We start from the raw sequence: 54,208 nt of genomic DNA, 5'->3' as shown, positions 1-54,208 counted from the left end.
CCTGCCCGGGCCTCCCCTCGGCGTCGGCGGGGTGCCCTTCGAGGTCACGGAGGTGTCCCTGCCCGCCGGCAGCGTGCTGGCGATGTTCAGCGACGGCCTCCTCGACATCGTGCGCCGGGGCCGGCGCGACCCGGTGGGCCCCCTGGCCGACACCGAGGCGGCGTTCGCCGCGAGCCTGCGCGGGGCCTGCCGCCCCGGACGCCCGCTGCGGGAGATCGGCGAGGAACTCGTGGACCCGGAGCGGCAGGCGGCCGAGCGGTCCGACGACATCACGGTGCTCCTCGCCCGCACCCGTGCCGTTCCCGGCGACTCCGTCGCCCAGTGGCGCTTCCCGCCCGATCCCGCCGCCGTCGCCGAGGCCCGCGAGGTCGCCGTCGCCCGGCTGACCGCCTGGGGGCTCCACGAGAACGTCTTCGCCACCGAGCTGGTCGTCAGCGAGCTCGTCACCAACGCCGTCCGCTACGCCAGGGGCGACATCGTCCTGCGCCTGGTACGCGACCGTGTGCTCGTGTGCGAGGTGTCCGACTCCAGCGAGAGCCAGCCCCGGCTGCGCCGCGCCCACAACGACGACGAGGGCGGTCGCGGACTCTTCCTCGTCGCCCAGGTCACCACGCGATGGGGCAGCCGCTACGACGCGTCGGGCAAGACGATCTGGACGGAACAGCTCATCGGCGCGGAGCACGGCCCGACGGAGGAGTGAGCCCGGGGGAGGAGCCGCCCGCCCAGGTGGTGTCCTCGACGGGGAGGACCTCGACGGGGAGGACTTCGACGGGGAGGACTTCGACGGAGAGGACTTCGACCAGGCGGTCGAGCTTGTTGCGGGCGCGGTCGGCGTCGGCGCTCGGGACGGTGATCCGGGCCGTGGCCCGGGGCGAGGTTGTGGAGGCGTAGGACAGCCGGGTCACGGGGATGGCGCCGAGGACGGAGGTGACCCGGCGCAGGGCGGCAGGAGTGTTGTCGAGGGTGAGCGTCAGCGTGCGACCGGGGACGGTGGAGGGGGTGACGCGAGAGGTTCCGTGAGCCATGTCGGGCGTTCCTGTCTGCCGGGCGGGTGGGCCGAGGGGCGGTGGCGAGTCGCTGGTGGCGGAAAACGAAAAGACCCCTCGCGGAATGCGAGAGGTCTGCGTGCGGGCGGTGGGTCGTCCGGGGAGGATCGCTCCCGGGTCAGTCCCGTGCCGGCACGCCGGTGCCGATAATGAGCTGGCGCTGCATGCCGGTGATCGTGGCACAGGGCCTCTGCCGTGGGAAAGTCGTCTCAATATCCGGACCGCCGCAGCGTCGGCCGTCGGGCCCGGGCCGACCAGGGGTGATCGAAGTAGAGTGGGGCGATCGGCGCCGTTCGGGGGCGCCGTCGAGGAGGAGCAGCCGTGACCGAGGCCAGTCCGCCCGCGCGGGAGCGGATCGTCGCCGGTGCGGCGGACATGATCCGCCGGCGCGGGCTCAACGCGACGAGCATCCGGGAGACCGCGAAGCACGCCAAGGCCCCGCTCGGCTCCACCTACCACTACTTCCCCGGCGGCAAGCAGCAGCTGACCACCGAGGCCGTCCGGTACGCGGGGGAGGTCGTCGCGCGCGTGCTGCGGGAGCGGGTGTCCGAGGAGCCCGTCGCCGGGCTGCGCGCCCTCCTGGAGATGTGGCGCGCGATCGTCGTCGGCACCGACTTCCGGGCCGGCTGCACGGTCCTCGCGGTGGCGATCGAGGAGCCCGCCGACCCCGGGGGCTCGTCCGTCCTGGAGGCCGCCGCCGAGGTGTTCGGCGAGTGGGAGGGGCTGCTGGGCGCCTCCTTGCGCGCCCGCGGCGTCGATGCGGAGCGGGCCGCACGGGTCGCGACCCTCGTCGTCGCGTCCGTCGAGGGCTCCGTCGCCCTGTGCCGGGCCAAGCGCAGCCCCGAGCCGCTGGACCGCGTCGCCGCCGAGCTGGAGGCCGTCCTCGTCGACGCGCTCGGTCCGGCCTCCTGAGCGCCTGCCGCGAGGAGCCGTACGGGCTCAGCGCCGGGCGGCCCGTCGGCGGGCGATGAGGAGGCCCAGGACGATGCCGACGAGCAGCGTCACGGTGAGCACGATCCAGAGAGGGAGCGTGACCGTCGGGATCCACAGCCGGATCGTGACGGAGCCGGTGTTGGCGGCGATGAACCAGACGGCGAGCGCGGCGACCAGCAGGAACGCGATGTTCCGCAGTCGCATGTCCCGCCCCTTGAACGTGACGGTCGCGGGCTCGTGCGGCTGCTGGGCGGTCTTCCGGGACATGAGCCGGTTCCTCTCTCGGGGAGGGAGGGTGCCCTTCCCAGTATCGAGCCGGCCGCGGTCCCTGTCCCGGTGGAGCGGGGGTTCGGGAAGTCGTCCACAGGCTGCGGCGGGCGGCCCGGGGGAGGGGCGCGGGCGGCTAGGCTTTTCGGGTGGCCCTCATCGACGCTTCCTCCGACACCTCCTCCTCGACCGGTCCCGACGGTTCCTCCGACGCCCTGGACGTGCTCCACCGGGTCTTCGGCTACGGCTCCTTCCGGGGCGAGCAGCAGGAGATCATCGAGCACGTGGTGGCCGGCGGCGACGCCCTCGTGCTCATGCCCACCGGTGGCGGCAAGTCGCTGTGCTACCAGATCCCGGCGCTGGTGCGACCCGGCACGGGCGTGGTGATCTCGCCGCTGATCGCGCTGATGCAGGACCAGGTGGACGCGCTGAACGCGCTCGGGGTCCGCGCGGGCTTCCTCAACTCGACGCAGGACCCGTACGAGCGGCAGACCGTCGAGCAGGCCTTCCTCGCCGGTGAGCTCGACCTCCTGTACCTCGCCCCCGAGCGGCTGCGCACCGAGGGCGCGCAGCGGCTGCTCGACCGGGGCACGGTCTCCGTCTTCGCGATCGACGAGGCCCACTGCGTCTCCCAGTGGGGCCACGACTTCCGGCCCGACTACCTCGCGCTCTCCATGCTCCACGAGCGGTGGCCCAAGGTGCCGCGGATCGCGCTGACCGCGACGGCCACCGAGGCCACCCACGGCGAGATCGCCACCCGGCTCGGCCTGGACGAGGCCCGGCACTTCGTCGCCAGTTTCGACCGGCCCAACATCCAGTACCGGATCGCCGCCAAGAACAACCCGACCCGGCAGCTCCTCGACCTCATCCGCACCGAGCACGCGGGGGACGCCGGAGTCGTCTACTGCCTGTCGCGGTCCTCCGTGGAGAAGACCGCCGCCTTCCTCGCCGAGAACGGCGTCGACGCCATCCCGTACCACGCGGGCATGGACGCCGCGACGCGCGCCGCCAACCAGGCGCGCTTCCTCCGCGAGGACGGCGTCGTGGTCGTCGCGACCATCGCCTTCGGCATGGGCATCGACAAGCCCGACGTCCGGTTCGTCGCCCACCTCGACCTGCCCAAGTCCGTCGAGGGCTACTACCAGGAGACCGGCCGCGCCGGACGTGACGGCGAGCCCGCCACCGCCTGGCTCGCGTACGGGCTCCAGGACGTCGTCCAGCAGCGCAAGATGATCGACGGCTCCGAGGGCGACGAGAACCACCGGCGCGCCCTCGCCGCCCACCTCGACGCCATGCTCGCCCTCTGCGAGACCGTCGAGTGCCGCCGCGTCCGGCTGCTCGCCTACTTCGGCCAGACGTCCGGGCCCTGCGGCAACTGCGACACCTGCCTGACCCCCGCCGAGTCCTGGGACGGCACGGTCGCCGCACAGAAGCTGCTCTCCACGGTGTGGCGGCTGGCCCGCGAGCGGCGCCAGAAGTTCGGCGCCGGCCAGATCATCGACATCCTCCAGGGCAAGAAGACCGCCAAGGTCCTGCAGTTCGACCACGACACCCTCTCCGTCTTCGGCATCGGCGCCGACCTCGGCACGCCCGAGTGGCGGGGAGTGATCCGCCAGCTCCTCGCCCAGGGCCTGCTCGCCGTGGAGGGCGACTACGGCACCCTCGTCCTCACCGAGGCCAGCGGTGACGTCCTCGGCGGCCGGCGCCAGGTCCCGATGCGCAAGGAGGCCGCGAAGGCCGCCGCGCCGCGCAAGGAGAGCGGCGGCAAGTCCGGCAAGTCCCGCGTCCCCGTCGACCTGCCCGCCGCCGCCGTGCCCGTCTTCGAGGCCCTCCGGGCCTGGCGCGCGGCCACCGCGCGCGAGCAGGGCGTGCCCGCGTACGTCGTCTTCCACGACGCCACGCTGCGCGAGATCGCGACCAGCCTGCCGGGGAGCGTCGCCGAGCTGGGCACGGTCGGCGGCGTCGGCGAGGCCAAGCTCGCCAAGTACGGGGAGGGGGTCCTGGAGGCCCTCGCCGAGTTCGCCGGAGCGGCGGGCGGCGGGTCCGCCCCGGAGCCCGAGGCGGATCCGAGCCCGGCCGGTGCCGCGACCGACGCGGCGGACCCGCCGGAGGCCCGTGCCGCCGGTACGCCGCGTACGTCCGTGCCGACCGGGCGCGCCGACCGGCCCGCGCGCCCGGCCCGGGCCGCCGCCCGTCCCGCCGCCGTGACCGCGCCTCCCGAGGACGAGCCGCTCTTCTTCGGCGACGACGAGCCCGAGCCGTCCTGGGACGACTGGGAGTGACACGCGCCGGGCCCGGCCGGACCACCGTCCGGCCGGGCCCGCCGGCGTACGGCGGTCGCCTCGGGCCCGTGGGCGTACGCTGGCCCGCATCGGGCCGGCGGACCTACGGCGGTCGCCGCCTCAGGTCTCGGCGGTTGCCGAGGCCTCCTCGCCCGCCATCCGCTCCGGCTCCCGTGCCGGTTCCCGTACCGGCTTCCGCGTCCGCGGCGGTCCCGGATCCGGCGCCGCGTCCCGCTTCGGCCGGTCGAGCCGGGCGAGACCCCGGATGGCCGGGACGCAGAGCATCGCGGCCAGCAGGACGAACGAGACCGCCGAGGAGAAGAGCAGCACCCGGTCCGCGCCGAAGGACTCCGCCGCCGGACCGGCCAGGGCCCGGCCCAGCGGGATCACCATGATCGAGCCGGCGATGTCGTAGGCGGAGACCCGGCTCAGCACGGCCAGCGGAATGTGCGACTGCACGCTGGTCGCCCACATCACGCCCCAGAAAGCGAAGCCGCAGCCGGCCACCACGCCCGTCACCGCCGTGAGCGTGAAGTTCCAGCCGAGCGCCGGGGCCAGCGGGTTGAGCGCGAAGAAGAACATCGCGCAGACGCCCGCCACCAGCGGCCGGCGGGGCCGGACCCGCATGCCGAGCAGACCCCCGACGATCGTGCCGAGGCCGTCGGCCGAGGCGATCCAGCCGTAGCCGGTGGCGCCGTGCTGCTCCGTGAGCAGCGCCGCGCCCAGCGGCAGCGACGGGCCGAAGACGAACAGGCCGTACACCGCCCACAGCGAGATCACCCCCCACAGCCAGGTGCGGGACCGGAACTCGTGCCAGCCGGTGGCGAGCCGCCGCCACATCGGATCGTCGGTCTCGTCGACAGCGCCACCGTCGCCGGAGGCGAGCCGACGGAGGGGCAGCAGCCCGCCCGCGCTGACGGCGTAGGCCGCCGCGATCACCACGAACGAACCGGCGAGATCCCAGTACGCCACCAGGAAACCGGCGAGACCGGGGCCGATGAGCGTGGCCATCGACTCGGAGATGCGCAGCAGCGCGTTGGCGCGCTGGATGTCCTCGGCGACTTGGGGCACGATGCTCGCGAGCCCCGGCTGGAACATCGCGGTCGCCGCGCCGCTGACCCCCATCAGGGCCATGATCTGCCAGAGCCGTACCCCGCCGCCGGCGAAGAGCGCGGCCATGACGAGCATCGTCACCACCCGGACCGCGTCCGCGCCGACCATCATCACCTGCGGGGTGAACCGGTCGGCGAGCACACCGCCGAAGAGGATGAGCACCACGATCGGCGCCATCCACGCGGCGAGCGCGTAACCCACGCCGGTCGCCCCGAAGCCGGCGCCGAGCACCGACGTGGTGACGGAGACCATCAGCATGCCGTCGGCGAGCAGCGAGGCGCTGCGCGCGGTGAAGAACAGCCGGAAGCGGGGCGACCGCCAGGGGCTGGACGGCGGAGCCGCCGTCGTGCCCGCCGCGACGGTGTCATCCGTGGTCATGTGGCATCTCCCGGCTCCCGGCCGGTCCCTTCCCTGAGAATCCGCCGCGCCGCGGCGGGCTGCCGCGGCGGGCCCTCGACGAACACGTACCGGTGCGGGGCCAGGACCCCGGGCCGGCCCGGCAGGACGTCCATCAGCGCGGCGTGCGCCCGCCGCGGCGTCCACTCCTCCTCCGGCCAGGACCGCTCGTCCGCCCCGATGTACGCGGCGAGGCGATGACCGCCGCCGTCGGCGGCACCGGGCCCCTCCTCCACCACGACCTCGACCGGCCGCCCCCGCAGCGCCTCGGCCAGGGCGGCGGCGACGGCGGCGGGGGAGACCCAGCAGCCGTCGACCCGAGTCCACCCGGGACCGCGCGCCACCGGACGGACCCCCGTCACCTCGGTGAGCGGCCCCGGTGTGTCCAGCGGTACGTCGGTCTCCGCGACGGCCTCCAGGAGCCGCACCAGACCGGTGACCAGCTCCTCGGCCGCCGCCCGGGGGAACAGCGCCGGGTCGGCCCAGGTCGCCAGGCGCAGGACCGGCTCCGTCTCGTACACGAAGGTCAGCAGACGGGTCGGCAGCGACTGGCCGCCGCCCCAGGCGAGTTCGAGCTCGGGGGCGTCCCCGTCCGGCGCGGCCGCGCCGGCGAGGGTGCTGGGCAGGGCGCTGATGTCGTTGAAGACGACGTCGCGCGTGAACACGCTGCCCCGCTCGGTGGTGACCCGGCCGATCAGCTCCCACAGGCCGAGCGCGTCGAAGCGGCTGTGGCGGTAGGCGTTCATCGCCGCTCCCCACGCCTTGGCGAGCAGCGCGTCGAAGGACGGCGCGCGGACGTCGAGGGCGAGCAGGGCGTCCTGGGAGAGGGTGCTCACCGAGCGGGCGAGCTCCGGCCGGAAGCGGTTCGCGGTCGGCACGGCCGCCACGCACACGGACTGGCCCGCCCGGTGGGCGGTGAGCAGGCACCAGGCGGTGAGCAGCACCGTGCCGGGCAGGGCGCCGGTGCGCCGGGCGGCGGCGGCCAGCGCCCGGGCGCCGCGCGCCGAGCGGAGGGTGAGCCCCGGGGTGTCGGTCTCCGTGCCGGTGGCGCCGTCCTCGGCGAACATCGCCTGCGGGCCGGTGCGCAGGATCGTCTCCCAATGGGCCAGGCAGGCGGCCGACCTGCGCCGGCCGGCCGGGCTGTGCTCCTCGGCGGCGAGGTCGAGCGGGGTGAGCGCGGTGACCGGCGGGAGCGGCTCGCCCGCCAGCAGCGCGAGCCAGTCGTCGCGGAGGACGCCGAGGGCGCTGCCGTCGGTGACCGCGTGGCTGGCCGCGAGGGCGACGCGCATGGGACGTCCGGCGCGGGCGATGATCCGCAGCCGCAGCGGGAAGTCGAGGTCGAGACGGAAACGGGTGTCGCGGGCCGCGCGGGCCACCGCCTCGGCGTAGGCGTCGGTGTCCTCGGGGAGCTCGTCGTGGTCGAGGACGGTGACGGTGAACGCACCCTCGGCAGCAACCACTTGCTCGTCCGGGACGGCTCCGCTGCCCTCCTCGTACGGGAACGTGGTGCGCAGCGCCTCGTGGCGGACGGCGAGGTCCGCGAGGGCGCCGAGGGCGTGGTCCATCCCGGTGCCGTCGGGGACCGGCCACACGTCGTGGATGTTGATGGAGGCGGGTTCGTCCCTCAGGATGCAGCGGATCATGTTGGCCTGGCCCATCGTGACCGGGCCCCGGCGCGCACCGCCGCCCCCGTAGGACACGGTCACGGTGCGGGCCGCCGTGACGCCGTCGTCGGCGACGGCGCCTGGTGCGGGGGTGGTCGTCATGGCGTCACGGCCGGGGCGGGTGAGGGTCCGCGGGTCGGGAGGTGGTTCACGGCGGTGCCTTTCGCGTGCGCGGTCAGGGCGGCCCAGGCGTCGACGAGCAGGGCGAAGTCCGCCATGTCGGAACGGGCTTCGGCGAGGAGCCGTGCGCGCCGCTCGGCGAAGCGGCCGGCGGCGGTCGCGTACCGGCCGCCGAGCGAGCGGTAGCGGCGGTCGAGGACGTCGAGCCGGGCCGCGTTGCCGGCCGGGTCGATCAGGGCGCTCTCCCGGGCGAGGGCGGCGACCGCGGAGGGCCGCACCCGCCCGCGCTCGTCGAGCAGCGCGTCCCCGGTGGCCGTCAGGCCCGCGTACACCGCTTCGAGGTGGGCGGCGGCGAGCAGGTACTTGGCGAAGCGGAGCTGGTACGCGAGGAAGCCCTCGTCCGAACGCCGCTCGCCGGTGTAGTAGTTGACGATGTGCCGGTTGTGCAGGACGCCGGGCAGCCCGGCGGCGTGGACCAGGTGCAGGAGGAAGTAGTCGGTCCCGATGGTGTCGGTGGCGGGCGGCAGCGGGACCCGGCCGTACACCTCCCGGCCGAGCGACACGTTGCACATGTCGACCCGGGTGGGGCCGACCAGGGTCAATGTGGTCGTGTCGCCGGTGAAGGGGGTGGTGCCGGCGCCCCGGAAGGCCTCGTCGACGAGGTGCCGGCGCCAGAGCTCCGGATGGGCGGAGGACACGGACAGCCCGACGATCTCGCGGTACGCCTCGGGGTCGAGGGCGCGGAGCTCGGCGAGGTCCACGGAGGGCTCGCCGATGAAGGACGCGCCGGCGAGGGCGACCGTCCGGTCGGCGAGGCGCGGGTCGAGCCGGCTGCGGGTGACCGTGCCCGCCACGTCCCCGGCCCGCCGCCCGAGGGCGGCGAGTTCGTGGTGGATCGGGAAGACCGTTTCACCGTCGAGGCGTTGGTAGCGGCTGTCGGAGTCGCGGCGGTGCACGGAGGCGCAGCCCAGCGCCTCGGCCAGCAGGAAGGCGCGGTTGGTGCAGGCGCCGTACGACACCCCGGCCGGGAGCATCAGGCCGAGCAGCCGGTCCGCTCCCGCGAGCCCCGCCGCCGCGATGACCTCGCGCAGGAAGGCGCGTTGCCGGTCCTCGTCGAGGTGGTGGACGACGACCCCGGGCGCCGGCGGCAGGGCGGCGACCGCCGCCCGGTGCCCGGCGAGGTCGGCGGGCGCCGACGAGTCGAGGATCAGCAGGTGGACCTCGACGCCGAACTCCCGTGCTCCGTAGGCAGCTTCCTCGGCGACCGCCGTGATCGTCGCCGTGCACGCGCGGTTGGTCGGAAGGGTCAGGCAGGCGCGGCGCACGAAGGCTCCCCGGTGGGTGCGGTCGACGCGGCCTCGCCGGACGCGTCCTTCTCGTGCCAGGAGGTGAGGCCGAGCAACCGGGCGCCGAGCGGGGTGAGTTCGGCGGTCGGGTAGCGCTTGGACTCGTGCAGGACCGGGTCGCCGACGAGGGTGCGGTTCCAGCGTGGGGTGCGCAGGTGACGCCAGGACTCCACGCGGGAGCGGCGCAGCTTCGCGTGCTCCTCCAGGGCGGGCATCATCGACAGGTACTGGACGGCGCGGACCCCGTCCGCCGAGGTGTTGCGGGCGACCCCGTGCGCGAGCAGTCCGTTCCAGATCAGCAGGTCGCCGGGGCGCAGGTCGGGACGGACGACGGGGAATTCGGCCCGGTCCACGTCGGGACGGATGGGGTCGCGTCCCTCGGGCTGGGCGAGCTTCCACTCCTCGAAGCGCCGGAAGAGCTCCGGGTCGCACTGGAAGCCGCCCGTCTCGGCGGTGGTGTCGTTGAGCGCGATGATGCCCTGGACCCGCTGGGGCGGCACGCCGAGCGTGGTGTCGATGTCCCAGTGCAGTTCGATGTCGAAGCCCCGGTCCGTGGGTTCGATGAGGGCGCGGTCGCGGTTGCGGACGTTGGGCGGGTTGAGGTTGAGCCGGTCGAGGGTGACCCAGAGCTCTTCGCAGTCCCAGACGTCGACGAACGCGTCGTAGACCCGCTGGGACTGGCGGCTGTCCCAGAGCAGTTGGTGGTGGTAGGCCTCGACGAAGCCGTAGATGTGCAGCTGCTGGTCCAGCTCGGAGCGGAACGGGCGGTCCTCGTACCAGCTTTCCGGCCGTTCGGGGTCGAGCCCCTGGAAGTCCCAGGTGAAGTCGAGGAGCCGGCGGGCCGCCTCGGCCGGGATCGCCTCGCGCACGACGACGTGGCCGTACGTCTGCCAGTGCGTGAAGTCCTCCTGGGAGAGCACCCGCAGCGGCCGGGTCTTCTTCAGCTCCCGCAGGGTGGTCGCGGCGAGGTAGGACTCGCCGTCGTCGCTGAAGTACGGGCGCTCGGTGGCCGCGCGGTGCAGGTACGGGGTACGGGGGCGGCGCGGGGCGGGAGCGGGTGCCGCAGGGGGGTCGGGTGTGGGAGCGGGTGCGGGTGCGGGCGTCGTGGTCACAGGTCCCTCCAGGCGGGAGTCGGACGGCGTGCGGGCTCGGGGGTGCGGGGGCACGGCGGGACGGGGCGTGGCGGGACGCGGGCGTGGCGGGTCGGGGCGCGGACCCGGTGACGGGGGAGGAGCCCGCGGGGGACGAGGGACAGAATTGGTGTAGACCATCGCCGGTGTCAAGTGACCCGCCGGTATGCCCCGCGTGTCGGCCGCCTGCCCGAAAGTCGCGCCCCGGCAGGCCTGTTGGGAGATGATCTTTGGTCTAGACAACCCGAGGTCGGCTGTCCTACTGTCCCCTTGCGCAGAGCCGGCGCCGACCCGACCAGTCGAGCCCCGGCGCGACCGCTGCGTCCCGGTCGACGGCGACCGCGCACAGGGCCCTGTCCGCCGCTCCGCCGGCACCGACTTCGACTTCGACTTCGGAGACGGGCGCGTCCGCCCCGGACCGCCGACGCCCTCTGCCGACACCCTTGACCGACCGCCCACGCCGAGAGGGAACGGTTCCATGAGCACACCCAGCGCCACGACTCCGCCCGTCACCGGCCTCAAGAGCCCAGGCCCGGGCCTGATCACGCTGGACCCGGTGCACACCGCCCTGCTGGACGCCCTCGACGCCCTCCTCGGCGGACTCGCCGCCCGGCTTGCCGCACCCGAGGTCACCGGCCCGCCGCTCCTCGCCGCCGACGGCCTCGCCCGCCTCGACTACTTCCGCAACTTCCCCCATCTCGGCGTCGCCGCCGGGCGGTTCGCCCCCGACGCCCACGACCTCCTCGCCGCCGGACAGGCCCCCGGCGACCGGACCCTCGAACCCACCGGCTACCTCCTGCCCTCCGCCACCTGCTACGGACTGCTGCTCTCCCTGGAGGGGTCCGACGTCGGCGAGGACGGCCTCCGGCTCTCCGCCGCCGGACGCTGCTTCCGCAACGAGACCCACTACGACGGCCTGCGCCGCCTCTGGGGCTTCCACATGCGCGAGGTCGTCTACCTCGGCACCAAGGAAGGTGCCCTCGAACACCTGGAGCGGGGCGGCGTCTTCATCCAGGAGACCGCCGCGCTCCTCGGCCTCGACCTCACCCGCGCCACCGCCGACGACCCCTTCTACGACAAGGGCGGCTCCCGGGCCCGCCTGATGGCCCTCGATCCCGTCAAGCACGAGTACAGCGCGCCCGACGGCACCGCCATCGCGTCCGTCAACCGCCACCGCAACTTCTTCGGCGAGCGCCTCGACATCCGCGCCGGCAGCCACGGCCCCGCCTACAGCGCCTGCGTCGCCTTCGGTCTCGAACGCTGGATCCACGCCATGCTCCAGTCCCACGGCGGCCCCGAGGAGGCCCTCGACCGCGTCCGCGCCGCCACCGCCACCGCCGCCGACATCACCGCCGCCGACGTCACCTCCGGCTGACGATCCGTCGACCGGCGAGCCGTCACCGCACGACCACCCACACGGAGAACCGCACCATGGACCGCGTCACCGCCTGGATCCAGGACAAGAACCCCGGCCTCGAAGGCCCCGTCGACGTCCACGAGGACCTCATCGAGGCCCGGCTCATCGACTCCATGGACTTCCTGGAGTTCATCGACCTCCTGGAGGACATCTCCGGCACGTCGATCGACCTCCAGGAGGTCACCATCGACGACTTCCGCACCCTCGCCCGCGTCCAGGAACGCTTCCTCGCCCCCAGCGCGTGACCCCCGGCGCCTTCGTGGTCGTGGCGACCACCCGGGAGGTCCTGGACACCCCCGGCCTCGGGCCGCACCTCCTCGCGCCCTGGGAGCTGCGCCGGCTCGCCGCGATCCGCGTCCCCGCCCGCGCGGACGACGTCCTGGCCGCCCGGCTCCTGCTCCGCTTGGGCGCGGCCCGTGCCACCGGCCGCCCGCCGGCCGCGATCGGCCTCGCCCAGCGCTGCCCGGACTGCCGCCGGGCCGGCCACGGCCGCCCGTACCTCCCCGCGCACCCCGGCCTCGGCGTGAGCGTCAGCCACGCCGACGGCCTGGTCGCGGCGGCCACCGCCCCCGGCCCGGTCGGCGTCGACGTGGAGCCGGCGTCCCGGCGTCCCGGCCCCCTCCGGGTCCTCCGCCGCGTCCTTCCCGGACCCGACCTCCGCGAGGCCCTGGCCGCCCCCGACCCGGGCCCCGCGCTCCTGCGCGCCTGGGTCCGCGCGGAGGCCCGCTTCAAGGCGGGCCGCCCACCCCCGGAGGACGTACACCTCGTGGAGTGGACGGACCACGGCCGTGCGGCCGTGGTCGCGGCGGCGACGGTGACGGCGGCGACGGTGGACGCGGCCGCCGAGCCGGTGCTCCTGCCGCCCTCGGCGCTCCTGCGAGGACCGACGGCGGCCGGTGGACCGTGAGGGACCGGCCCCGGGGAGCGGTCAGGCGCCGACGTACTGCGCCAGGTGCTCGCCCGTCAGCGTCGAGCGGGCGGCGACCAGATCCGCGGGGGTGCCCTCGAAGACGATCCGGCCGCCGTCGTGGCCGGCGCCCGGACCGAGGTCCACGATCCAGTCGGCGTGCGCCATCACGGCCTGGTGGTGCTCGACCACGATCACCGACTTCCCGGAGTCGACCAGGCGGTCGAGCAGCCCGAGCAGCTGCTCCACATCGGCGAGGTGGAGGCCGGTGGTCGGCTCGTCGAGCACGTACACCCCGCCCTTGTCGCCCATGTGGGTCGCCAGCTTCAGGCGCTGCCGCTCGCCGCCCGAGAGCGTCGTCAGCGGCTGGCCCAGCGTGAGGTAGCCGAGCCCGACGTCCACCAGGCGCTCCAGGATCCGGTGGGCCGCCGGCGTACGGGCCTCGCCCGCGCCGAAGTACTCCTCCGCCTCCGTCACCGACATCGCGAGCACCTCGCTGATGTCCCGCCCGCCGAGCTCGTACTCCAGGACCGAGGCCATGAACCTGCGGCCCTCGCACTCCTCGCAGGTGGTGGCCACGCCCGCCATCATCGCCAGGTCGGTGTAGGTGACCCCGGCGCCGTTGCACGTCGGGCAGGCGCCCTCCGAATTGGCGCTGAACAGCGCCGGCTTGACGCCGTTGGCCTTGGCGAAGGCCTTGCGGATCGGGTCGAGCAGGCCCGTGTACGTCGCCGGGTTGCTGCGCCGCGAGCCGCGGATCGGGGTCTGGTCGACCGAGATCACCCCGGAGTCGGCCGGGATCGAGCCGTGCACCAGGGAACTCTTGCCGGATCCGGCGACGCCGGTGACGACGGCGAGCACGCCGAGCGGCAGGTCGACGTCGACCTTCCGCAGGTTGTTCGCGGCCGCGCCGCGGATCGGCAGGACGCCGGTCGGCGTGCGGACGGAGTCCTTCACCGAGGCCCGGTCGTCGAGGTGACGACCCGTCACCGTACCGCTGCCGCGCAGTCCTTCGAGCGTGCCCTGGTAGGAGATCGTGCCGCCGCCGGTGCCGGCGCCGGGGCCCAGGTCGACGACGTGGTCGGCGATCGCGATCGTCTCCGGCTTGTGCTCCACGACCAGGACCGTGTTGCCCTTGTCCCTCAGCCGCAGCAGGAGTTCGTTCATCCGCTGGATGTCGTGCGGGTGCAGACCGGCCGTCGGCTCGTCGAAGACGTAGGTGACGTCGGTGAGCGAGGAGCCGAGGTGCCGGATCATCTTCACGCGCTGCGCCTCGCCGCCCGACAGGGTGCCCGCGGGCCGGTCGAGCGCCAGATAGCCGAGCCCGATCTCCACGAACGAGTCCAGGGTCCGCCGCAGCGATTCGAGCAGCGGCGCCACCGAGGAGTCGTCCGACTCGCTTACCCATGCGGCGAGATCGCTGATCTGCATCGCGCAGGCGTCCGCGATGCTGATCCCCTTGATCTTCGAGGAGCGGGCACCCTCGTTGAGCCGGGTGCCGTCGCACTCCGGACACACCTGGGTGGTGGTGGCCCGCTCCACGAAGGCCCGGATGTGCGGCTGGAGCGACTCGACGTCCTTGGCGAGGAAGGACTTCTGCAGCTTGGGGATCAGGCCCTCGTACGTGACGTTGACCCCCTCGACCTTGACCCGGGTCGCCTCCTTGTACAGAAGGGTGTCCAGCTCCCGCTTGGTGTACTTCCGGATCGGCTTCGCCGGGTCGAGGAGACCGGAGAGACGGTACGTGCGGCCGTACCAGCTGTCCGCCGTGTATCCGGGGATGGTGAGCGCGCCCTCGTCCAGCGACTTGGTGTCGTCGTACAGCTCCGCCAGGTCGATGTCCGAGACCCGGCCGCGGCCCTCGCAGCGGGGGCACATGCCGCCGGTGATCTGGAAGCTCGCCTTCTCCTTCACCGTCCGGCCGCCGCGCTCCACGGTGATCGCGCCCGCGCCGCTCACCGAGGGGACGTTGAAGGAGAACGCCCGGGAGGAGCCGATGTGCGGGGTGCCGAGCCGGCTGAAGAGGATGCGCAGCATCGCGTTGGCGTCGGTGGCGGTGCCGACGGTGGAGCGCGGGTCGGCGCCCATGCGCTGCTGGTCGACGATGATCGCGGTGGTCAGGCCGTCGAGCACGTCGACGTCCGGGCGTGCCAGCGTCGGCATGAACCCCTGGACGAAGGCGCTGTACGTCTCGTTGATCAGCCGCTGGGACTCGGCGGCGATCGTGTCGAAGACCAGCGAGCTCTTGCCGGAGCCGGAGACCCCGGTGAAGACCGTCAGCCGCCGCTTGGGGATCTCGACGCTGACGTCCTTGAGGTTGTTCTCGCGCGCGCCGACCACGCGGATCAGCTCGTGACTGTCGGCGACGTGGCCGCCGGTGACGTGACCGTCGGCGGCGCGTGAGGAGGGTGAGGGCGGGGTCGCGGCGCGGTTCCGCTTGGCCGTGCTCAAAGGTTTCTCCCTCGTCAGGGGTGGGCGGGTTCGCGACCCACCTTAGGCGGGCCCGGCGTGGCAGGCAGAGCGCATTCGGGGAGCGGGGAGCGGGTGCGCGGCGAGCGGCGAAGGGCGGGGAACGGCCCGTCGACTTGATAGGCAAGTGAACGCTTGCCTATGGTGGCGTCATGGAGGAGGATCTGTTCAAGGCGCTGGCCGACCCGACGCGCCGGGTGATCCTCGACGAGCTGACCGAACGCAACGGACAGTCGCTCTTCGAGATATGCGCCCGGCTGGCGACCCGGCACGGCCTCGCCATCTCCCGGCAGGCGGTCAGCCAGCACCTCGCGGTGCTGGAGACCGCGGGGCTGGTCACGCCCCGTCGTGAGGGCCGCTACAAGTTCCACGACCTCGACCCCCGACCGCTGCAGCACATCGTCACGCGATGGCTCACCCCCGCACCCCCCGAGGACACCCCATGAGGATCAACATCACCAGCGTCTTCGTCGACGACCAGGAGAAGGCGCTCCGCTTCTACACCGACGTGCTCGGCTTCGCGACCAAGCACGACGTGCCGCTCGGCGAGGACCGCTGGATCACCGTCGTCTCCCCGGAGGACCCCGAAGGCACCGAACTCCTCCTGGAGCCCTCCGGCCACCCCGCCGTCCCGCCCTACAAGGCGGCCCTCGTCGCCGACGGCATCCCCGCGACCTCCTTCGCCGTCGACGACGTCCACGCCGAGCACACCCGCCTCACCGCGCTGGGCGTCCGCTTCACCCAGCCCCCCGTGGACATGGGCCCCGTCACCACCGCCGTCCTCGACGACACCTGCGGCAACCTGATCCAGCTCGCCCAGTACACGTAAGCCCCCCGGCCCTGTCCGGCCGCGTGCCGCTGACGCGCCCCCGCGGGGCCCCTCCCCCCCCGGCGCGGAAAACCGGGCGCGCCCGGTGCGTGCCGACCGGCAGGATGCCGGTCGTGTACGCACTTCTGCACGGACTCGCCGGGAATCCGGCTCTGCCCCCCGAGCTGCTGGACCGGCTCGTCGCCCTCGCCGACGACGAACTCGCGGGCACCCTGGCCCGCCGGGCCGACCTCGACCGCGGACGGGCCGTCGCCCTGGCGCGGCGGGTCGGGGAGGCCGCGGTGCCCCTCGCGGACGAGGGGAGGCTCACCGCCGACGACGTCGATCCCGAGGAGTGGCCGGAGGCCGCCCTCGCGCTGCTGGACCGGGGTGTGGCGCCCGTCGCGTGGGCGCGGGCGTTCGCGGTGGACCCGGACCCCGGGCGCCGGGAGCGGCCGGCGGCCCGCCCGGGGCTTCCGCCCGAGGTGACGGAACGGCCGGCGCGGGACCCGGTCCCGAGCGTGGTCGCCGAGCCGGCCCGGCTGGGGCCCGGCGGCACGGGCGCGGAGTCATGACCGGGGTGGCGGCCAACCCGGACACGCCCGCGGCCCTGCTGGAGGAGCTCGCCCGGCACGAGCCGCCGGTGCGGCGGGCGCTCCGCGAGATCGCCCGGCATCCCGCCGCCACGCCCCCGGCGCTCCTCGCCTGCCTGGCGGACGCCCGGGCGCGCCCCCTCGCCGCCGGTCATCCGGCGCTCCCGCCGGCGGTGCTCCGCGGACTGCTCGCGGACGCGGACGAGGGCGTGCGGGAGGCGGCAGCGGCCCACCCGTCCCTGCCGCCCGCCGAGATGGCGAGGCTCCTGCGGGAGCCGTGAGCGGCCGCCCGGGCGCGAGGGCCGCCGCCCGGCCCCGCCCGTCAGTCGCTGACCGCGAGGCGTACCGCGAAGGCGCCGATCACCGTGCCCGTGATCCGGTCGAGGACCCGCCGGGCCCGCGCGCCGCGCAGCCAGGTGCCGAGGGCGGAGGCGGAGGCGATCAGGACCGTCGACCAGACCATGCCGAGGACGACGTGGACGGAGGTCAGCGCGAGGCCCGTCGCGAAGTGCGGGGCCTCGGCCGGGATGAACTGCGGCAGCACGGCGACGTAGAAGACGCCGACCTTGGGGTTCAGCAGATTGGTGAGCGTGCCCTGCCGCCAGCCGCTCGTGAGGGTGTCCGTGCCGCCGACCTCCACCTCCGCGCCCGCGTCCGCCCCGCGGCGCCGGAACGTTTCGGCGATCATGCGGGCCGCCATCCACAGCAGATAGGCCGCGCCGGCCCACCGGAGGATCTCGTACGCGAGGTGCGACGCGGTCAGCAGCGCCGTGATGCCCAGCGAGGTCAGCGCGCCCCAGATCAGCGTGCCGGTCTGGATGCCGAGGACGACGCCCCAGGCGCGGGTACGGCGGCCGAGCGCGGCCGTCCGCAGGATGAGGGCCGTGTCGAGGCCCGGGGTGAGGGTGAGGAGTCCCACGACGAGAGCGAAGGACCAGAACGCGGTGCTCGATGCCATGGAAGGCCACGGTATCGCAGCCCCTGTCCGGCGGCGCCCCTCGCCTCGTCCTCGCCCGGCCACCCCCGGGTCCGACGGCGGCCCCCGCACCCCCTCTTCGTAGGCTGCCCGCATGAGAGAACTCTTCCTGACCGACCGTCAGGCGTACCTGCGGTGGCTCGATCTCCCGGGCGAGGGGGCCGTGCGGGTCTTCCTCCACGGGCTCGGCTGCACCGCCGCCTCCGACTTCGCGCACATCGCGACCCACCCGGACCTGGGCGGCGGGCGGGCGCTTCTCGTCGATCTGCTGGGACACGGGCTGAGCGACCGGCCCGGGGACTTCGACTACCGGCCCGAGGGGCAGGCGGCGGCGGTGGCCGCGCTCCTTGACCATCTCGACCTGACCGGCGTCGAACTCGTCGGGCATTCGATGGGCGGTGCCGTCGCGATCCACCTGGCGGCGGCCCGGCCCGGGCGGATCGCCCGGCTGGTGGTCGCGGAGCCCAACCTGTACGGGGGCGGCGGCGCGTTCAGCAGGCCGGTGGCCCGGCAGCCGGAGGAGGCCTTCGTCCGGAGCGGCTACGCGAAGCTGCTGGCCCTCGCCGAACGGGCCGACTACGCCGCGCGGTTGCGGCTCGCCGACGCGCGGGCCGTGCACCGCTGCGCGGTCGCGCTGGTCGAGGGCGGCGACCCGGAGCCCGGCGACGTGCTGCGGGAGCTGACGCTGCCCCGGGCGTTCCTGGTGGGGGAGAAGAGCCTGCCGGCCCGGGGAGCCGGGCAGGCGGCGGCGATGGGCGTGCCCGTCCTGGAGGTGCCCGCCGCCGGGCACAACCTGATGCTCGACAACCCCGACGGCTTCGCCGCCGCCCTTGCCCGCGCCCTGGCGCTGCCGGGGTGATTCCGGGCCGTCCGACGCCCCGGCCGGGCACGGGGTCTTGCGCAGGGTCCCCGCCTCTCTCTACGCTCGGCGCGCCGATAGTTAGGAACGTTTCCTAACGAGCGATCGCCCTGGAGAGAAAGGGAGTTGTCATGCGCCGACGAAGCGCCATCCCGCTCGGACTCGCCGCTCTGCTGGCCCTGCCCCTCGCCGTCCTGCCCGAGAGCGAGGCCGAGGCCGCCGACGCCCTCGTCTCGGCGGGCAAGCCGGCGGCGTCCTCGTCCGTGGAGGGCTCGGGCTTCGCCCCGGGCCTCGCCGTGGACGGCAGCCGCGCCACCCGCTGGGCCAGCCTGGAGGGCGTCGATCCGCAGTGGATCCGCATCGACCTCGGGGCGAACCACACGCTCTCCCGGATCAAGCTCGACTGGGAGGCCGCCCACGCGACGACGTACCGCCTCCAGACCTCGGCCGACGGTTCCACCTGGACCGACGTCTACACGACCACGAGCGGCGACGGCGCCGTCGACGACCTCACCGTCTCCGGCAGCGGCCGGTACGTCCGCATGTACGGCACCGGCCGGGGCACCCCGTACGGCTACTCCCTCTACGAGTTCGAGGTCTACGGCTCCCCGGCCGGCGGTGGCGGCACCGGCCCCGGCGTGCCCTTCGGCAGCCACCTCAAGCCCTACGCGGCCGGCATGCTCAAGCCCTCCGGCGCCCAGTCGGGCATCGACCAGAAGGTCGTCGACTACTACAACCGCTGGAAGGCCGCCTTCGTCCGGCAGAACTGCGGCAACGGCTGGTACCAGGTCATCTCGCCCGACGCCGACCACCCCTACGTCGCCGAGGCCCAGGGCTACGGCATGGTCATCGCCGCCACCATGGCCGGCGCCGACCCCGACGCCAAGAAGATCTTCGACGGTCTCGTCAAGTGGAAGCTCGACCACCCGTCGTCCGTCAACCCCGACCTCCTCGCCGCCGAACAGGACGTCGACTGTCGCAGCGTCAACGGCGGCGACGGCGCCACCGACGGCGACATGGACGTCGCCTACGGCCTCCTCCTCGCCGACAAGCAGTGGGGCAGCGCCGGCACGTACGACTACAAGGCCCTCGCGCTCAAGCACATCGCCGCCATCAAGAAGGACGAGCTGAACCCCACCACCAAGCTCCTCAAGCTCGGCGACTGGTCCGGCTCCGGCGACCAGTACTACTACATCTCCCGCACCTCCGACTGGATGGTCGACCACTTCCGCGCCTTCCGCGCGGCCACCGGCGACACCACCTGGGACGCGGCCCGCACCGCCCACCAGACCCAGATCGCCAACCTCCAGTCCGGCTACGCCCCGAGCACCGGCCTGCTCCCCGACTTCGTCGTCGACACGAACACCAGCCCCAGGCCGGCCCCGGGCGAGGTCCTGGAGGACCCGAACGACGGCCAGTACTGGTGGAACGCCTGCCGCACCCCGTGGCGCATCGCCGACGACGCCGTCACCAGCGGCGACGCCAAGTCCCTGGCCGCGGCGCGGAAGTTGAACGGCTGGATCAAGAGCAAGACCGGCGGCGACCCCAACAAGATCGCCATGGGCTACAAGCTCAACGGCACCCAGATCGCCGCGGGCAGCGAGGCCGCCTTCTTCGCCCCCTTCGCCGTCGCCGCCATGACCGACTCCGGCAGCCAGGCCTGGCTCGACGCCCTCTGGAACAAGATGGTCGCCACCCCGATCGACACCGGGAGCTACTTCTCCGCGAGCATCCAGCTCCAGGTGATGATCACGGTCTCCGGCAACCACTGGGTCCCGTAGCGGCCCGCACACCGGTCAGCCCCCGCCGACCAGGCCCCTCCGAGGATCGACGCGGACCCCCGCCTGCCAGACGGTGGGTCCGCACTTCCCGCCGTTCGGGGTCGACTCGCGCAGCGTGACCCGCGTCGAGAACGCGTCGACGACCCGGCCGCCTTCGGTGGGTTCACTGCCCGGGTCGCCGCCCACCGGTTCACTGCCCGCCGGGTCGCCGCCCGCGAGCACCTCGGCCGGGGCGACGACCGTGAAGCGCACCGCCACCTCCCGCGGCCCGTCCTCCTCCGGCAGCCGTACCTGGAGGAAGGTGGTGGAGCCGTCGCCCGCCGTGGGGTCCTCGCGCTCCCGGCACTCGCCGTCGGCGCAGATCCGGTAGCGCGAGCCCGCCGGGAAGTCCGCCGGGCGCCAGCTCACCGTCACGCCGGAGTCGGCACCGATCAGCGTGCAGACCGTCCCCGGCCGGCCGAGGCAGCCCGCCGTCGGGAGCAGTGCGGTGGACACCACCAGGGCGAGCGCGGCGCGGCGGGTGAGGGGAGGGGGTGCGAGGCGTGCGGATCCGCGGGGCATGGGAAGGCAACTACCGTCTGCGGAGCGGCAATTCCATAGGGCTTCACCGTCCTCCCACCGGAACTCCCGGTCATGATCACCTGAACGAGTGAGCGCAGGTCGGGAACGCCCCGCCCATGCCCGAAGCTGGCCCGGTACGCACCCCATCCCCCCTCTCTTCCGAGGAGCCGGCCGGCATGACCCACCCCACGCCCCCACGCGAACGCCCCGACGACAAGGCCCTGTTGCTGGCCGCAGGCCTCGCCGACCTGGTCGTGGAGGCGATCGGCACCGCCACGGGCTCGCTCCGCTCCCTCCTCGGCCGCGCCGACTCCGCGGACATCGCCCAGGACGCCGCCGCCGACCTCCGCGCCCGGGGCCGACTGGCCCTCGACCGCCTCGCCGCCGACCGCGACGGCCCCCACTCCCTCCCGCACATGGAGCTCCTCGCCCGCGAGGCCGCCGCCCGCCGGGCGGCCGCGGCGGAGGCCGCCGCCGGCCCCGGCGGCCGGCACGCCTCCGACAGCGGGGCGAACCCCGATGCCTGACGTCCGGACCGCGGAGGAGTTCAAGGCCCGTACGGACGCGGTCCTCACCGGCTTCCTCGACGAGGAGGCCGCCGCACTGCTCGCCGTCGACGACGCGCTCGACCCGCTCGCCGAGGCCCTGCGCACCACCGCCCGCCACGGCAAACGGCTCCGCGCCGCGTTCTGCTACTGGGGCTGGCGGGCCGCCGGACAGCCCGACAGCGACGCCCTGATGCGGGCCGCGGCCGCCATGGAGCTCGTCCACGCGGCCGCCGTCGTCCACGACGACCTCATCGACGACAGCCCCCTGCGGCACGGCCGCCCCACCGCCCACCGCCACTTCGCGGCCCTGCCGCACCTCGGCCGGACGCCCCGGACGGCGGCCCGCGCGCTCGCCCTGCTGCTCGGCGACCACCTGATGGCCCTCGCGGGCCGCCTCTACGCGGAGTCCGGGCTGCCCGCCGCGTACCTCTCCCGGGGCCGGCCCCTCTGGGCCGCCCTCGCACGCGAACTCGTCGCCGGCGAGGCCCTGGAGATCCTGCACACCGGCGGTTCGCCGGACACCGGCACCTCCCTCAAGGTGATCCGCTACAAGACCGCCAAGTACACCGTCGAACACCCCCTCCTCCTCGGCGGGCTCCTCGCCGGCGCCCCCGCCGCCCTCCGCGAGGGCTTCTCCCGCTACGGGCTGCCGCTCGGCGAGGCGTTCCAGCTCCGCGACGACCTCCTCGGCCTCTTCGGCGACCCCGCCCGCACCGGCAAGGCACCCCTCGACGACCTCCGCGCCGGCCGGCCCACCGTCCTCCTCGCCGAGACCTGGAAGGCCGCCGGGCCCGCGCAGCGGGAGCTCCTCCGCCGGACCCTCTCCGGGGACCGGCGGCCCGACGACGGCGAACTGCGCGAGGTCCGCGCCCTCATGGCCGAACTCGGCGCGCCCGCACGGGTCGAGCGCATGATCGCCGGCCGCGTCGAGGAGGCCGTCCGCACCCTCGACGAGCTCGACCTTCCGGCCGTCGCCCACCGCGCCCTCACGGACCTCGCCCACCGCGCGGCCGTCCGCCACCACTGACCGCCCCTCCACCGCACCCTGGAGCGCCCGCCGTGACCGGCACCCACGCCCGTTCAGCCACCCGAACCACCACGACCGCCCCCACCCCCGCCCCGTACACCGACGCCTCCCTCGACGCCCTGCGCCTCAGCGGCGACGAGCTCGCGGACGCCGTCGTCGCCACCCTCTTCGAACGCGGCGAGGTCGGCCTCTCCAACTCCCTCATGCGGTACGTCTCCGTCTCCGGCCAGGAGCTCCCCGCCGGGCTGCCCGACGTGGCCCGGGAGTACCTGGAGACGACGGCCGTCCCGCCCGCCTGGGTCGACTGGAACGAGATGGAGAAGGCCCGGCTCTTCTTCACCGACAACAACGTCCACATCAACACCGCCCTCTCCTTCGCCTCCATGCCCGCCTGCTACGTCGTCCCGCGCGTCGCCCGGCTGCTCTCCGCCACCCACGGCCTGCACTACCCGAGCAAGCGCATGGCGGAGACCGGCCAGTTCACGACGTACCTCATGCGGCCCGACGCCTTCGAGGCCGGAGGCCGGTTCGTCCCCGCCGCGCAGAAGGTGCGGCTCCTGCACGCCTCCATCCGCCACCACCTGGTCCGCGCCGACCGCTGGGACACCGCGGCCGACGGCGTGCCGATCTGCCAGGAGGACATGATCGGCGGGCAGATGTTCTTCTCGATGCTCGTCCTCGACAGCCTCCACCGACTCGGCGTCCACATGTCCACCGAGGGAGCCGAGGCGTACTACTACGCCTGGCGGGTGGTCGGCGCGATCCTCGGCGTGGACCAGACGGCGGTGCCGAAGACCCTCGACGAGGCGCGCGCCTTCCTCGACCTCTACCTCCTCCGGCACATGGGTCCCTCGGAGGAGGGCGTGGTGCTGACCCGGCAGCTGATCGACCTGTACGAGGAGGTCGTGCCCGGCACCTTCTTCGACCCGGTGGTCTCCGCCCTGATCCGCCACCTCGTCGGCGACACCGCCGGCGACTGGCTCGACGTCCCCCGCAGCCGCTGGGACACCGCGGTGAAGGCGCTGCCGCCGCTGCTCGGAGTCCTGGAGTCGGTGGAGGACGCGTCACCGTTCGCGGCCTGGGCGCTGGACCGGCTCGGCCACCTGACCTCGGTCTTCGAGCTGTCCACGCTCACCCGGGGCCGGGTGATGCACTACGCCATCCCGGAGCACCTGAGGAAGGAGTACGGCGTCGACACGGGCGTCGCCCGCCACCACCGGTGGACACCGCCCCCGTCCACCGTCTGACGGGCCGCCCGGGGCGCCTCTCCTCGCAGAATGGGGCCTCCTGGCCGAAAATGGACTCACCTGGTGAAGGTGAGGTGTGCATGGACGGCGGGGATCCTCAGGAGGGAGCACCCGGAAGCGGCCCGGCGGCCGGCCGGCGGGTCCGGTTCCGGGTGGACGTACGGCCCGAACGGGGCCGGGGGACCGTCGTCGTGGCACCGCTCGGGGAACTCGACCACGACACGGTGGAACCGCTCGCCTCCGCCCTGGAGGAGCACGCCGACGCGGCCCGGATCGTCGTCGACTGCGCAGGGCTCGACTTCTGCGACTCCACCGGCCTGAACCTGCTGCTCAAGGCCCGCTCCCGGGCCCTGGAGGCGGGTGCCCGGCTGGACCTGGCCGGACTGCGGCCCCCGGTGGACCGGATGTTCGAGATCACCGGCGCCGTCCACGTCTTCCGGGTGTACGCGGACGTCCGCGAGGCCCTCGCGGACGACCCGCCGGCCGGCCAGGACGACGCTTCGGCCTCCGGGGCGGGCGATGCGCGCCCCGGGGACCCGGTCTGACGGGCCGCCGGTCATGAGGGAGAGCGACCGGACCCGAGGCGACGGCACACCCGTGGTCCAGACCCGCCGCCTGCTGCTGCACGGCAGCACGGGCGCGGTCTCCCGCTGCCGCGACTTCACCGCGCGGGCACTCGCCGACTGGGGGTGGATCCCCGCCGAGAGCACCCTGGCCCGGGAGCGGGTCGAGGACGTCCTGCTGCTGGTCTCCGAGGTGGTGACCAACGCCTGTCTGCACGGCGGCGGTCCCGAGGAGTTCGTGCTCCGGCACGCGGACGGCCTGCTCCGGGTCGAGGTCGCCGACCGCAGCCCCGACCATCCGCGCCGGCTCGCCCCCCGCTCGCCCTCGCTCCCCGGCGGTCACGGGCTGATGGTCCTGGACCGGCTGGCGACGGACTGGGGATCCTCGGACCGAGGCCCCGGGGCGGTGGGCAAGGTGGTGTGGCTGGAGGTCAGCAGGCCGTCGCGTCCGCCGTGGCGTCGTCGTCGAGGAGACCGTCCCTGAGGTCGCCGAGGATGCGGGCGAGCAGCCGGGACACGTGCATCTGGGAGAGGCCGATCCGCCGGCCTATCTCGGCCTGCGTCAGCTCCTCGCCGAAGCGCAGGGTGAGGATCAGCCGGTCGCGGGCGCCGAGCCGGTCGAGCAGCGGCCGCAGCGAGTTGAGGTCGTCGATCAGCTCGTAGGCGGGCTCCTCGACGGCGGTGCGCCGTCCGGCCGTCCCCTGGGGGGCGTGGGACTCGTCGTCGCCGACGGGGGCGTCGAGGGAGTGGGCGCTGTAGCCGTTGGCGGCGAGTTCCCCCTCCGCCACCTCCTCCGTGGTGAGGTGCAGCCGCGCGGCGAGCTCGGCGCGGTCGGGCCGGTGCCCTGCGCGCTGTTCCAGGTCGTCGGAGGCCTTGGCCAGGTCGATCCGCAGCTCCTGGAGCCGGCGCGGCACCCGTACCGCCCAGCCGGTGTCCCGGAAGAACCGCTTCATCTCGCCGACGATCGTCGGCAGCGCGAAGGCGGAGAACTCGACGCCGCGGTCCGGGTCGAAGCGGTCGATCGCCTTGATCAAGCCGATCGTCCCCACCTGCACGATGTCCTCCATCGGCTCCGGGCGGCCCCGGAACCGCCGGGCGCCGAACTTCACGAGGCTCAGGTTCAGCTCGACCAGGGTGTTGCGCACGTACGCGTGCTCGGGGCTGCCCTCGTCGAGCTCCCGGAGCCGTACGAACATCGCCGCGGAGAGGGTCCGCGCGTCGTCGGTGGAGGACGCGAGCGGATTCTCCGGCTCCGGCAGCCCCCCGAGTGCCCGCCGCCGCGTGGCGGCGGAGGTGGATGCCTCTTCGCGGGTGGGCGACGGAGGCGGGGACGCATTCAGGACTCGGCCCGTGGCCATGAGTTTCCTCCTTGTAGAGAGGATGCCCACTGGGGACGTTTCGACCCGTATATCCCGCCATGTAAATGTTTGGGTGGTCCGGAGGTGGGTCAGACGCCTGTCATGGAGGTACAGGAAAGCAACCGCGGAACCGTCTCCAGGCGGTACGCCCTCGGTGGCGGACCGGGCACCGCCCGCACCCTCCGTCACCTCTCGGCACAGGCCGTCGCCGACTGGTACGGCCCGCTCCCCGCGTCGGCCAGGACGGCCGCCGCCGACGTGCAGCTGCTCGTCACCGAGCTCGTCGTCCACGCGGTGCGGTGCGGGGGAGTCCCGTACGAGCTCCGCCTCGACCGTTCCGTCGACGGCGTCTGGCTCCAGGTCAGCGACACCTGCTCGGCGGCGCCCCGCCCGGAGGGCCGGCACCGTCCGGGAGTCCCCTGCCGGAACACCCTCTACCTGGTCCAGCGGCTCGCCGCCGCCTGGGGCTGGGTGGCGCGGGACCACGGGCGGACCGTGTGGTGCGAGGTCCGCTTCCCGACAGGGGCGGTCGTCTGACGTCGCACCGGGCGGGTGGCCCGGTGGAACGACCCCGTCGCTCCGCCGGGATCCCGCGACCGGAGGAGGTGTCCGCGATGGACGAGGCCCGTCTCTCCGCGCACGAGCGACGCGTCCTGGCCGGCATCGAGGCGGACCTCGGCGCCGACGAGGGGCTCGCCCGCCGCATGGCCGGACACCGGCCGGCACCCCGGCCGCCCCGGGTCACCGGGCGCGGCGCCGTGGGCGCCGTGGCTCTCGGGGCCGTCACCCTCACCCTGCTCGTCCTCGCCGTGGCGACCTCGGCCCCGGGCCTGATCTGGGGCTTCGCCGCCGCCTGGGTCGTGACGCTGACCCTGCTCCTGCGCATGGTGGTCCGCTGGACCCGGTGCCGGGCCGGCGGCGGACGACCCGACGCCTGACCCCCGGCCCGCAGCCCCTGTCCCCGGCCCCTATTCCCGTCCCCCGACCACGCCCCGCACGACGCCCAGGGCGACCAGGTCGTCCGGGCGCAGGCGCAGGTCGTCGGCGGTGGCGTCGGCGTCCTCCGGGGCGCGCTTCAGGATGGCGGTGGCGAGTTCGGGGGCGATGACGGAGAAGTACGAGTCCGGGGTCGCCCAGGTGTTGCCGGGCGCCGCGAGTGCGAGCGCGCCGCCCGAGCCGCCCTCGCCCACGAGCAGCGCGGTCACCGGTACGGCCGCCTCCGCGACGGCGCCGAAGAGGTCCGCGATCGCGGGACCCGCGCCCGCGCGCTCGGCCTCGGCGTCGTTCGCGGCGCCCGGGGTGTCGATCAGCGTCAGGACCGGGATCCCCAGGCGGCCCGCGAGCCGCACCAACCGGGCGGCGGTGCGGAAGCCGGCCGGCCGGGTCGCCGTCCCGCACTGCGCCGCGTACGCGACCGTACGCCCGTCCGGCAGGCGGCCGAAGCCGCACCGGGTCCCCGGGTCGGTGCCGCCGACGCGGTCGCCGGACAGCTCCGCCCGCTCGGTGAACACCTCGGCGAGGTAGCGGTCGGCGCGGGGCCGCTCCGGGCGGCGGGCGCGCGCCACCGCGTCGCGCCCGCTCGCGGCCGGGTCCGTGGCGCCGAGCGCGTACGGCGGCGGGACCGGCCCCTCGGCCGGCCGGGTGAGCAGCGACAGCCAGCGGCCCACCGTCTCCCGCAGCTCCGCGGCGGGGACGACCGCGTCGACGTGTCCGTGGGCGAGCTGGGACTCGGCCGTGTACGCGGCGGGGTCGGCGTCCTTGGGCCGGACCCGGGAGCCGGCGAAGCCGACCTGCGCGCCCGGCAGCGCGAGGACCACGTCCGAGCCGGCCCCGAGGGTGGCCCAGCCGCCGCCGGTCGTCGGATCGCGCAGGACGGCGAGCTGCGGCAGCCCCGCGGCCCGGGTGAGCGCCGACTCCCCGGCCAGCCGCTGCAGCTGGACCAGCGCCCGCATGCCCTCGTGCATCCGGCTGCCGCCCGTCGCCAGGAGGACCGTCACGGGCAGCCGATGGGCCCGGGCGTGCGCGTGCGCGGCGGCGACCCGGTCGCCGGTGCCCTCGCCGATCGAACCGCCCAAGTAGCCGAACTCGAAGGAGACGAGCACCGTGCGCGTCCCGCCGACCGTGCCGGTGCCGCAGACCACGGACTCGTCCTCGCCGGACCGGGCGGCCGCCGCGGCCCGCGCCCGTCCGTAGCCCGGCCAGTCGATCGGACCGTCGCCCGGCCCGTCGCCGCCGGGCACCGCGGCGGAGGGGAGTTCGGTGAAGTCGTCGGTGACGAGGGCCAGTGCCTCGCGCGCGCTCGGAGCTGCTGTCATCGGGGGCCTCCCGCCCGTCGCCGGGTACGCCGGGTCACGCCGCCGGGTGCCGTCACCGTACCGCCGGGTAGCCCGCCGGGAAGGCCCCGCACTTCCGGTGCGGCGAAGATCACTCCGCGCGGCCCGCCGGCCGTCCCGCGGCGTGACCACCGGCCGGTCCGCCCTCCCGCCGGCCGAGCGCGAGCGCCCCGCCCGTGATCCCCAGGACCATCCCGAGGAGGAGGCCGCCGAGGTCCGACGCGACCCAGGAGGCCAGCGAGGCGAGCACGCCGACCGTTCCGTACAGCCGTCGTCGGCGTGGGTCGGCCACGACCAGCAGGCCGCAGCCGGCCATCACCAGCGGCACCACGTACCGGACCTCGCCCGTGGCGAGCGCGGCGGGCCCGGCCCGCTGGACCAGCAGGATCTCGGCGCCGGCCAGCGCGAGCACCAGCCCGGCGGCGAAGGGCCGCCGACGCCGCCACGCGCGCCACCGGTTCCCGAGCCCGGGCGGGACCATGCGGTGCTCCTGACGTCGACGGCGGAGCGGTACGGCGGGGAAGGCCTCCGGACGGCACGACGGGGAGACCCTGCGGACCGCACGGCGGGGAAGCCGTCCGGACCGTACGGCCGCCGCCGTGAGAGGTCAACGCCCGTGCGCCCGGAAGCGTCAGGCCATGATGCCGCTGCCGTGCGGCGCGTACAGGTCGAGGAGGCGCACCCGCGTCACCTGGAGCCGGTGCGCCAGGATCGACCCGACCCAGTAGTAGACCGCGGACCCGAACTCCCCGTCCGTGTGGCACATCGCCCGTACCGCCGTCGCGTCGAACTCGTACGCCCTGACGGGGGTCATCGCCTCCGCCCCCGACTGGCACAGGTACGGCGGGAACAGCCAGGACAGGCCCACCAGCTCGCCGTGGCGCAGCGTCTCGATGACGGGCGACCCCCGCCCGGGCACCTTGGCGTCCAGGTTCACCGCGCCGGTCTTCACGATCCAGAACCGGTCCGCGTGCCGCTGCTCCTCGAAGAGCCGGTCACCCGACTCGAAGTAGACGTCCTCGGCGAAGGCCATCAGCCGCTCGCGGTGCTCCGCCGGCAGCGAGCCGACCTTGGGTGCGGCACTCCTCATGACGGGCCCTCCTCCTCGCGCGTACGCCTCCGCTCCCAGTCTCCGCCCACCGCGCCCGGAACGCAGGCGGCGCGGGTGCGGTCTCACCCCGGCGGCCGTAGCGTCGCCGGGGGGAGGGACCGGTACGTACCCGAGCGAGAACGGCGCACACCGTCATGGCAGACACCAAGCCCACCCTCGTCCTCGTCCACGGCTTCTGGGGCGGCGCCGCCCACTGGGCCAAGGTCGTCGTCGAACTCCACCGCCGGGGGTACGACCGCCTCCACGCCGTCGAGAACCCCCTCACCTCCCTGGCCGACGACGCCGAGCGGACCCGCAAGATGGTCCGGCAGGCCGACGGCCCGGTCCTCCTCGTCGGCCACTCCTACGGCGGCGCCGTCATCACCGAGGCCGGCGACCTGCCGAACGTCACCGGCCTCGTGTACGTCGCCGCATTCGCGCCCGACGCGGGGGAGAGCCCCGGCCAGATCAGCCAGGAGCACCCGCCGGCCGCCTTCGACGCGATCGCCCCGGACTCCGACGGCTACCTCTGGATCGCGCAGGACGCCTTCCGGGAGAGCTTCGCCCAGGACCTCGACGCCGACGAGGCCCTCGTCATGGCGGTCACGCAGAAGGCCCCGCTCGGCTCCACCTTCGGCGACACCGTCACCGCCCCCGCGTGGCGGGCCAAGCCGTCCTGGTACCAGGTCTCCACCCAGGACCGCATGATCCACCCCGACAACGAGCGCCGCATGGCCGCCCGGATGAGCCCCCGGAAGACGATCGAGCTCGACGCCTCCCACGCCTCGCTCGCCTCCCGGCCCCGGGAGATCTGCGACCTGATCGACCTCGCCGTGCGCGAGACCGCCTGACCCGAGCGGCCCCGCTGCCCCGGCGTGCGCCGGGGCAGCGCAGGGCGGAGCATGAGACCGAGGAGGAAACGGCAGAAGGGGGCGTGAGCCAGGAGGGTGACATGCCGGACCCGGAGGTCCCCGCCCCGCAGTTCCCCGCACCGGAGTTCCCCGTCCCGGGCGACGGCGACGCGCTCGTCGTCCTGCGCGGGGTCGACAAGCACTTCGGGACGCTGCACGTCCTCCAGTCCATCGACCTCACCATCCGGCGCGGCGAGGTCGTCGTCGTGATCGGCCCCTCCGGCTCGGGGAAGTCCACCCTCTGCCGCGCGATCAACCGCCTGGAGACCATCGACGGCGGCGAGATCCGCATCGACGGCAGACCGCTGCCCGCCGAGGGCAGGGAACTCGCCCGCCTCCGGGCCGACGTCGGCATGGTCTTCCAGTCGTTCAACCTCTTCGCCCACAAGACCGTCCTGGACAACGTCACCCTGGGACAGATCAAGGTCCGCAAGAAGGACCGGAAGGCCGCCGAGGAACGGGCCCGCTCGCTCCTCGACCGCGTCGGCGTCGCCGCGCAGGCCGAGAAGTACCCGGCCCAGCTCTCCGGCGGCCAGCAGCAGCGGGTCGCCATCGCCCGGGCCCTCGCCATGGACCCGAAGGTGATGCTCTTCGACGAGCCGACCTCCGCCCTCGACCCGGAGATGATCAACGAGGTCCTCGAGGTCATGCGCCAGCTCGCCCAGGACGGGATGACCATGGTCGTCGTCACCCACGAGATGGGCTTCGCCCGCTCCGCCGCCAACCGCGTCGTCTTCATGGCCGACGGGCGGATCGTCGAGGAGACCACCCCCGAGGAGTTCTTCGGCAACCCGCGCAGTGCCCGCGCCCGCGACTTCCTCTCCAAGATCCTCCACCACTGAGCCCCCACGGGGTGATCACATGAACCCGCTCAGGACCACCCGGACCCTCGTCGCCTCCGCGACGGCCGTCGTCCTCGCCCTCGGAACCGCCTCGCTCGCCCAGGGAGCGGTACCCGCGGACCACGACGACGACCAGATCACCATCGGCATCAAGTTCGACCAGCCCGGCATCGGCCTGAAGACCCCCGACGGCACCTACACCGGCTTCGACGTCGACGTGGCCACCTACATAGCGAAGCAACTCGGCCACGAGCCCGACCAGATCGTCTGGAAGGAGGCGAAGAGCGCCGACCGCGAGACCATGCTCCAGCGCGGTGACGTCGACTTCATCGCCGCCTCCTACTCGATCAACGACGAGCGCGCCGAGAAGGTCGACTTCGCCGGCCCCTACCTCCTCGCCCACCAGGACGTCCTGATCCGCGCCGACGACGACTCCATCAAGCAGCCGTCCGACCTGAACGACAAGCGGCTCTGCTCCGTCACCGGCTCCACCTCCGCGCAGAACGTCAAGGACGAGATCGCCCCCGACGCCCAGCTCCAGGAGTACGGCGGCTACTCCGAGTGCCTGACCGGCCTGGAGAACGGCGTCATCGACGCCCTCACCACCGACGACTCGATCCTCGCCGGGTACGCCGCCCAGGAGGAGTTCAAGGGCAAGTTCAAGCTCGGCGGCTTCGAGCTGAGCAACGAGAACTACGGCATCGGCGTCCAGAAGGGCAGCGACCTCAAGGACAAGATCAACACCGCTCTGGAGAAGATGGTCGACGACGGCTCCTGGGACGCCGCCGTGGAGAAGAACTTCGGCCCGGCGAACTACCAGAACGAACCGGCCCCGCAGATCGGCGTGATCGTCGACTGAGCCGGCCGCCGTGTTCGACTTCCTCGAAGGCTACGACCTCCTGGGCGCCTTCTGGGTGACCGTCCAGCTCACCTTCTGGTCCGCCCTCGGCTCCCTGGTCTGGGGGACGCTGCTCGCCGCCATGCGCGTCGGCCCCGTCCCCCTCATGCGGGGCTTCGGCACCGCCTACGTCACCATCGTCCGCAACATCCCCCTCACCGTCATCATCGTCTTCACCTCCCTCGGCCTCTTCCAGACCCTCGGCATCAGCCTCGGCGCCGACCGCTTCACCACCATCAACTTCCGGCTCGCGGTCCTCGGCCTCACCGCCTACACCAGCGCGTTCGTCTGCGAGGCGCTGCGCTCGGGCATCAACACCGTCCCCCTCGGGCAGGTCGAGGCCGCCCGCGCGATCGGACTCAGCTTCCCCCAGATCCTGCGGATCATCGTGCTCCCGCAGGCCTTCCGGTCGGTCGTCGGCCCGCTCACCAACGTCCTCATCGCGCTCACCAAGAACACCACCGTCGCCGCCGCGATCGGCGTCGCCGAAGCCGCCCTGCTCATGCGGGAGATGATCGAGAACGAGGCCCAGCTGATCCTCATCTCGGCGATCTTCGCCTTCGGCTTCATCTGCCTCACCCTGCCCACCGGCCTCCTCCTCGGCCGGCTCGCCAAGAAAGTCGCGGTCAAACGGTGAAGCGCGCCGACAGGGGCCGCGCGGCGAAGCGCCGCACCGACCGGGACGAGGCCGCCACCGTCCTCTACGACGTCCCCGGCCCCCGCGCCCGCCGCCGCAACCTCCTGTGGACCCTGCTCTTCCTCGCCGCGCTCGCCGCCGTCGTCTGGTGGGTGATCGCCGGACTCGACGCGAAGAACCAGCTGGAGGCGGAGAAATGGGAGCCGTTCTTCACCGACGGCCGCGTCTGGGAGACGTATCTGCTGCCCGCCCTGAAGAACACCGTCATCGCCGCCGCACTCGCCATGGTCCTCGCCCTGCCGCTCGGCGCCCTCCTCGGCATCGCCCGGCTCTCCGACCACCGCACCGTCCGGGCCGGCGCCGGCACCGTCGTCGAGTTCTTCCGCGCGATCCCCGTCCTCATCCTGATGCTCTTCGCCAATGCCGCCTACGCCGAGTTCACCGACATCAGCCCCGAGACCCGCCCCCTCTACGCGGTCGTCACCGGCCTCGTCCTCTACAACGCCTCCGTGCTCGCCGAGGTCGTCCGCGCCGGCATCCTCGCCCTCCCCGCCGGCCAGACCGACGCGGCCAAGGCCATCGGCATGCGCAAGGGCCAGACCATGGCGTACGTCCTCCTGCCGCAGTCCGTCACCGCCATGCTGCCCGCGCTCGTCAGCCAGCTCGTCGTCATCGTCAAGGACACCGCCCTCGGCGGCGCCATGCTCGGCTTCGCCGAACTCCTCGCCTCCGTCCGCCCCATGAGCGCCAACTACGGCGCCAACACCATCGCCTGCTTCACCGTCGTCGCCGTCCTCTTCGTCCTCCTCAACATCGCCCTCACCACCTTCGCCTCCTGGCTCGAACGCCGCCTGCGCCGAGGCAAGCGCTCCACCGGCGCCGTCGTCACCGCCGAAGCCGTCGAGGACCTCGCCACACCCGGAGAACCCCCCGGCCCCAAGGCGTAACCACACCGTGGGCCTCCGGCAACCCGGGCGTGCCAGACTGCGCCCGACACGGCACCGGGGGAGAGGCGCGACGATGGCGTACGGCGGACGCGGGACGACGCGGGGGGCCGTCGCGACCGCGCTCGCCGCGCTGATCGGCCTGACGGCGACCGGCTGCTCGCCGGCGCTGCTGCCGCTCGTCGCGGTGTACCTCGACGAACACGGCACCCCGCAGGCCCTGCTGCGGTCCTGCGAGGACGACGGCACCATCCGGGGCCCCCTCCTCGACATCCACCCCGACCCGCCGGCGACCGCCGGCGCGTCGCCCTCGACGCGCCCCGCCCCCCGGTCCGGCTGGCAGGCCGAGGGCAACCGCAAGGCCGAGGACATCCCGCTGTTCTCCCCGCCCGCCCACTGGGACGTCGAGACCCGCGGCCCCGCGACCCTCCGGCCCGGTGTGACCTACGTGCTGTCGCTCGCCGACCCCGACGACTCCTACGCCTACGCCGGCGAGGTCACCTTCAGCGCCGCCGACCTCACCGCCCTGCCGCCCGGCAGCGTCCTGACCCTGCACGGCGAGACGACCCGGGAGGAATTCGAGGAAGCGGCCCGCGACGCCTGCTGACCCCGCCTTTCTCCGTAACGAACCGACGTCGCGGGAGCTTTCACGCCGGACATGAGGGACACTGCTCCCGTGCGTGGACATCTACCGGACGAGAACCCGGGTTTCACAGGCCGCCGCACGGAACTGACGCGCATCACCGCCGCGTTGGCGGAGCACCGCCTCGTCACCGTGACCGGCGTCGGCGGCGTCGGCAAGACCCGGCTCGCGCTGCGCGCCGCCCACCGCGCGCGCCACCGCCACCCCGACGGCGCCTGGTGGACCGACCTCGGACAGCTCGACGGCGAACGCCTCCTCGTCGCCCTCGTCTCCGACTCCGTCGACCTCGCCGACCACACCCCCGGCACCGACACCGGCGCCCTGCGCCGCCGGCTCGCCGAATCCCGCCTCCTCCTCGTCCTCGACTGCTGCGACCACCTCGCCGACGCCTGCGGCCGGCTCGTCGCCGAACTCCTCGCCGCCGCCCCCGGCCTCACCGTCCTCGCCACCTCCCGCCGCCCCCTCGGCGTCCCCGGCGAACACACCGTCCTCCTCGACCCGCTGCCGCCCTCAGGCGACGACGCCCTCGCCCTCCTGCGCACCGCCACCGGCGAGGAACTCCCCGCCGGACCCGCCGCCGAGATCTGCGTCCGCCTCGAAGGCATACCCCTCGCCCTGGAGCTCGCCGCCGCCCAGATCCGGCTCCAGGGCGCCGAAGCCGTCCGCGACCAGCTCGGCAGCCGCCTCACCGCACCCCCCGAGGCCCGCTTCGACCTCCTCGCCCACCCCGGACGCGTCTGGCCCGCCCGCCACCGCACCCTGCGCGCCGCCATCGGCTGGAGCCACGAGCTCGCCGACCCCCTCGAACGGCTCCTCTGGGCCCGCCTCTCCGTCTTCCGAGGCCCCTTCGACCTCGCCACCGCCACCGCCGTCTGCACCGGCGGCCCCCTCACCCCCGACACCCTCCCCACCGCCCTCGCCGGCCTCGTCCGCGCCTCCGTCGTCCGCCCCGCCGACAGCGCGGGCCGCCACCGCCTCCTCGACACCATCCGCGAGTACGGCGCCGGCTGGCTCGACCGCCTCGGCGAGACCGGCACCGTCGCCGACCGGCACGCCGCCCACTTCGGCGCCCTCGCCGCCCAGGGCCGCACCGCCTGGCACGGCCCCCGCCAGCTCCCCTGGCACCACGCCGTCGACACCCACCACACCGACCTGCGCACCGCCCTCGACCACCTCCTGGGCACCGACCCCGACGCCGCCCTCGACCTCATCGGCTCCGTCGCCTTCGCCTGGTCCTGCCGCGGCCGCCTCCGCGAGGCCCGCGCCGGACTCGAACGGGCCCTCCACCGCAGCGAGGCCCGCGGCCGCGCCCGCACCCGCGCCCTGTGGGCCCTCGGCATCACCCTCGTCCTCCAGGGCGACCTCGGCCCCGCCCAGGAGGCGAGCGAGCGGTGCGCCCGCGAAGCCCGCCACACCGAACACCCGCCGGAACGCCCCTGGGCTCCCTCGGAGGCGCCCGGCCCCGGCGAGCTCACCCTCGACGCCGCCGCCCTCGCCGGCCTCCTCGCCCTCACCACCGGCCGTGCCCACGCCGCCCTCGTCGTCGTCGACCACGTCCTCGGCTCGGCGCGCGGCAGCACCGCCGGCTCCGCCGCCACCCTCCGCTGCCGGCTCGTCCGCGTCTTCGCCCTCACCGGCCTCGGCCGCCTCGCCGAGGCCCGCGCCGACGCACTCGCCCTGCGCACCCTCTGCGACACCCTCGACGAGCACTGGACCCGCACCGCCCTGGAGTACCAGCTCGCCCTCGCCGGCCTCCTCGAAGGCGACCCGGCCACCGCCGCCGACCACGCCCGCGCCATGCTCGCCGGCACCCGCGCCCTCGGCGCCGGCCTCGGCGTCGCCCTCGGCCTCGACGTCCTCGCCACCGCCCACGCCGCCGCCGGCGACGGAGAACGCGCCGCCGACGTCTCCGGCACCGGCGAAGCCCACTGGCGGGCCACCGGCCAGCCCCGCCGCGGCCTGCCCGGCCTGCGCGCCCTCCACGCCCACTACACCGAGGGCGTCCGCGCCGCCCTCGGCGAACCCGCCTACGAGGAGATCTTCCTCCGCGCCCTCACCGACCTCCCCCAGTCCGGCCTCGACCGCGCCCTCGGCACCGCCTGACCTCCCCGCCGGGCGGACCCGCCCCGCGCGGCGCACCATGAGGACATGGACCGATCGCCGGGCGACCTCGGTGCCGTCAGCGGCCCGGCACGCGTCGCCGGACCGGACGAGGGCCTCACCCCGCAGGAACTGGCCCTCGCCACCCGCAACCACGGACTCCCGCTGGAAGCCCTCCGGTACGACGTCACCCCGCCCGGCCTCCACTACGTCCTGGTCCACTACGACATCCCCGACACCGCCCCCGACGGCTGGCGGCTCACCGTCGGCGGCCGGGTGCTCCGCCCCCTCGACCTGGACCTCGACGCCCTCCGCGCCCGCCCCGCCACCACCCGCCGCGTCACCCTGGAGTGCGCCGGGAACGGCCGCGCCCGGCTCAGCCCCCGGCCGGTCAGCCAGCCCTGGCTCGTCGAGGCCGTGGGCACCGCCGAATGGACCGGCGTCCCCCTCGCCGAACTCCTCGCCGAGGCCGGCCCCGCCGAGAACGCCGTCGAGGCCGTCTTCACCGGTGCCGACCACGGTGTCGAACGGGGCGTCGAGCAGGACTACCGCCGCTCCCTGCCGCTCGCCACCGCCGCCGACCCGGCCCGCGACGTCCTCGTCGCCTACGCCATGAACGGCGCCCCGCTGCCGCCCCAGCACGGCAGCCCGCTCCGGCTCGTCGTCCCCGGCTGGTACGGCATGGCACACGTGAAGTGGCTGCGCGACATCACCCTCACCGCCACCCCCTACACCGGCTTCCAGCAGAGCGCCGCCTACCGCCTGCGCCAGGAGCCCGACGAGCCGGGCGAACCCGTCACCCTCATCGCGCCCCGCGCCCTCATGGCCCCGCCCGGCTTCCCCGACTTCCTCTCCCGCACTCGCGTCGTCCGCCCCGGGCCCGTCACCCTCACCGGCCGCGCCTGGTCCGGCCACGGCCCCGTCACCCGCGTCCAGGTCAGCGAGGACGGCGGCGCCGCCTGGACCGACGCCGAGGTCGAGCACGACCCGGCCCACCCCTGGGCCTGGGCCGCCTGGCACACCACCTGGAACGCGACCCCGGGCCTGCGCCACCTGACCGTCCGCGCCACCGACGCCACCGGCCGCGTCCAGCCCCTCGCCGCCCCCTGGAACCGCGGCGGCTTCGCCAACAACCTCGTCCAGCGCGTCGAGGTGCTCTGCGCCCCGGGCCCCTGACCGGGCCCCCGCTCCGCACCCCGTAAAGTCGGAACCGTCGCCCGCACCCCTTCCGACGAGGAGCCCTCCGTGACCGACCCGGCGCCCATCGCCCGCCAGCAGCAGATCGCCCGGGAGCTCCAGGTCCCCGAGGCCTTCGACCCGCTCGCCGAGATCGAGCGCCGGGTGGCCTTCCTCGCCGAGCGCCTCACCACCACCGGACTGCGCTCCCTCGTCCTCGGCATCAGCGGCGGGGTGGACTCCACCACCGCCGGCCGGCTCTGCCAGCTCGCCGTCGAGCGCGCCCGCGCCGCCGGCCACGAGGCGACCTTCTACGCCATGCGCCTGCCGTACGGCGTCCAGGCCGACGAGAAGGACGCCCAGACCGCCCTCGACTTCATCCGCGCCGACCAGGTCCTCACCGTCGACGTCAAGGCGGCCAGCGACGCCGCCCTCGACGCCGCCCGGACCGCCGGCGTCACCTTCCGCGACGCCCACCACGAGGACTTCGTGCACGGCAACATCAAGGCCCGCCAGCGCATGATCGCCCAGTACGCGGTCGCCGGCGCCCAGGACGGCCTGGTCGTCGGCACCGACCACGCCGCCGAGGCCGTCTCCGGCTTCTTCACCAAGTTCGGCGACGGCGCCGCCGACCTCGTCCCGCTCACCGGCCTCACCAAGCGCCGGGTCCGCGCCGTCGCCGCCGAGCTCGGCGCCCCCGCCTCCCTGGTCTGGAAGGTCCCGACCGCCGACCTGGAGACGCTGGACCCGGGCAAGCCCGACGAGGACGCCCTGGGCGTCACGTACGACGACATCGACGACTTCCTGGAGGGCAAGCCCGTCGCGGAGGCCGCCTACGCCTCGATCGTCCGCCGCTACGAGCTCACCGAGCACAAGCGGCAGCTGCCGATCGCGCCCTGAGCACCACCCCGGGCGCGCGGGCGGCCAGGGCGGCCCCGCGCGCCCCTCGCCGGACAGGCGGATCCTGGAAGGGTGGGAGCCCCGTCACCCGGGGCCCCGGAAGGGAGCACCATGTTCGGCGAGACGACGGCGTACAGCAGCTTCTCGGTGGACGACCTCGACGCCGCCCGCGGCTTCTACGGCGACCGGCTCGGCCTGACCGTGGAGGAGAGCGGGACCGGAGACATGCGGATGCTGTTCCTGACCCTGCCGGGCGGGGCCCGGGTCTTCGTCTATCCCAAGGAGAACCACACCCCGGCCTCCTTCACCGTCCTCAACTTCGAGGTCGACGACATCGACCGGGCCGTCGACGACCTGGTCTCCCGGGGCGCCACCTTCGAGCGCTACCCGGAGTTCGACGCCGACGGGAAGGGCGTCGTCCGGGGCACCGGCGACGGCGGGCCGGCGGCCATCGCCTGGTTCACCGACCCGGCCGGAAACGTCATCGCGGTGATGCAGGCCTCCTGAGGCCCGCCGCGCCGGTCCGTGATCCACTGGGGTGCGTACGGAGCAGGAACACCCCAGGAGCACCGTTGACCACCTACCGTCAGCCCGGCGTCGTCGTCACCGACCACCACTTCCCCGTCCCCCTCGACCACGCCCGCCCCGACGGCGAGCAGATCGAGGTGTACGCCCGCGAGCTCGTCGCCTCGGGACTCGGCGACCGGGACCGCGAGCGGCTGCCCTGGCTGGTCTACCTGGAGGGCGGCCCCGGCTTCGGCGCCCGCCGCTTCATCGGCCGGCAGGCGTGGCTCGGCCGGGCCGTCCGCGACTACCGGGTCCTCCTGCTCGACCAGCGCGGCACCGGCCGCTCCACGCCCGCCAACCGCCAGACCCTCCCGCTGCGCGGCGACGCCGCCGCGCAGGCCGACCACCTCGCGCACTTCCGCGCCGACTCGATCGTCCGGGACTGCGAGCTGATCCGCCGCCGCCTCACCGGCGGCGCCCCCTGGACGGTCCTCGGCCAGAGCTTCGGCGGCTTCTGCGCCGTCCACTACCTCTCCACCGCCCCCGAGGGCCTGGAGCGGGTCCTGATCACCGGCGGCCTGCCGTCCCTCGACGCCACCGCCGACGAGGTCTACGCCGCCGCCTACCCGCGCGTCCGCCGCAAGAACGAGGCGCACTTCGCCCGCTACCCGCGCGACGCCGAGCGCGTCCGCGCCGTCGCCGCCCACCTCCTGGAGCACGAGGTCACCCTCCCGGGCGGCGGGCTCCTCACCGTCGAGGCCTTCCAGTCCCTCGGCATCCTCCTCGGCTCCGGCGAGGGCACCCACCAGCTCCACCACCTCCTGGAGGGCGCCTTCGTGCCGACCCCCACCGGGCCCGCCCTCGCCGACGCCTTCCTGGAACAGGTCCAGGCCCACCTCTCGTACGCCGGCCACCCGCTCTACGCCGTCCTCCACGAGGCCATCTACGCCCAGGGCCAGGGCCCCACCGCCTGGGCCGCCGAGCGGGTCCGCGCCGACTTCCCCGAGTTCGACGCCGCCGGCGCCCTCGCCTCCGGCGCGCCGGTCCTGCTCACGGGCGAGACCGTCCACCCCTGGCACTTCACCACCGACCCGGCGCTCCGCCCGCTGCGCGAGACCGCGGAGCTGCTCGCCCGGCGGGACGACTGGACGCCGCTGTACGACCCCGAGCGGCTCGCCGCCAACCGGGTGCCGGTGGCCGCCGCCGTCTACCACGACGACATGTACGTCGACACCGCCCACTCCCTGGAGACCGCCCGAACGATCCGGGGGCTGCGCACCTGGGTGACCGACGAGTTCGAGCACGACGGCGTGCGCGCCGGCGGCCCGCGCGTCCTCGACCGCCTCCTCGCCCTCTCCCGCGACGAGCTCTGACGCCGTCCCCGTGCCCGTACGGCTCCGGGGCCGGCGTGCGCGAAAGTCCAAGAGCCGGACCCCGATCGCACATGGTCCCGGTCCGTCACGGGCCGCTACAACTCGGTGCATGAGCGCACACGTCACCGCCGAGATCGTCGGCCAGCCCGACTCCTGGCGCCGAGCCGTCGCCCTCGCGGGCCCGCTCGCCGACCGGCTGCCCCGGTCCGGCGAGCGGGTCGCCGTCGTCGGCTGCGGCACCTCGTACCTGATCGCCCGCGCCTACGCGGCCCTGCGGGAGTCCCTCGGCGCGGGCGAGACCGACGCCTTCCCCGCCTCCGAGCGGACCCCGCTCGGCCGGGGCTACGACCGGATCGTGGCCCTCACCCGCTCCGGTACCACCACCGAGGTCGTCGACCTGCTCGGCGGTGCGGCGGGCCGGCTGCCGACCCTCGTCCTCACCGGTGTCCCGGACAGCCCCGCCGCCCGCCTCGCCGACCACGTGGTCGACCTCTCCTTCGCCGACGAACGCTCCGTCGTCCAGACCCGGTTCGCGACGACGGCCCTCCAACTCCTGCGCGCCGGGCTCGGGGTGGACCTCGCCTCCTCCCTCGCCGACGCCGAGCTCGCCCTCTACGAGCCGCTGCCCGAACACTGGCTGCGGCGCGTCCAGTTCACCTTCCTCGGCACCGGCTGGACCGTCGGCCTCGCCGACGAGGCGGCGCTCAAGCTCCGCGAGGTCGCCCGCGTCTGGACGGAGTCGTATCCGGCGATGGAGTACCGCCACGGCCCGATCAGCATCAGCGACCGGACCAGCCTCGTCTGGTGCCTCGGCCCCGTCCCGGCCGGGCTGCGCGAGGAAGTCGAGTCCACCGGAGCCCTGTTCACCGCCGACGCCGTCGACCCGGTCGCCGCCCTCGTCCGCGCCCAGCGGCTCGCCGTCGCCCTCGCCGCCCGGCGCGGACTCAACCCCGACCGCCCCCGCCACGTCTCCCGCTCCGTCATCCTCGCCGGAGCGTTCCGCCCGACCGCGGCCGACGCGGCCCGTATCCTGCGGGCATGATCGACACCGAAGCCACCGACCTGCCGCAGCTTCCGGAACTGCCGGGCGACTGGTCGCGCGCCCTCGCCGTCGTCGCCCACCCCGACGACCTGGAGTACGGCTGCGCGGCGGCCGTGGCGAGCTGGACCGACGCCGGCAAGGAGGTCGTCTACCTGCTCGTCAGCCGGGGCGAGGCCGGGATCGACACGCTCGCCCCGGACGTCTGCGGCCCGCTGCGCGAACGCGAGCAGCGGGCGAGCGCCGCCGTCGTCGGCGTGGACACCGTCGAGTTCCTCGACCACCGCGACGGCGTCATCGAGTACGGCACGGCGCTGCGCCGCGACATCGCCGCCGCGATCCGCCGCCACCGCCCCGACCTGGTCGTGACCCTCAACCACCGCGACACCTGGGGAGACGGTCCCGGCGCGCCCCGGAACACCCCGGACCACGTGGCCGTGGGCCGCGCCACCCTCGACGCGGCGTCGGACGCGGGCAACCGCTGGATCTTCCCCGAGCCGGCCGAGCGGGGCCCGGAGCCCTGGGACGGCGTCCGGTACGTCGCCGTCGCCGCCTCCGGCACCCCGACCCACGCCGTCGACGCCGGCCCCGGCCTGGAACGCGCCGTGGAGTCCCTGCTCTGCCACCGCGCCTACATCGAGGCGCTGACGGACCAGGAACCGGAGGAGTACGTCAGGGAGTTCATGGCGGCGGCCACCTCCCGGGACGCCGCCCGCTTCGGCGGCCGCCCGGCGGTCACCTTCGAGGTCTTCCCCCGCTGAGCGGTGTCCTGACGCTGAGTGGTGTGCTGACGGTCACGCGCCGCCGGTCAGCCCATCGGCGCCGGCTTCAGGACGGCGAACTCGGCGCCGGAGGGGTCGGTGAACCAGGCGAGGCGGCCGACGTCGGGGATGTCTGCGGGCGGGAGCAGGACCGTGCCGCCCGAGGCGGTCACGGCGTTCGCCGTCGCGTCGGCGTCCTCCACCATGAAGTAGGGGATCCAGCGGGTGCGTTCGCCGGAGTCCCGGAGTTCGGCGGTGCCGCCGAAGGAGGCGTCCTGCTGGTCGCCGTCGGCGGTGGAGATCACCCGGTACGTCATGCCGGGCGCCGCCATCTCCGCCCACCGCCACTCGAAGAGCGAGCGGTAGAAGGCGAGCGCGGCCTCCGGGTCGGGCGTGTGGAGCTCCACCCACACCAGCGTGCCGGCGGTCGAGGTGCGATCCAGGCCCTTCACCGAGCCCGGCTGCCAGACGGCGAACTCGGCCCCGGCGGGGTCGGTGAGGGCGGCCATCCGCCCGGCGTCCATCACGTCCATGGCGCGGACGCGGACCCGGCCGCCCTCGGCGGCCGCCACCATCTGCGTCGTGTCCGCGTCCGAGGACTGGAAGTACACGGTCCAGGCGCTGCGGGCCCCCTCCTCGGTGAGCGGTCCGAGGGCGGCGACCGTGGCCCCGTCCTGCTGGAAGAAGCCGTACCCGCCGCTCTCCGGACCCGCCGAGCGGTACTCCCAGCCGAGCACCGCGGCGTAGAACTCCGCCGCGGCGGTGGTGTCCGGGCTGCCGAGGTCGATCCAGCAGGGGGAGCCGTGGGTGTACCGGGTGTCGAGCATGGGGTGGTGCCGTCCTTCCGTCGTCCTGCCTCCGGGCCGGTGTCCGGCCACCATGGCCGATCCTGAACGCCTCTCCGGAGCGGCGCGACCGCTGCCGGTCCGGTTCATCCGACCGGCGCACCGCCCGGCCCGGGCTCCCGCTCCGGGCCGGGCCCTCCGCTCCGGCCAGGCCGACGCTCCACGACCCGGCACCGCTCAGCCGCCGTGCCCGCCGGGCCCGTCGTGTGCGTCGCGTCCGTCGGCCTTCGCCGCCAGGTCGTCCATCAGCAGCTCCCCGTTGATCACCGTGCCGGCCCGGTAGCCGAGGCTCGCGGCGTTGACGACCTGCTCGGCGGGGCCCGTCACGTTCCCCGCCGCCCACACGCCCGGCACGCTCGTCCGGCCGGTCTCGTCCACCTTCACGAAGGAGCCGAAGGGGGTCTCGTACCGTTCCGCGCCGAGCTGCCGCAGCACCCCGTCGCGGGCGACGAGCCGGGTCGCCGCCGCGAAGACGACCTCGCAGCCGACGGTCCGGCCGTCGGCGAGCCGGACCCCGGTCAGCCGGTCGTCCGCCACCCCGATCCCCTCGACCCCGCCCTCCACGGTCCTCACGCCCGCCGCCGCGAGCAGCCGGGCGTCCTGCTCGGAGAGCGCGGCGCCGTTCAGGAAGAGGGTGACGTCGGGGGACCAGTGCGAGACCATCAGCGCCTGGTGGGCCGGGGCGGCCGGGTGCGCGATGACCCCGAAGGACCGGTCGCGGACCTCCCAGCCGTGGCAGTACGGGCAGTGCAGCACGTCCCGGCCCCACCGCCCGGCCAGGCCCTCGATCTCCGGCAGCTCGTCGACGAGGCCGGTCGCCACGACCAGCCGCCGGGCCGACAGCGCGGTGCCGTCGGCGAGCGTCAGGGCGAAGCCGGCACCGTCCCGGACCGCGCCCGCCACCTCCCCGGTCCGGACCTCGACCCCGTACGCGCGCAGTTCCGCGCGCCCGGCCGCGAGGAACTCCGCCGGGCTCATCCCGTCCCGGGACAGATAGCCCTGCATGTGGGCGCTCGGCGCGTTCCGCGGCTCGCCCGCGTCGACGACCAGGGTGCGGCGCCGCGACCGGCCGAGGATCAGCGCGGCGCTCAGCCCGGCGGCCCCGCCGCCGACCACCACGACCTCGTAGCGGGTGTCATCCATGAGTGCGTTCATGCCGCGAGCGTGACCCGGAAGCCGTGATCACGGCAAGGAAACTTGCCGTTCCTGCAACACTGGAGGCATGACCGAAGACGACCGCATCGACGCCGTGCTGACCGAGGTCGGCCCCCGGCTGCGCCGGGTCCGCCGTGACCGCGGGGTGACCCTGGCCGAGCTCTCCGCCGCCACCGGGATCTCCGTCTCCACCCTCTCCCGCCTGGAGTCCGGGCAGCGCAAGCCCAGCCTCGAACTGCTCCTGCCGCTCGCCCGCGCCCACCAGGTCCCGCTCGACGAGCTGGTCGGCGCCCCGCCGGTGGGCGATCCCCGGGTGCGGGCCCGCCCGATCGTCCGGCACGGCCGCACGATGTACCCGCTCACCCGCCAGCCCGGGGGCCTCCAGGCGTACAAGGTGGTCCAGGAGAAGGCCTCGGAGCAGCCGGACCCGCGGGTGCACGAGGGGTACGAGTGGCTGTACGTGCTCTCCGGGCGGCTCCGGCTCGTCCTGGGGGAGCACGACGTGGTGCTGGCGGCGGGCGAGGCCGCCGAGTTCGACACCCGGGTGCCGCACTGGTTCGGCCCGACCGCCGACGGGCCGGTGGAGTTCCTGAGCCTGTACGGGCCGCAGGGCGAGCGGATGCACGTACGGGCCCGGCCCAAGAAGTCCGGCTGAGCTGTTCCGCTGGAGGCAAGCGACCGCTTAGTATGCGACCGACCGCTCGGTACGGACGGAGGCTCGACGGATGCAGGCATGGCGAGTGCACGAGAACGGCGAACCCGGCGCGGTGATGCGCCGCGAGGAGGTGGACGTCCCCGAGCCCGGCCCCGGCCAGGTCCTCCTCAAGGTCCGCGCCGCCAACGTCAACTTCCCCGACGCGCTGCTCTGCCGCGGCCACTACCAGGTCCGCCCCCCGCTGCCCTTCACCCCCGGCGTCGAGCTCTGCGGCGAGACCCGGGACGGGCGCCGGGTCATCGCCACCGCCGCCCTCCCGCACGGCGGCTTCGCCGACCTCGCCCTCGCGGACGCGGCCACCCTCCTTCCGGCCCCCGACGCCCTCGACGACGCAGAGGCCGCCGCCCTCCACATCGGCTACCAGACCGGCTGGTTCGGCCTCCACCGCCGCGCCGCCCTCCAAGCGGGCGAGACCCTCCTCGTGCACGCCGCGGCCGGCGGCGTCGGCAGCGCCGCCGTCCAGCTCGGCAAGGCCGCCGGCGCCACCGTCATCGGCGTGGTCGGCGGCCCCGCCAAGGCGGCCGTCGCCCGCGCCCTCGGGTGCGACGTCGTGATCGACCGCCGCGCCGAGGACGTCGTCGCCGCCGTCAAGGCCGCCACCGGCGGCCGCGGCGCCGACGTGATCTACGACCCCGTCGGCGGCGACGCCTACCAGCAGTCCGCCAAATGCGTCGCCTTCGAGGGCCGGATCGTCGTCGTCGGCTTCGCGAGCGGCACCATCCCCGCCCCCGCCCTCAACCACGCCCTGGTGAAGAACTACTCGATCCTGGGCCTCCACTGGGGCCTCTACGCCCGCCTCGACCCGGCCGCCGTGCTCCAGTGCCACGACACCCTCACCGCCCTCGCCGCCAAGGGGACCGTCAAGCCGCTCGTCGCCGAGCGCGTCCCCTTCGCCGGCGCCGCCGACGCCGTCCAGCGCGTCGCCGACGGCACCACCACCGGCCGCCTGGTCGTCCTCCCGGAAGGAGCCCGCGCATGACCGACGCCGCCGAACTCAAGGCGCGCACGCAGGCGTTGCTCGCCGAGCACCCGCCCGCCGAAACCGACCGGCTCGACTTCCTCCGGGCCCGCTTCGACGCCGGCCTCGCCTGGGTCCACTACCCCGTCGGCCTCGGCGGCCTCGACGCCCCCCGCTCCCTCCAGGCCGTCGTCGACGCCGAACTCGCCGCCGCCGGCGCCCCCGACAACGACCCTCGCCGCATCGGCATCGGCCTCGGCATGGCCGCCCCCACCCTCCTCGCGTACGGCTCCGACGAGGTCAAGTCCCGCTTCCTCAAGCCCCTGTGGACCGGTGAGGAGGTCTGGTGCCAGCTCTTCAGCGAGCCCGGCGCCGGCTCCGACCTCGCCGCCCTCGGCACCCGCGCCGTCCGGGACGACGGGGGTACCTCCCGCTCGAACGAAGCCGGGAGCGGCGGAGACTGGGTGGTCGACGGCCAGAAGGTGTGGACCTCCAGCGCCCACACCGCCCGCTGGGCCATCCTCATCGCCCGCACCGACCCCGACCTCCCCAAGCACCGCGGCATCACCTACTTCGTCTGCGACATGACCGACCCCGGCGTCGAGGTCAGGCCACTGCGTCAGATCACCGGCGAGGCCGAGTTCAACGAGGTCTTCCTCACCGGCGTCCGCATCCCCGACGCCCACCGCCTCGGCGAGGTCGGCGACGGCTGGCGGGTCGCCCAGACCACCCTCATGAACGAGCGGGTCTCCATCGGCGGCGCCCGCATCCCCCGCGAGGGCGGCATGATCGGCAAGGCCGCCGCCGTCTGGCGCGACCGCCCCGACCTGCGCACCCACGCCCTCCACCGCAGGCTCCTCGACCTCTGGGTCGACGCCGAGGTCGCCCGCCTCACCGGCGAGCGGCTGCGCCAGCAGCTCGTCGCCGGCCAGCCCGGCCCCGAGGGCAGCGCCATGAAGCTCGGCTTCGCCCGCCTCAACCAGGCCATCAGCGGCCTGGAGGTCGAACTCCTCGCCGACGAGGGGCTGCTGTACGGGGACTGGACGATGGTCCGGCCCGACCTGGTCGACTTCACCGGCCGCGACGCGGGCTACCGCTACCTCCGCTCCAAGGGCAACTCGATCGAGGGCGGCACGACCGAGGTGCTCCTCAACATCGTCGCCGAACGCGTCCTCGGCCTGCCGCCCGAGCCCCGCAACGACAAGGACGTCCCCTGGAAGGACCTCGCCCGATGACCCGACAGCCGGATCTCCTCTACTCCGACACCGAGGACGACCTGCGGGCCGCCGTCCGCTCCCTGCTCGCCGACCGGGCGGACACCCGGACCGTCCTCGACCGCGTCGAGGAGCCGAGCCCGTACCTCCCCGGCCTGTGGGAGGCCCTCGCCGGCGGCATCGGCGCCGCCGGACTGCTCGTGCCGGAGAAGCTCGGCGGCCAGGGCGCGAGCCACCGCGAGGCCGCCGTCGTCCTGGAGGAGCTCGGCCGGGCCGTCACCCCCGCCCCGTACCTCACCGGCTCGGTGGTGGCGACCGAGACGCTGCTCGCCCTCGCCGCCGACAGCGGCCCGGCGGCCGAGCTGCTCGGCGCACTGGCGAGCGGCGAACGCGTCGCCGTCCTCGCGCTGCCGTTCTCCACCGCGCCGCGCGGGACGATCGACGCCGAACGCCGCGTGCCCGCCGTCGCGGACGCCCTCGCCGCCGACGTCCTCCTCGTCCCGCGCCCCGACGGCCTGTACGCCGTCGACGCGACGGACGCCGTGGTCACCCCCCAGTCCTCGCTCGACCTGACCCGGCCGCTCGCCGTCGTCGACACCCGCGACGCCGGTGGCGTGCGCCTCGCGGACGGCGGGGCCGGGCGCACCGCCGTCCGCCGGGGACTCCTCGCCGGCGCCGGGCTGCTCGCCTCCGAACAGCTGGGCCTCGCCGAGTGGTGCCTGGAGGAGACCGTCCGCCACACCAAGGAGCGGTACCAGTTCAACCGGCCCATCGGCTCCTTCCAGGCGCTCAAGCACCGCATGGCCCACCTCTGGCTGGACCTCGTCGGCGCCCGGGCGGCGGCCCGCGCCGCCGCCGACGCCCTCGCCACCGGCGCGCCCGACACCGAACTGACGGTGGCCGTGGCCCAGGCGTACTGCTCCGGCGTCGCCGTCCGCGCCGCCGAGGAGTGCGTCCAGCTGCACGGCGGGATCGGCATGACCTGGGAGCACCCGGCCCACCTGGCGCTCAAGCGGGCCAAGGCCGACCAGCTCGCCCTCGGCTCCGCCGGTCACCACCAGGACGCGGTCGCCGACCTGGCGGGCCTCCCCGCCCCGGCCTGACCCGCCGCCGCGCGGCCGGGGACCCACGGGCCCCGGCCGCCGCGCCTCACCCGCCGGTGCCCGCGCCCCGGCGCGCGTAGCAGAACAGGTGCTCCTCGGGCTCGCCGCCCGGCACCTCGGGCGTGAAGACCGACAGCTCGTGGTGGAGCACCTCCAGACCGCACTCCTCGCGCAGCAGCCCCAGGTACGCCTCGGCCGAGAAGCTGGAGACCCGCGCCCGCCGCCCCATCCAGGTGATCTCCAGGCCCTCGACGTCCGCCGGGACCGTCGCCGACACCAGCAGCCCGCCCGGCACCAGCCACGAGGCCATCCGGCGCACCGCCGAGGCCTGGTCCTCCCGGTCCATCATCAGCAGCGGGAAGAAGGCGCACACGGCGTCGTACCCCTCCTGAGGAGGGGTGTGGTCCCGGACGTCGACCTGCTCGAACCGCGCCCCCGGCACCCGCTCCCGCGCCAGCCCGACCATCGTCCGCGAGACGTCGATCCCGGTCACCTCGTGCCCCGCGGCGGCGAGCAGCGCGGCGACCGGCCGTCCCGTCCCGCTGCCGACGTCGAGGACCCGCGCGCCGGCGGGGAGCCGCCCGGTCAGCCACTCGACCGCCGCGAGCTGCGCGGGCAGCCGCCCGAACGCCCGCTCGTAGTCGAGCCCCACCCCGTCGAACAGCTCGGCCGCCCCGAGGGCGCCCTCCGCCCTGCCGCGATCCGCCGCCCCGTCCCCGTACCCGTCGCTCATCGTCTGCTCCCGGTGTCGTCGGTGTCCGGGGGCGGCCTACCCCACCGGGGGTCCCGGCGCACCCATGAGGTTTAATTGCGAATTGTTCGCAATAACAGTTGATCTTCAAAAGGGGTGTGGGCACGATGGCCGCCCGAACCGTCCGCCGCGCGACCGCCGCGACCGTCACCGGGGCCCTCGCCCTGGCCACCGCGGCCTGCACGAACCCCGGCGCCGACACCGCCGGCCCCGCCGGACCCAAGGACTCCGCCGTCGTCGGCATCGCCTACGAGCCCGACACCCTCAGCCCCCTCCTCGGCTACGGCAAGGACGGCAACTCCAAGATCTTCGACGGCCTCCTCGCCTTCGACGCCGACATGAAGCTCAAGCCGGCCCTCGCCCGCGAGCTCCCGCACATCAGCGACGGCGGCCGCACGTACACCTACACCCTCCGCGACGACGTCACCTTCAGCGACGGGGCGCCCTTCACCGCCAAGGACGTCGTCTTCACCTACCGGACGATCCTCGACCCGAAGACCAACAACCCCTCCCGCACCGAACTCGACGCCCTCGACAGCGTCGAGGCCGTCGGCGACGACACCGTGGTCTTCCGCCTCAAGTACCCCTACGCGCCCTTCGCCGAGCGCACCGTCCACGCCATCGCCCCCGAACACGTCGCCGCCCAGCAGGACGTCAACACCGGCGCCTTCACCACCCACCCCATAGGCACCGGCCCCTACGTCCTCACCGGCTGGTCGAAGGGCGAGAAGCTCTCCTTCAAGGCCAACCCGAAGTACTGGAACGGCGCCCCCGCGGTGAAGAAGTTCACCATGGCGATCATCAAGGACGACGACGTCCGCGCCACCCGCCTGCGCGCCGGCGACCTCGACGGCGCCATCCTCCCGCCCAACCTCGCCGCCGGCTTCGCCGAGGACAAGGCCAAGCGGACCTACACGGCCAAGACCTACGACTACCGCACGGTCACCCTCCCCACCCACAACCCCGTCGCCGGCGACACCGCCGTCCGCCGCGCCCTCGACATCGCCGTCGACCGCCAGACCATGGTCGACAAGATCCTCGAAGGCGCCGGCAAGCCCGCCTACGGCCCCGTCCCCACCGACAGCCCCTGGTTCGCCCAGGGCACCGAACGCCGCCACGACCTCGCCGGCGCCCAGAAGATCCTCGACGAGGCCGGCTGGAAGCCCGGCGCCGACGGCGTCCGCGCCAAGAACGGCGTCCGCGCCTCCTTCCCCCTCTGGTACCTCTCCGGCGACAAGCTCCGCCAGGACCACGCCCTCGCCTACGCCTCCGACGCCCGCAAGGCCGGCATCGAGATCAAGACCCAGGCCGGCACCTGGGAGGTCATCGAACCCCGCATGAAGACCGACGCCGTCCTCGCCGGCGGCGGCGCCCCCGGCGACCCCGACTTCGACCAGTACCTCCTGCTCAAGTCCACCCTCGCCGGCGACGGCTTCAACAACATGGCCTGGTACGACAACAAGACGGTCGACCGCGCCCTGGAGGACGGCCGCCGCACCGACGACAAGGCCCAGCGCAAGGCCGCGTACGACACCGTCCAGCGCGAACTCGCCAAGAACCCCGGCTACACCTTCCTCACCCACATCGACCACCTCTACGTCGTGAACGACGCCTGGGACGGCCTCGGCACCCAGGTCGAACCGCACGACCACGGCCTCGCCGCCGGCCCCTGGTGGAACATCGAGAGCTGGAAGCCCAAGAAGGCCGGAGACACCCAGAAGTGAGCCGCCGCCTCCCCTGGGGGGCCATGGCCCGGATGACGGGACGGCGCGCCCTCGCCGCCGTCCCCGTCCTCCTCGGCGTCACCCTCGCCGTCTTCGCGGTCGCCGAGGCCTCCCCCTTCGACCCCGTCAAGGCGTACGCCGGCACCGCCGGCCTCACCGCCTCGCAGGACAACCTCGACCAGCTCCGCCACAACCTCGGCGTCGACCAGCCCCTCCTCACCCGCTGGTGGGACTGGCTCGCCTCGGCCGTCACCGGCGACCTCGGCGACTCCTCCGTCATGCGCCGCCCCGTCGCCGACGTGATCACCGAACGCCTCGGCTGGTCCGTCCTCCTCGCCGCCACCGCCTTCGCCGTGGCCATCGCACTCGGCACCCTCCTCGGCGTCCTCGCCGGACGCCGCCGCGGCGGCCTCCTCGACCGGACCGTCAGCGCCCTCGCCTACACCCTGGAAGCCGCCCCCGCCTTCTGGCTCGGCCTCCTCGCCATCTGGTTCTTCTCCCTCGAACTCGGCGTCCTGCCCGCCGGCGGCCTCACCGACACCGCCAGCGACACCGTCACCCCCGACCAGGTCGCCCGCCACCTCGTCCTCCCCGCCCTCGTCCTCGGCCTCACCCAGCTGCCCTGGTTCTTCCTGTACGTCCGCCAGGGCGTCGGCGACGCCCTCGACGAGGACCCCGTCCGCGGCGCCCGCGCCCGCGGCCTCGCCGAACGCACCGTCCTCACCGGCCACGCCCTGCGCTCCGGCATGCTCCCGATGCTCACCCTCATCGGCTCCCGCGTCCCCGAGATCATCACCGGAGCCCTCCTCGTGGAGACCGTCTTCAGCTGGCCCGGCATCGCCGCCGCCACCGTCCAGGCCGCCACCGCCGTCGACTTCCCGCTGCTCGCCGCACTCACCGTGCTCGCCACCGCGGCCGTCCTCCTCGGCAACCTCCTCTCCGACCTCCTGTACGGCCTCGCCGACCCGAGGGTGGGCTTCGATGGCTGACCCCCGCACCCACCGCCTGCGCCTCTGGGCCTCCGCGACCGTCGTCGGCGCCGTCGCCCTCGCCGTCCTCCTCGTCCCCCCGCTCGTCCACCTCGACGAACAGGCCGTCGACCTCTCCCAGAAGCTCCTCCCGCCCTCCTGGGACCACCCCTTCGGCACCGACGACGTCGGCCGCGACCTCCTCCTCCGCTGCGTCTACGGCCTGCGGATCTCCCTCCTCGTCGGCCTCGTCGCCGCCCTCGTCGCCACCGTCCTCGGCACCGCCGTCGGCGCCGCCGCCGGCGCCCTCGGCGGCTGGACCGACCGCACCCTCATGCGCCTCGTCGACGCCTTCTCCTCCGTGCCGCACCTGCTCCTCGGCATCTTCGTCGTCGCCCTCTTCCGCCCCGGCGTCTGGCCCGTCATCGCCTCCGTCGCGGTCACCCACTGGCTCTCCACCGCCCGTATCGTCCGCTCCGAGGTCCTCTCCCTGCGGACCCGCCCCCACATCGAGGCCGCCATCTCCGGCGGCGCCTCCCGCCGCCGCGTCGCCACCCGCCACCTGCTCCCCGCCGTCCTCCCGCAGGCCGGCCTCGCCGCCGTCCTGATGGTCCCGCACGCCATGTGGCACGAATCCGCCCTCTCCTTCCTCGGACTCGGCCTCCCCAGCCACCAGGCCAGCCTCGGCAACCTCGTCCAGTCCGCCCGCTCCTCCCTCCTCGCCGGCGACTGGTGGCCCACCCTCTTCCCCGGCCTCTTCCTCATCGTCCCCACCCTCGCCATCGCCGGCCTCGCCGGCGTCTGGCGCGACCGCCTCAACCCCCGCCGTCGATCGGAGCTCATGCTGTGAACGCCCGCGTCGCGCGCGCCCTCGACGCCGTCACCGCCGAACGCGCCGAGAACGCCCTCCTCAGCGTCCGCGGCCTCACCGTCCGCTTCCGCCTGCGCGGCGGCCGCACGGTCGCCGCCGTCACCGACGCCGACTTCGACCTGGCACCGGGGGAGTGCCTCGCCCTCGTCGGCGAATCCGGCTGCGGCAAGTCCGTGCTCGCCTCCGCCCTCCTCGGCCTCCTCCCCGCCAACGCCGAGACCGGCGGTACGGCCCTGATCGCCGGCACCGACCTCCTCACCGCCGACGAGAAGACCCTCGCCCGCTCCGTACGAGGCCGGCGCATCGGCCTCGTCCCCCAGAGCCCCGCCGCCCACCTCACCCCGGTCCGCACCGTACGGGCGCACCTGGAGGAGACCGTCCGGGCCCTCACCGGCACCCCCCGCTCCGGTCGCCGCAAAGCCGCCGAGGACGCCGCCGAGCGAGCCGCCTTCCCCGCCACCCACCTCGACTCCTACCCGCACGAACTCTCCGGCGGCCTCGCCCAGCGCGCCGCCACCGCCCTCGCCCTCATCGGCGACGCCCCCCTCCTCCTCGCCGACGAACCCACCACCGGCCTCGACCGCGACCTCGTCGAACGCACCGCCGACGAACTCCGCCGCCACGCCGACGACGGCCGAGGCCTCCTCCTCATCACCCACGACCTCACCGCCGCCGCCCGCATCGCCGACCGCGTCGCCGTCATGTACGCGGGCCGGATCGTCGAGCTCGCCCCCGCCCACCGCTTCTTCGGCACCACCGGCCCCGACCACCCCTACGCCCGCGGCCTCCTCGACGCCCTCCCCGACCGCGCCTTCACCCCCATCCCCGGCATGCCCCCGGAACTCTCCGACCTCCCCGAAGGCTGCGCCTTCGCCCCCCGCTGCCCGCGCGCCACCGACCTCTGCGCCACCGCCCCGGCCCTCAGCGCCGGCGTGGCCTGCCACCACCCGGAGCGACCCCGTGCTTGAACTCGACTCCGTCACCGCCGGATACGAGCCCCGCAGGCCGGTCTTCCGCGACGCCTCCCTCACCCTCGCCGCCGGCGAGTCCGTAGGCCTCCTCGGCCCCAGCGGCTGCGGCAAGTCCACCCTCGCCCGCGTCGCCGCCCTCCTCCACCGCCCCGACGCGGGCCGCCTCGTCCTCGACGGCACCGAGGTCACGGCCTGGCGCCACCGCGCCCCCCGCGAACAGCGCACCGCCGTCGGCGTCGTCTTCCAGCAGCCCCGCACCGCCGCCGACCCCCGGCTCACCCTCGCCGACCTCATCGCCGAACCCCTGCGCGCCACCGGCCGCAAGGCCGAGGCCGCCGACCGCGTCGCCGAGCTCGCCCCCGCCGTCGGCCTCACCCCCGAACTCCTCACCCGCCGCCCCCACGCCGTCAGCGACGGCCAGCTCCAGCGCGCCTGCCTCGCCCGCGCCCTCACCCTGCGCCCCCGGTGGCTGGTCTGCGATGAGATGACCGCCATGCTCGACGCCTCCACCACGGCCGCCCTCGTCGCCGCCGTCGAGACCTACCGCGCACAGACCGGCGCCGGCCTCCTCGCCGTCGGCCACGACCGCGTCCTCCTGAACCGCTGGTGCGACCGGACGGTCGAGTGGCAGGACTGCCTGCCCCGCCCCCGTGCATGATCCTTTCGCCTGTCACCCGAATGGCCGCCCCGTCGTTCCCCCGGACGGATCGCCCATTCCGCCACACTGTCCGCCGAACGCCGCAATTCCGGTGCGGCAGAAGAAGGACGTGAGAGCGATGGCCGTTTCCGTTTCCGTCGTGGTGCTGCTTCTCGTACTGGCCGTGATCTTCATGCGCAGCGGAGGCCTCAAGGTCACCCACGCCGTCGTCTGCGCCCTGCTCGGCTTCTTCCTGGCCGGCACGAGCATGGCCCCCACCATCCAGAACGGCGTGGCCGCCACCGCCGAGGTCGTGTCCAGCCTCCGGCCGTGATCACCCGCAGGTGTCGCCCCACCTGCGCGGTTGACACGGGTCCGCCCGATCCGTAATGTTCTCCGAGCTGTCCGACGTGAGTACCGACTCCGGTCGGCCCCGGACAGTCATTCCGCAGGAACCAACGAGCCTTACGACCGATCATTCGTCGTGTCGTTCTGCTTTCCGTTCGTTTTTGCGAAATGAGGATTCGAAACCCTCGATTCGCGTCGGGGGCGGGGAATCCGCTAAAGTCTCACTCGTCGGAACGGCCCAACAGCCGGAAAGCCAATCCCCTCTGACTGGGAATCAGACGCCGAAAGGATCTGATAGAGTCGGAAACGAAGGAAGCGCCCGGAGGGCCTGGAAACAGGAACGAAGGAAGCGTCCGCACCTTGAGAACTCAACAGCGTGCCAA

The 54,208-nt window shown here is 74.4% G+C and carries 58 protein-coding genes (1 of these 58 cut by a window edge); 42 read left to right on the top strand and 16 right to left on the bottom strand.

The window, feature by feature from the left end; translation table 11 throughout:
• Nucleotides 1–700, top strand: the end of a protein-coding gene (locus tag AB0E19_RS33820) for a SpoIIE family protein phosphatase (protein ID WP_362187292.1). The gene continues 1,718 nt to the left of window position 1, outside the view; the window shows 700 of its 2,418 coding nt (coding positions 1,719–2,418); the start codon falls outside the window, past its left edge; it ends in the stop codon at nt 698–700.
• Here AB0E19_RS33820 and AB0E19_RS33815 read toward each other — a convergent pair.
• A complete protein-coding gene (locus AB0E19_RS33815) occupies nt 666–1,025 on the bottom strand; it encodes a hypothetical protein (protein ID WP_362187289.1) in 360 nt (119 codons plus the stop codon). The genes AB0E19_RS33820 and AB0E19_RS33815 overlap by 35 nt on opposite strands.
• Before the next feature lie 342 nt (nt 1,026–1,367).
• On the opposite strand from AB0E19_RS33815, the gene AB0E19_RS33810 reads away from it, so the two are divergent.
• Complete coding sequence (locus tag AB0E19_RS33810; RefSeq protein WP_362187286.1) at nt 1,368–1,958, top strand: TetR/AcrR family transcriptional regulator; 591 nt, start codon at nt 1,368–1,370, stop codon at nt 1,956–1,958.
• A gap of 27 nt (nt 1,959–1,985) precedes the next feature.
• Here AB0E19_RS33810 and AB0E19_RS33805 read toward each other — a convergent pair whose 3' ends face one another.
• On the bottom strand, nt 1,986–2,246 hold the full coding sequence (locus tag AB0E19_RS33805) for a lipopolysaccharide assembly protein LapA domain-containing protein (RefSeq protein WP_362187283.1): 261 nt from the start codon (nt 2,244–2,246) through the stop codon (nt 1,986–1,988).
• Between the two features lie 149 nt (nt 2,247–2,395).
• Here AB0E19_RS33805 and recQ point away from each other — a divergent pair, with 149 nt between their 5' ends.
• Complete coding sequence (gene recQ / locus AB0E19_RS33800) at nt 2,396–4,528, top strand: DNA helicase RecQ (protein ID WP_362187280.1); 2,133 nt, start codon at nt 2,396–2,398, stop codon at nt 4,526–4,528.
• A gap of 120 nt (nt 4,529–4,648) precedes the next feature.
• Here the strand turns inward: recQ and AB0E19_RS33795 are convergent, their stop codons facing one another.
• Genes AB0E19_RS33795 through AB0E19_RS33780 form a run of 4 tightly spaced genes read right to left on the bottom strand, consistent with a single transcriptional unit; the run spans nt 4,649 to nt 10,279 of the window.
• Nucleotides 4,649–6,019, bottom strand: coding sequence for an MFS transporter (locus AB0E19_RS33795; RefSeq protein ID WP_362187277.1), 1,371 nt, complete (start codon nt 6,017–6,019; stop codon nt 4,649–4,651).
• The gene (locus AB0E19_RS33790) at nt 6,016–7,803 is read right to left on the bottom strand and encodes a condensation domain-containing protein (protein ID WP_362187274.1); all 1,788 of its coding nucleotides are present in this window, start codon (nt 7,801–7,803) and stop codon (nt 6,016–6,018) included. The genes AB0E19_RS33795 and AB0E19_RS33790 overlap by 4 nt, the downstream gene beginning before the upstream one ends.
• Nucleotides 7,800–9,146, bottom strand: a complete 1,347-nt coding sequence (locus AB0E19_RS33785; RefSeq protein WP_362187271.1) for a DUF6271 family protein — start codon at nt 9,144–9,146, stop codon at nt 7,800–7,802. Before AB0E19_RS33785 ends, AB0E19_RS33790 begins: the two co-directional genes overlap by 4 nt.
• Complete coding sequence (locus tag AB0E19_RS33780) at nt 9,128–10,279, bottom strand: phytanoyl-CoA dioxygenase family protein (RefSeq protein ID WP_362187267.1); 1,152 nt, start codon at nt 10,277–10,279, stop codon at nt 9,128–9,130. The genes AB0E19_RS33785 and AB0E19_RS33780 overlap by 19 nt, the downstream gene beginning before the upstream one ends.
• A gap of 496 nt (nt 10,280–10,775) precedes the next feature.
• Here AB0E19_RS33780 and AB0E19_RS33775 point away from each other — a divergent pair, with 496 nt between their 5' ends.
• Genes AB0E19_RS33775 through AB0E19_RS33765 form a run of 3 tightly spaced genes read left to right on the top strand, consistent with a single transcriptional unit; the run spans nt 10,776 to nt 12,621 of the window.
• A complete protein-coding gene (locus AB0E19_RS33775) occupies nt 10,776–11,672 on the top strand; it encodes a hypothetical protein (protein ID WP_362187264.1) in 897 nt (298 codons plus the stop codon).
• A 56-nt stretch (nt 11,673–11,728) separates the two neighbouring features.
• Nucleotides 11,729–11,959 carry an acyl carrier protein gene (locus AB0E19_RS33770; protein WP_360609820.1) on the top strand — a complete coding sequence of 77 codons (231 nt, stop codon included), beginning with the start codon at nt 11,729–11,731 and terminating at the stop codon, nt 11,957–11,959.
• Entirely contained in the window at nt 11,956–12,621 is a 666-nt protein-coding gene (locus AB0E19_RS33765; protein ID WP_362187260.1) for a 4-phosphopantetheinyl transferase, read from the top strand. Before AB0E19_RS33770 ends, AB0E19_RS33765 begins: the two co-directional genes overlap by 4 nt.
• Nucleotides 12,622–12,642: 21 nt before the next feature.
• On the opposite strand, the gene AB0E19_RS33760 is transcribed toward AB0E19_RS33765, so the two are convergent.
• Nucleotides 12,643–14,961 carry an excinuclease ABC subunit UvrA gene (locus AB0E19_RS33760; RefSeq protein WP_362187308.1) on the bottom strand — a complete coding sequence of 773 codons (2,319 nt, stop codon included), beginning with the start codon at nt 14,959–14,961 and terminating at the stop codon, nt 12,643–12,645.
• Between the two features lie 281 nt (nt 14,962–15,242).
• Between AB0E19_RS33760 and AB0E19_RS33755 the strand changes: the two genes are divergently transcribed.
• The 4 genes from AB0E19_RS33755 (at nt 15,243) to AB0E19_RS33740 (ending at nt 16,772) form a co-directional block, all read left to right on the top strand.
• The gene (locus AB0E19_RS33755) at nt 15,243–15,536 is read left to right on the top strand and encodes a metalloregulator ArsR/SmtB family transcription factor (protein WP_360609775.1); all 294 of its coding nucleotides are present in this window, start codon (nt 15,243–15,245) and stop codon (nt 15,534–15,536) included.
• Nucleotides 15,533–15,919 (top strand): VOC family protein, encoded by a 387-nt coding sequence (locus AB0E19_RS33750; RefSeq protein ID WP_362187256.1) that lies wholly within the window; start codon nt 15,533–15,535, stop codon nt 15,917–15,919. Before AB0E19_RS33755 ends, AB0E19_RS33750 begins: the two co-directional genes overlap by 4 nt.
• 113 nt (nt 15,920–16,032) lie before the next feature.
• A complete protein-coding gene (locus AB0E19_RS33745; protein ID WP_362187253.1) occupies nt 16,033–16,473 on the top strand; it encodes a hypothetical protein in 441 nt (146 codons plus the stop codon).
• On the top strand, nt 16,470–16,772 hold the full coding sequence (locus tag AB0E19_RS33740; RefSeq protein ID WP_362187250.1) for a hypothetical protein: 303 nt from the start codon (nt 16,470–16,472) through the stop codon (nt 16,770–16,772). Before AB0E19_RS33745 ends, AB0E19_RS33740 begins: the two co-directional genes overlap by 4 nt.
• A gap of 41 nt (nt 16,773–16,813) precedes the next feature.
• Here AB0E19_RS33740 and AB0E19_RS33735 read toward each other — a convergent pair whose 3' ends face one another.
• Nucleotides 16,814–17,449: a LysE family translocator gene (locus AB0E19_RS33735; protein ID WP_362187247.1), complete on the bottom strand. Its 636-nt coding sequence runs from the start codon at nt 17,447–17,449 to the stop codon at nt 16,814–16,816.
• A 112-nt stretch (nt 17,450–17,561) separates the two neighbouring features.
• Here AB0E19_RS33735 and AB0E19_RS33730 point away from each other — a divergent pair, with 112 nt between their 5' ends.
• Nucleotides 17,562–18,326, top strand: coding sequence for an alpha/beta hydrolase (locus tag AB0E19_RS33730; RefSeq protein ID WP_362187244.1), 765 nt, complete (start codon nt 17,562–17,564; stop codon nt 18,324–18,326).
• 131 nt (nt 18,327–18,457) lie between these two features.
• Nucleotides 18,458–20,107, top strand: coding sequence for a glycosyl hydrolase family 8 (locus tag AB0E19_RS33725; protein WP_362187241.1), 1,650 nt, complete (start codon nt 18,458–18,460; stop codon nt 20,105–20,107).
• 15 nt (nt 20,108–20,122) lie between these two features.
• On the opposite strand, the gene AB0E19_RS33720 is transcribed toward AB0E19_RS33725, so the two are convergent.
• Nucleotides 20,123–20,668: a hypothetical protein gene (locus AB0E19_RS33720; protein ID WP_362187238.1), complete on the bottom strand. Its 546-nt coding sequence runs from the start codon at nt 20,666–20,668 to the stop codon at nt 20,123–20,125.
• Between the two features lie 176 nt (nt 20,669–20,844).
• Between AB0E19_RS33720 and AB0E19_RS33715 the strand changes: the two genes are divergently transcribed.
• The 5 genes from AB0E19_RS33715 to AB0E19_RS33695 all read left to right on the top strand — a co-directional run bounded on the left by AB0E19_RS33715 (nt 20,845) and on the right by AB0E19_RS33695 (nt 24,537).
• Nucleotides 20,845–21,195 (top strand): polyprenyl synthetase, encoded by a 351-nt coding sequence (locus tag AB0E19_RS33715; protein ID WP_362187235.1) that lies wholly within the window; start codon nt 20,845–20,847, stop codon nt 21,193–21,195.
• Nucleotides 21,188–22,243, top strand: coding sequence for a polyprenyl synthetase family protein (locus AB0E19_RS33710; RefSeq protein WP_362187232.1), 1,056 nt, complete (start codon nt 21,188–21,190; stop codon nt 22,241–22,243). The genes AB0E19_RS33715 and AB0E19_RS33710 overlap by 8 nt, the downstream gene beginning before the upstream one ends.
• A gap of 119 nt (nt 22,244–22,362) precedes the next feature.
• Nucleotides 22,363–23,490, top strand: coding sequence for an oxygenase MpaB family protein (locus AB0E19_RS33705; RefSeq protein ID WP_362187305.1), 1,128 nt, complete (start codon nt 22,363–22,365; stop codon nt 23,488–23,490).
• 80 nt (nt 23,491–23,570) lie between these two features.
• Nucleotides 23,571–24,035, top strand: coding sequence for an STAS domain-containing protein (locus AB0E19_RS33700; protein WP_362187229.1), 465 nt, complete (start codon nt 23,571–23,573; stop codon nt 24,033–24,035).
• Between the two features lie 13 nt (nt 24,036–24,048).
• Nucleotides 24,049–24,537: an ATP-binding protein gene (locus AB0E19_RS33695; RefSeq protein ID WP_362187226.1), complete on the top strand. Its 489-nt coding sequence runs from the start codon at nt 24,049–24,051 to the stop codon at nt 24,535–24,537.
• Here AB0E19_RS33695 and AB0E19_RS33690 read toward each other — a convergent pair.
• Entirely contained in the window at nt 24,485–25,411 is a 927-nt protein-coding gene (locus tag AB0E19_RS33690; protein WP_362187222.1) for a SigB/SigF/SigG family RNA polymerase sigma factor, read from the bottom strand. The genes AB0E19_RS33695 and AB0E19_RS33690 overlap by 53 nt on opposite strands.
• Before the next feature lie 102 nt (nt 25,412–25,513).
• Between AB0E19_RS33690 and AB0E19_RS33685 the strand changes: the two genes are divergently transcribed.
• Together AB0E19_RS33685 and AB0E19_RS33680 are read left to right on the top strand one after the other, a co-directional pair.
• Nucleotides 25,514–25,948, top strand: a complete 435-nt coding sequence (locus tag AB0E19_RS33685; protein ID WP_362187219.1) for an ATP-binding protein — start codon at nt 25,514–25,516, stop codon at nt 25,946–25,948.
• A gap of 77 nt (nt 25,949–26,025) precedes the next feature.
• Entirely contained in the window at nt 26,026–26,349 is a 324-nt protein-coding gene (locus AB0E19_RS33680; protein WP_362187216.1) for a DUF3040 domain-containing protein, read from the top strand.
• 30 nt (nt 26,350–26,379) lie between these two features.
• On the opposite strand, the gene AB0E19_RS33675 is transcribed toward AB0E19_RS33680, so the two are convergent.
• The 3 genes from AB0E19_RS33675 to AB0E19_RS33665 all read right to left on the bottom strand — a co-directional run bounded on the left by AB0E19_RS33675 (nt 26,380) and on the right by AB0E19_RS33665 (nt 28,834).
• Nucleotides 26,380–27,726, bottom strand: a complete 1,347-nt coding sequence (locus tag AB0E19_RS33675) for a carboxyl transferase domain-containing protein (RefSeq protein WP_362187213.1) — start codon at nt 27,724–27,726, stop codon at nt 26,380–26,382.
• A 109-nt stretch (nt 27,727–27,835) separates the two neighbouring features.
• Nucleotides 27,836–28,225, bottom strand: coding sequence for a DUF6114 domain-containing protein (locus AB0E19_RS33670; protein ID WP_362187210.1), 390 nt, complete (start codon nt 28,223–28,225; stop codon nt 27,836–27,838).
• 150 nt (nt 28,226–28,375) lie between these two features.
• The gene (locus AB0E19_RS33665; RefSeq protein ID WP_360609792.1) at nt 28,376–28,834 is read right to left on the bottom strand and encodes a cyclic nucleotide-binding domain-containing protein; all 459 of its coding nucleotides are present in this window, start codon (nt 28,832–28,834) and stop codon (nt 28,376–28,378) included.
• A 155-nt stretch (nt 28,835–28,989) separates the two neighbouring features.
• Here AB0E19_RS33665 and AB0E19_RS33660 point away from each other — a divergent pair, with 155 nt between their 5' ends.
• From AB0E19_RS33660 to AB0E19_RS33600, 13 genes are all read left to right on the top strand, one after another.
• The gene (locus AB0E19_RS33660; RefSeq protein ID WP_362187206.1) at nt 28,990–29,685 is read left to right on the top strand and encodes an alpha/beta hydrolase; all 696 of its coding nucleotides are present in this window, start codon (nt 28,990–28,992) and stop codon (nt 29,683–29,685) included.
• 101 nt (nt 29,686–29,786) lie between these two features.
• The gene (locus AB0E19_RS33655) at nt 29,787–30,587 is read left to right on the top strand and encodes an amino acid ABC transporter ATP-binding protein (RefSeq protein WP_362187202.1); all 801 of its coding nucleotides are present in this window, start codon (nt 29,787–29,789) and stop codon (nt 30,585–30,587) included.
• A 19-nt stretch (nt 30,588–30,606) separates the two neighbouring features.
• Nucleotides 30,607–31,446: a glutamate ABC transporter substrate-binding protein gene (locus AB0E19_RS33650; RefSeq protein WP_362187199.1), complete on the top strand. Its 840-nt coding sequence runs from the start codon at nt 30,607–30,609 to the stop codon at nt 31,444–31,446.
• Between the two features lie 10 nt (nt 31,447–31,456).
• The gene (locus AB0E19_RS33645) at nt 31,457–32,122 is read left to right on the top strand and encodes an ABC transporter permease subunit (protein WP_169091264.1); all 666 of its coding nucleotides are present in this window, start codon (nt 31,457–31,459) and stop codon (nt 32,120–32,122) included.
• Entirely contained in the window at nt 32,119–33,069 is a 951-nt protein-coding gene (locus AB0E19_RS33640) for an amino acid ABC transporter permease (protein ID WP_362187195.1), read from the top strand. The genes AB0E19_RS33645 and AB0E19_RS33640 overlap by 4 nt, the downstream gene beginning before the upstream one ends.
• 73 nt (nt 33,070–33,142) lie before the next feature.
• Nucleotides 33,143–33,673 carry a hypothetical protein gene (locus AB0E19_RS33635; protein ID WP_362187191.1) on the top strand — a complete coding sequence of 177 codons (531 nt, stop codon included), beginning with the start codon at nt 33,143–33,145 and terminating at the stop codon, nt 33,671–33,673.
• Nucleotides 33,674–33,742: 69 nt separating this feature from the next.
• On the top strand, nt 33,743–35,812 hold the full coding sequence (locus tag AB0E19_RS33630; RefSeq protein WP_362187188.1) for a regulator: 2,070 nt from the start codon (nt 33,743–33,745) through the stop codon (nt 35,810–35,812).
• Between the two features lie 45 nt (nt 35,813–35,857).
• Nucleotides 35,858–36,985 carry a sulfite oxidase gene (locus tag AB0E19_RS33625; RefSeq protein WP_362187185.1) on the top strand — a complete coding sequence of 376 codons (1,128 nt, stop codon included), beginning with the start codon at nt 35,858–35,860 and terminating at the stop codon, nt 36,983–36,985.
• A gap of 69 nt (nt 36,986–37,054) precedes the next feature.
• Complete coding sequence (nadE, locus tag AB0E19_RS33620) at nt 37,055–37,885, top strand: ammonia-dependent NAD(+) synthetase (protein WP_360609800.1); 831 nt, start codon at nt 37,055–37,057, stop codon at nt 37,883–37,885.
• A 111-nt stretch (nt 37,886–37,996) separates the two neighbouring features.
• On the top strand, nt 37,997–38,392 hold the full coding sequence (locus AB0E19_RS33615; RefSeq protein WP_362187180.1) for a VOC family protein: 396 nt from the start codon (nt 37,997–37,999) through the stop codon (nt 38,390–38,392).
• A 65-nt stretch (nt 38,393–38,457) separates the two neighbouring features.
• On the top strand, nt 38,458–39,765 hold the full coding sequence (locus AB0E19_RS33610; RefSeq protein WP_362187177.1) for an alpha/beta fold hydrolase: 1,308 nt from the start codon (nt 38,458–38,460) through the stop codon (nt 39,763–39,765).
• Between the two features lie 109 nt (nt 39,766–39,874).
• On the top strand, nt 39,875–40,807 hold the full coding sequence (locus AB0E19_RS33605; RefSeq protein WP_362187173.1) for an SIS domain-containing protein: 933 nt from the start codon (nt 39,875–39,877) through the stop codon (nt 40,805–40,807).
• The gene (locus tag AB0E19_RS33600; RefSeq protein WP_362187170.1) at nt 40,804–41,565 is read left to right on the top strand and encodes a PIG-L deacetylase family protein; all 762 of its coding nucleotides are present in this window, start codon (nt 40,804–40,806) and stop codon (nt 41,563–41,565) included. Before AB0E19_RS33605 ends, AB0E19_RS33600 begins: the two co-directional genes overlap by 4 nt.
• A gap of 47 nt (nt 41,566–41,612) precedes the next feature.
• Here the strand turns inward: AB0E19_RS33600 and AB0E19_RS33595 are convergent, their stop codons facing one another.
• Together AB0E19_RS33595 and AB0E19_RS33590 are read right to left on the bottom strand one after the other, a co-directional pair.
• A complete protein-coding gene (locus AB0E19_RS33595; protein WP_362187167.1) occupies nt 41,613–42,392 on the bottom strand; it encodes a VOC family protein in 780 nt (259 codons plus the stop codon).
• A 195-nt stretch (nt 42,393–42,587) separates the two neighbouring features.
• Nucleotides 42,588–43,565 (bottom strand): NAD(P)/FAD-dependent oxidoreductase, encoded by a 978-nt coding sequence (locus tag AB0E19_RS33590; RefSeq protein WP_362187164.1) that lies wholly within the window; start codon nt 43,563–43,565, stop codon nt 42,588–42,590.
• A gap of 67 nt (nt 43,566–43,632) precedes the next feature.
• On the opposite strand from AB0E19_RS33590, the gene AB0E19_RS33585 reads away from it, so the two are divergent.
• The 4 genes from AB0E19_RS33585 (at nt 43,633) to AB0E19_RS33570 (ending at nt 47,555) form a co-directional block, all read left to right on the top strand.
• A complete protein-coding gene (locus AB0E19_RS33585) occupies nt 43,633–44,220 on the top strand; it encodes an XRE family transcriptional regulator (RefSeq protein ID WP_359526990.1) in 588 nt (195 codons plus the stop codon).
• Between the two features lie 70 nt (nt 44,221–44,290).
• The gene (locus AB0E19_RS33580) at nt 44,291–45,259 is read left to right on the top strand and encodes an NADPH:quinone oxidoreductase family protein (protein ID WP_362187160.1); all 969 of its coding nucleotides are present in this window, start codon (nt 44,291–44,293) and stop codon (nt 45,257–45,259) included.
• The gene (locus AB0E19_RS33575; protein ID WP_362187157.1) at nt 45,256–46,473 is read left to right on the top strand and encodes an acyl-CoA dehydrogenase family protein; all 1,218 of its coding nucleotides are present in this window, start codon (nt 45,256–45,258) and stop codon (nt 46,471–46,473) included. Before AB0E19_RS33580 ends, AB0E19_RS33575 begins: the two co-directional genes overlap by 4 nt.
• Nucleotides 46,470–47,555, top strand: a complete 1,086-nt coding sequence (locus AB0E19_RS33570) for an acyl-CoA dehydrogenase family protein (RefSeq protein WP_362187154.1) — start codon at nt 46,470–46,472, stop codon at nt 47,553–47,555. Before AB0E19_RS33575 ends, AB0E19_RS33570 begins: the two co-directional genes overlap by 4 nt.
• A 46-nt stretch (nt 47,556–47,601) precedes the next feature.
• Here AB0E19_RS33570 and AB0E19_RS33565 read toward each other — a convergent pair whose 3' ends face one another.
• Nucleotides 47,602–48,288, bottom strand: a complete 687-nt coding sequence (locus tag AB0E19_RS33565; RefSeq protein WP_362187151.1) for a class I SAM-dependent methyltransferase — start codon at nt 48,286–48,288, stop codon at nt 47,602–47,604.
• Nucleotides 48,289–48,413: 125 nt separating this feature from the next.
• On the opposite strand from AB0E19_RS33565, the gene AB0E19_RS33560 reads away from it, so the two are divergent.
• From AB0E19_RS33560 to AB0E19_RS33535, 6 genes are all read left to right on the top strand, one after another.
• Nucleotides 48,414–50,030: an ABC transporter substrate-binding protein gene (locus tag AB0E19_RS33560; protein WP_362187148.1), complete on the top strand. Its 1,617-nt coding sequence runs from the start codon at nt 48,414–48,416 to the stop codon at nt 50,028–50,030.
• Entirely contained in the window at nt 50,027–51,019 is a 993-nt protein-coding gene (locus AB0E19_RS33555; protein WP_362187145.1) for an ABC transporter permease, read from the top strand. Before AB0E19_RS33560 ends, AB0E19_RS33555 begins: the two co-directional genes overlap by 4 nt.
• A complete protein-coding gene (locus tag AB0E19_RS33550; protein ID WP_360609813.1) occupies nt 51,012–51,848 on the top strand; it encodes an ABC transporter permease in 837 nt (278 codons plus the stop codon). Before AB0E19_RS33555 ends, AB0E19_RS33550 begins: the two co-directional genes overlap by 8 nt.
• Nucleotides 51,845–52,837, top strand: a complete 993-nt coding sequence (locus tag AB0E19_RS33545; RefSeq protein ID WP_362187140.1) for an ABC transporter ATP-binding protein — start codon at nt 51,845–51,847, stop codon at nt 52,835–52,837. Before AB0E19_RS33550 ends, AB0E19_RS33545 begins: the two co-directional genes overlap by 4 nt.
• Entirely contained in the window at nt 52,830–53,498 is a 669-nt protein-coding gene (locus AB0E19_RS33540; protein ID WP_362187137.1) for an ATP-binding cassette domain-containing protein, read from the top strand. The genes AB0E19_RS33545 and AB0E19_RS33540 overlap by 8 nt, the downstream gene beginning before the upstream one ends.
• Nucleotides 53,499–53,616: 118 nt before the next feature.
• A complete protein-coding gene (locus AB0E19_RS33535; protein WP_360609816.1) occupies nt 53,617–53,811 on the top strand; it encodes a hypothetical protein in 195 nt (64 codons plus the stop codon).
• The last annotated feature ends 397 nt before the right edge of the window (nt 53,812–54,208 follow it).

Source organism: Streptomyces sp. NPDC047974 (genome assembly GCF_040653375.1).
GTDB lineage: Bacteria > Actinomycetota > Actinomycetes > Streptomycetales > Streptomycetaceae > Streptomyces.
Note: the sequence above shows the minus strand (reverse complement) of the source record. Positions and strands in the feature narration are given on the sequence as shown.

What these genes read in the sequence shown, in the direction of transcription:
- AB0E19_RS33815 (WP_362187289.1), bottom strand. Translation starts at nt 1,025, where the DNA reads ATGGCTCACGGAACCTCTCGCGTCACCCCCTCCACCGTCCCCGGTCGC.
- AB0E19_RS33805 (WP_362187283.1), bottom strand. Translation starts at nt 2,246, where the DNA reads ATGTCCCGGAAGACCGCCCAGCAGCCGCACGAGCCCGCGACCGTCACG.
- AB0E19_RS33795 (WP_362187277.1), bottom strand. Translation starts at nt 6,019, where the DNA reads ATGACCACGGATGACACCGTCGCGGCGGGCACGACGGCGGCTCCGCCG.
- AB0E19_RS33790 (WP_362187274.1), bottom strand. Translation starts at nt 7,803, where the DNA reads ATGACGACCACCCCCGCACCAGGCGCCGTCGCCGACGACGGCGTCACG.
- AB0E19_RS33775 (WP_362187264.1), top strand. Translation starts at nt 10,776, where the DNA reads ATGAGCACACCCAGCGCCACGACTCCGCCCGTCACCGGCCTCAAGAGC.
- AB0E19_RS33770 (WP_360609820.1), top strand. Translation starts at nt 11,729, where the DNA reads ATGGACCGCGTCACCGCCTGGATCCAGGACAAGAACCCCGGCCTCGAA.
- AB0E19_RS33755 (WP_360609775.1), top strand. Translation starts at nt 15,243, where the DNA reads ATGGAGGAGGATCTGTTCAAGGCGCTGGCCGACCCGACGCGCCGGGTG.
- AB0E19_RS33750 (WP_362187256.1), top strand. Translation starts at nt 15,533, where the DNA reads ATGAGGATCAACATCACCAGCGTCTTCGTCGACGACCAGGAGAAGGCG.
- AB0E19_RS33740 (WP_362187250.1), top strand. Translation starts at nt 16,470, where the DNA reads ATGACCGGGGTGGCGGCCAACCCGGACACGCCCGCGGCCCTGCTGGAG.
- AB0E19_RS33735 (WP_362187247.1), bottom strand. Translation starts at nt 17,449, where the DNA reads ATGGCATCGAGCACCGCGTTCTGGTCCTTCGCTCTCGTCGTGGGACTC.
- AB0E19_RS33730 (WP_362187244.1), top strand. Translation starts at nt 17,562, where the DNA reads ATGAGAGAACTCTTCCTGACCGACCGTCAGGCGTACCTGCGGTGGCTC.
- AB0E19_RS33725 (WP_362187241.1), top strand. Translation starts at nt 18,458, where the DNA reads ATGCGCCGACGAAGCGCCATCCCGCTCGGACTCGCCGCTCTGCTGGCC.
- AB0E19_RS33720 (WP_362187238.1), bottom strand. Translation starts at nt 20,668, where the DNA reads ATGCCCCGCGGATCCGCACGCCTCGCACCCCCTCCCCTCACCCGCCGC.
- AB0E19_RS33715 (WP_362187235.1), top strand. Translation starts at nt 20,845, where the DNA reads ATGACCCACCCCACGCCCCCACGCGAACGCCCCGACGACAAGGCCCTG.
- AB0E19_RS33710 (WP_362187232.1), top strand. Translation starts at nt 21,188, where the DNA reads ATGCCTGACGTCCGGACCGCGGAGGAGTTCAAGGCCCGTACGGACGCG.
- AB0E19_RS33700 (WP_362187229.1), top strand. Translation starts at nt 23,571, where the DNA reads ATGGACGGCGGGGATCCTCAGGAGGGAGCACCCGGAAGCGGCCCGGCG.
- AB0E19_RS33695 (WP_362187226.1), top strand. Translation starts at nt 24,049, where the DNA reads ATGAGGGAGAGCGACCGGACCCGAGGCGACGGCACACCCGTGGTCCAG.
- AB0E19_RS33690 (WP_362187222.1), bottom strand. Translation starts at nt 25,411, where the DNA reads ATGGCCACGGGCCGAGTCCTGAATGCGTCCCCGCCTCCGTCGCCCACC.
- AB0E19_RS33685 (WP_362187219.1), top strand. Translation starts at nt 25,514, where the DNA reads ATGGAGGTACAGGAAAGCAACCGCGGAACCGTCTCCAGGCGGTACGCC.
- AB0E19_RS33680 (WP_362187216.1), top strand. Translation starts at nt 26,026, where the DNA reads ATGGACGAGGCCCGTCTCTCCGCGCACGAGCGACGCGTCCTGGCCGGC.
- AB0E19_RS33675 (WP_362187213.1), bottom strand. Translation starts at nt 27,726, where the DNA reads ATGACAGCAGCTCCGAGCGCGCGCGAGGCACTGGCCCTCGTCACCGAC.
- AB0E19_RS33670 (WP_362187210.1), bottom strand. Translation starts at nt 28,225, where the DNA reads ATGGTCCCGCCCGGGCTCGGGAACCGGTGGCGCGCGTGGCGGCGTCGG.
- AB0E19_RS33665 (WP_360609792.1), bottom strand. Translation starts at nt 28,834, where the DNA reads ATGAGGAGTGCCGCACCCAAGGTCGGCTCGCTGCCGGCGGAGCACCGC.
- AB0E19_RS33660 (WP_362187206.1), top strand. Translation starts at nt 28,990, where the DNA reads ATGGCAGACACCAAGCCCACCCTCGTCCTCGTCCACGGCTTCTGGGGC.
- AB0E19_RS33655 (WP_362187202.1), top strand. Translation starts at nt 29,787, where the DNA reads ATGCCGGACCCGGAGGTCCCCGCCCCGCAGTTCCCCGCACCGGAGTTC.
- AB0E19_RS33650 (WP_362187199.1), top strand. Translation starts at nt 30,607, where the DNA reads ATGAACCCGCTCAGGACCACCCGGACCCTCGTCGCCTCCGCGACGGCC.
- AB0E19_RS33635 (WP_362187191.1), top strand. Translation starts at nt 33,143, where the DNA reads ATGGCGTACGGCGGACGCGGGACGACGCGGGGGGCCGTCGCGACCGCG.
- AB0E19_RS33625 (WP_362187185.1), top strand. Translation starts at nt 35,858, where the DNA reads ATGGACCGATCGCCGGGCGACCTCGGTGCCGTCAGCGGCCCGGCACGC.
- AB0E19_RS33615 (WP_362187180.1), top strand. Translation starts at nt 37,997, where the DNA reads ATGTTCGGCGAGACGACGGCGTACAGCAGCTTCTCGGTGGACGACCTC.
- AB0E19_RS33605 (WP_362187173.1), top strand. Translation starts at nt 39,875, where the DNA reads ATGAGCGCACACGTCACCGCCGAGATCGTCGGCCAGCCCGACTCCTGG.
- AB0E19_RS33600 (WP_362187170.1), top strand. Translation starts at nt 40,804, where the DNA reads ATGATCGACACCGAAGCCACCGACCTGCCGCAGCTTCCGGAACTGCCG.
- AB0E19_RS33595 (WP_362187167.1), bottom strand. Translation starts at nt 42,392, where the DNA reads ATGCTCGACACCCGGTACACCCACGGCTCCCCCTGCTGGATCGACCTC.
- AB0E19_RS33590 (WP_362187164.1), bottom strand. Translation starts at nt 43,565, where the DNA reads ATGAACGCACTCATGGATGACACCCGCTACGAGGTCGTGGTGGTCGGC.
- AB0E19_RS33585 (WP_359526990.1), top strand. Translation starts at nt 43,633, where the DNA reads ATGACCGAAGACGACCGCATCGACGCCGTGCTGACCGAGGTCGGCCCC.
- AB0E19_RS33580 (WP_362187160.1), top strand. Translation starts at nt 44,291, where the DNA reads ATGCAGGCATGGCGAGTGCACGAGAACGGCGAACCCGGCGCGGTGATG.
- AB0E19_RS33575 (WP_362187157.1), top strand. Translation starts at nt 45,256, where the DNA reads ATGACCGACGCCGCCGAACTCAAGGCGCGCACGCAGGCGTTGCTCGCC.
- AB0E19_RS33570 (WP_362187154.1), top strand. Translation starts at nt 46,470, where the DNA reads ATGACCCGACAGCCGGATCTCCTCTACTCCGACACCGAGGACGACCTG.
- AB0E19_RS33565 (WP_362187151.1), bottom strand. Translation starts at nt 48,288, where the DNA reads ATGAGCGACGGGTACGGGGACGGGGCGGCGGATCGCGGCAGGGCGGAG.
- AB0E19_RS33560 (WP_362187148.1), top strand. Translation starts at nt 48,414, where the DNA reads ATGGCCGCCCGAACCGTCCGCCGCGCGACCGCCGCGACCGTCACCGGG.
- AB0E19_RS33550 (WP_360609813.1), top strand. Translation starts at nt 51,012, where the DNA reads ATGGCTGACCCCCGCACCCACCGCCTGCGCCTCTGGGCCTCCGCGACC.
- AB0E19_RS33535 (WP_360609816.1), top strand. Translation starts at nt 53,617, where the DNA reads ATGGCCGTTTCCGTTTCCGTCGTGGTGCTGCTTCTCGTACTGGCCGTG.